Source organism: Pseudomonas azerbaijanorientalis (genome assembly GCF_019139795.1).
Taxonomy (GTDB): Bacteria; Pseudomonadota; Gammaproteobacteria; order Pseudomonadales; family Pseudomonadaceae; genus Aquipseudomonas; species Aquipseudomonas laurylsulfatiphila.
Genome location: NZ_CP077078.1, coordinates 5,256,410 through 5,312,918, shown reverse-complemented (window position 1 = coordinate 5,312,918; position 56,509 = coordinate 5,256,410). Strand labels below are relative to the sequence as shown.

The following is a 56,509-nucleotide window of genomic DNA, read 5'->3' as shown; positions in this document are numbered from 1 at the left end:
TTCGACAAGCTGCTGCGGGCGCTGATCGGCGTGATCCTGTTCCAGTCGGCCTACGTGGCCGAGGTGGTGCGCGGTGGTCTGCAAGCGATTCCCAAGGGGCAGTACGAAGCGGCTGCAGCGATGGGGCTGGGCTACTGGCGCAGCATGGGCTTGGTGATTCTGCCGCAAGCCCTGAAGCTGGTGATCCCCGGCATCGTCAACACCTTCATCGCGCTGTTCAAGGACACGAGCCTTGTGATCATCATCGGCCTGTTCGATCTGCTCAACAGCGTCAAGCAAGCCGCCGCCGATCCGAAATGGCTGGGCATGGCCACCGAAGGCTATGTGTTCGCGGCCCTGGTGTTCTGGATTTTCTGTTTTGGTATGTCGCGCTATTCCATGCATCTGGAACGCAAGCTCGACACAGGCCACAAGCGTTAGGAGTTCTTTTATGAGCGAAGCAAATAAAAAGCCTGTGAGCCCTGAAGGCATTATTCAGATGCAGGGCGTGAACAAGTGGTACGGCCAGTTCCACGTGTTGAAAGACATCAACCTCAACGTCAAGCAGGGCGAGCGTATCGTGTTGTGCGGCCCGTCGGGTTCCGGCAAGTCCACCACTATCCGCTGCCTCAACCGCCTGGAAGAACACCAGCAGGGCCGCATCGTGGTCGATGGCGTGGAACTGACCAACGACCTCAAGCAGATCGAAGCGATCCGCCGCGAAGTCGGCATGGTGTTCCAGCATTTCAACCTGTTCCCGCACCTGACCATCCTGCAGAACTGCACGCTGGCGCCGATGTGGGTGCGCAAGATGCCCAAGCGCAAGGCCGAGGAAATCGCCATGCACTATCTGGAACGCGTACGCATTCCGGAGCAGGCGCATAAGTACCCGGGGCAGTTGTCCGGCGGTCAGCAACAGCGTGTGGCGATCGCCCGCGCGCTGTGCATGAAGCCGAAAATCATGCTGTTCGACGAGCCGACGTCGGCACTCGACCCGGAGATGGTGAAAGAGGTACTGGACACCATGATCGGCCTGGCCGAAGACGGCATGACCATGCTCTGCGTGACCCACGAAATGGGCTTCGCCCGCACCGTGGCCAACCGCGTGATCTTCATGGACAAGGGCGAAATCGTCGAACAGGCCGCGCCGAACGACTTCTTCGATCACCCACAGAATGATCGCACCAAGCTGTTCCTGAGCCAGATCCTGCATTGATCGAGCCCAGGCACTGAAATAAACCCGGACTGAGTTCCGGGTTTATTTTTGCCCGCGATTTAACGTCCGAATGCAAAACCCTGTGGGAGCGGGCTTGCTCGCGAAAGCGGAGTGTCAGGCAACATACTCGTTGAATGTTAAGCCGCCTTCGCGAGCAAGCCCGCTCCCACAGGGGGTTGTGCTACCGACTCCATTGATCACGCGCCAATTCTGAACGGTTGCCCTCTTGGAATATGTTGACTAACATGACAGAAAATTCATCCTATGATTGGATGAGAGGGCGAATTCCATGTCAGAAATCTCTCCGTTGGTAAAACGATCCTTGGTCGATCAGGCTCTGGACCAACTGCGCCAGCGTATCAACCAGGGTATCTGGGTAGTTGGCCAGCGTTTGCCCACCGAGCCCGAGTTGTCGGCGGAACTGGGCATCAGCCGCAACACCGTGCGCGAAGCCATGCGCGTGTTGGCGTTTTCCGGGTTGATCGAAATCCGCCAGGGTGACGGCAGTTACCTGCGGGCGGTGGTCGATCCGCTCGATACCCTGAAGGCGTTGTCCCGTTGCTCCCTTGAGCAGGCCCGGGAAACCCGGCACATCCTCGAAGTCGAGGCCATCGGCCTGGCAGCCATGCGCCGCACCGATGAAGACCTGGTGGCATTGCGCGAGGCGCTGGGTGTCAGCGGCAGTCACTACCACGGCGATCTCGACACCTACATCGCCTGCGATCTGGTGTTCCACCGCCGCCTGGTGGACGCCGCGCACAACCCGACTCTCAGCGAGTTGTATCGCTATTTCTCCAGCGTCGTCGGCGCGCAGTTGCGCCAGACCCTGAGCATCGTCCCGCGCCGCCAGGAAGTGTTCGACCTGCATATCGAGTTGCTCGATGCCGTCGAACAACGCGACCCGGAGCGGGCCAAATCCTTGTCGAGGCAGTTGATCAATGAACCTTGAAACCGGGAAGTCGATACCGCGCAGTAATTTATCCACAGCCGCAAAACGTTCGGCAGAGCTGGAAGAACTGCTGATCGATGCCGAGGCCGATGACGAACAGGTTCAGCAGACCCACCCGGTTCTGCGCCGGCCGTGGCTGTTGCTGCTGGGCCTGATTCTGGTGGCGCTGAACCTGCGCCCGGCGCTGTCGAGCATGGCGCCGATGCTCAGCGACGTCTCGAAGTCCCTCGGCTTGTCGGCGTCGGCGGCAGGATTGCTGACCACGTTGCCGGTGCTTTGCCTTGGCCTGTTTGCGCCGCTGGCTCCGCTGCTGGCCAGACGTTTTGGGGCTGAGCGGGTGGTGCTGGGCATTCTTCTGACACTGGCTGGCGGGATCATCCTGCGCAGTTCATTCGGTGGGATCGGCTTGTTTGCCGGCAGTGTGCTGGCCGGTGCCAGCATCGGCGTGATCGGTGTGTTGCTGCCAGGCATCGTCAAGCGCGATTTCCCGAAACAGGCCGGGACCATGACCGGCGTCTACACCATGGCCCTTTGCCTGGGTGCGGCGATGGCGGCGGGTGCGACCGTGCCGCTGAGCGAGCACTTCGACAAGCGCTGGGAGCTGGGCCTCGGTTTCTGGGTTGTTCCGGCATTGGCGGCGGCGCTGTTCTGGCTGCCGCAAGTCAGCCAGAAACACGGCGCGCACAACGTTGCCTACCGCGTTCGAGGCTTGCTGCGCGATCCGCTGGCCTGGCAAGTAACCTTGTACATGGGCCTGCAATCGTCCCTGGCCTACATCGTGTTCGGCTGGTTGCCGTCGATCCTGATCGGTCGCGGCCTGACCCCGACCCAGGCCGGGCTGGTGCTGTCGGGTTCGGTGATCGTGCAACTGGCCAGCTCCCTTGCGGCACCCTGGCTGGCGACTCGCGGCAAGGACCAGCGCCTGGCAATCGTGATCGTGATGGTCCTGACCCTCGGTGGTCTGTTCGGTTGCCTGTATGCGCCGATCGAAGGCTTGTGGGGGTGGGCGATCGTGCTGGGGCTGGGGCAGGGCGCCACGTTCAGCCTGGCCTTGACCCTGATCGTGTTGCGTTCGCGGGACTCCCACGTCGCCGCGAACCTGTCGAGCATGGCCCAGGGTTTTGGTTACACCCTGGCGTCCATGGGACCGTTCGCGGTCGGTATCGTGCATGACTGGACCGGTGGCTGGACGGCGGTGGGCTGGATCTTCGGCGTCATCGGCCTGGGTGCGATCATCGCCGGTCTCGGCGCCGGGAGGGCGCTGTATGTGCAAGTCAGCAGCGAGAGAATTCAACCGTGACGGATGTCTATAAATAGACAACCTCCAGGGTCGCGGAACCGTCGATTATTGCATCGTCACTCAGGTCCAGCGTTGAAGTGGGGGCAATGACGGCGACGAGAGTGACCCGGCTGCTCAGGTTCTTGATCTCGACAGGACCTGCGGTGCTGCCCGCCAAATCGATGAAGCCCAGCCAGCTGTTGGCGGCAATCGGTATGGGGCTGGAGCTGGATGTACTCCACGCCCGCCCGCCAGTGGTGGAGTCGGTTCGATACACTTGCGGCAGAGCGTCCGCTACGGTGCGGTCAGGATCGAAGTGCAGTGAGTACAGACCGATCCTGTTGCCGCTGCGGTCGAAATTCAGACCGTAGTAGATCTCACTGTTGACGATGGCCGAGCCTTCGCGGTTATCCCGCATGATCAATGCAAAAGGCGCCGCTGTGTTGCAGCTGATGCTGAGGTCGAGGAACTCGTCACGCAGTTGCGTCCTTGTGTCGACGTTCAGGTCCTGTCGGGAAACTTTTCCGTAGTCGACAAGACCGTTGTTGGAGAAAGTCGGGGTGCAGGCGACCGGGGTGATGGTGCCTTTGACCAAGAGTTAATTGGGGGGCACCGCAACGGCAGCAGTCGCTGTGCCCATCAGCAGTCCAGTGGTCAGGGCCATGGGAATACGCTTCATCGATAAATTCCTTTTTTTCGTAGAAGTTTAGGCGCTGAACCGTTCATTCAGGCAACGAACGGTTCAGTGCCTTGGCCCTTAGTAGTACGCCACTTCGAACGTTGCGGAGCCGTCAATGGTGACGTCCTGGTCCAGGGGCAGCCCGTCGGCGGGGGCGATATAGGTATCGACCCTAAAATCAAAGGTGACAACTTCTGCATCAATCGGTGAGGTGCCGCCAATAGCGGCAACGGACAAGTAACGTCCCGGTTTGGCAGAGGTTGCTTTCGACCAGTTCTCCTCGTCTATTGAGTCGATTGGGTCCAGCGGTGTTGCACCGTCCTTGACACTCAGAATTTCGGGGTAAAAGTAGCCCAACTTTTCTGAGTTGTTGGTCAGACCAAGGCCAAACCAATCACCAGTTGATGTCTCGCGTCGATTGTCAATTGGATTCAGTGAGAACCTTTGTGGAGCACTGCAGGTTACGACCAGTTGAATGTTATTTTCCCTGATCTTTTTATGGGTGTCTGGATTAAGCTCTTTGGACGAAATCTTGCCTAGTTCGATGGTGCCATTATTGGAGAAGACCGGCGTGCAAGCGACTGGAATGATAGTGCCTTTGACCTCCAGGGTATTGTCCACCGCGAAGGCCTGAGGGGCGGTGCTGATCACAGCTGTTGTAGCAAATGCTGCGAGGTATTTTTTCATGGATAAAGCTTCCTTTCTTTAGTTGTTGGCCTTGAATGTTCCGAGGGGCGTAAGTGCCCCGCGGCTTCAACAAGGCAGGGTGGGTGTTACGGGTATAGAATTTCGATCGTCCCCGAGCCGTCGAGGTGAACGGCAGTGCTCAGGTCCAGGCTATTGGTGGGGGCAATGACGGCCTCGACCGTCACCGTAGTGGTGAGGTTCTGGATAAAGGCCGGGCCTGCGGTGCTGCCGGCCCTGTCCGTAAAGCCCAGGTAACTTCTCTGGGCGAACGGAATCGGGTTCGAACTGGAGGTTCTCCAGGCCGCGCCCTGGGTGGTGGAGTAGGTTTGATACAGGCGGGCGAAGCTGTCGGCGCTGGCGTTAGCGGGATCGACATTGAGTGAGTACAGGCCGATCTTGTTGCTGCGGTGATCCAGACCCAGCCCGTAGTAAATCTCGCTGTTGTCCGTTGCCGAGCCAGGGCGGTTGTCATGCATGACCAGGGCAAACTCCGTCGGGGCGTCGCAGTCAACCCGCAGGGTCAAATCCTTGGGTGGCAGTGGGGTGTTTTTGTCAGCGTTCAGATCGTTTTTCGTTAGCTGACCGAAGTTCACCAGGCCGCCATTGGACAGATCCACTTTGCACGCGGTGGGGGCGAAACTGGCGCGCAGGGTTATCTCACTTGAGCGACCCGTCGCGACCGCGTCGAACAGGCCGGTGGTTTCCCAGGTTACGGCGTCACGTACCTGCAGCGCTTTCTCCGACGCCCAGGCAGTCAGCTCCAGTTGTGCTGAAAGACTTTGCCCTTGCGCCGCCACACCGCCCCGAACCGGAACGATGGCCTGCTGCGGTTGCCAAAGCAGACTCGAAGTGGTTGCTTCAGGTACCTGGCCGACGGCAGAAATCAGGCCCAGGTCCACCGGTTGTCCATCGAGCACGGCGTCACTCATGCGCACGGCATAGCTGCCGTGTTCGGCAAAGCGAAAGCGCTCGGCGGTCGCGGCCATGGCGCGGTAGAACAGGGTCATGTCAGTGGGTTGGGGGCAGCTCAGGTTCAGGCTCAGGCGGCGCTCGCCCAGGGGGCGCTCTGCGGAGCCATTGGCGCATATGGCCCGATTCGTCAAACCGTAATCGAGTACCGGCTGACTCAGGGTGAGCTTGCATTCATCGGCGAGGGCCCAGGCGTGCGGCGCAAGTCCGCTCAACATCAACGTGCCGAGTGTTAACAACAGAGTGTGGGACAGCTTCATGGGGAGATCCTCAAAGTGTGTGGCACCGGGCGTCGGCGGTCTCGTAATACACCTGGGTATTGGCCTTGGCCGGCAGTTCGAAACGCAGCTCGCAGCGCTCCAGCTCTGGTGCGGTTATCCACAGCTCGCGGATGTTCAGTGCGTTGGGCAGAAACACCAATCCACCTTCTTGAGCGAGCGTGATGAACTCACCGTCTGCGCTGCTTACCGTCGCGCCACGGGGCAGGGGGGCACCGTCGTCCGTGGTGACTTTGAGCAGGGCACCGCGGGTCAAGGTGACGCCGAACTCGACCTTGTCGACGGCCCCGCGTCCGGCGGAAACCACGGCCAGTCCGTTGTTGATATCGAGGTTGCGCGGCAGCGAGCGGGTGTCGACTTCTACCGGGCTGCGCCCATAGGCGCTCACTTGAGGCACAACGGCCTGACCTTTCCAGTCGGTCCAGACCGGACCGCTTGGGGTCGAGACTTTGATGGCGCTTTCGTCGCCAACCGAAAGCAGCGCGAAGGTGTCCTGTACGGCGTACGGCGATAACGTCAGGCCGTCGCCGTGCAGAACGGCACCGCCACGCGCACCAATCTGGTAGCTGGAGCGTTCGGCATCGGAGCGGGTGTAGTTCAAGTCCAGTTGGCTGTAGCGCGGCAGCAGGGAAACCCCTGCGGAGGACTGCACTTGTTTGTCTCGTGTGTCGTGCTCAACACCGACCCGGTAGCTCAACTGGTCGTTGATCTGCTCGTTCAAGCCGACACCGCCGCGGTATTCGCCAGCGGAATGGCGTACCCAGGTGCGCGCCCGGCGACGTTCACCCAGTGGAATGCTGAGGCTCAGATAAACACTGTCGTCGCTACGTTGGGTGCCGCTGACTTGCCATTGCGCGGTGGCCGACACCGACACGTCGCCAATCCGGGTGCCCCAGGACGCCAGGGCGCGGCTGCTGTTTTGCCCGTCGAATGTCGTTGAGCGATTGAAGCCGCTGCTGAACGCGCCAAACCCGGGGTGTGACCAGGTCAGCGACAGGCTCTGCTGATCGCGGTAGCGCGACGGGCTACGCTCCGACTGAGTATCGAACACCGCCTCGGACAAGTCGCGATAGCCGAAAGTCCGGTTCGAGGTTGCGGCATTGATCGACCACTGTTCACCCAAACGTTGCGAAACATTCAGATCGACCTGAAGCCCCCTGTCGGCCTGACGGGTGCTGGTGTCGGCCGCTTGCAGGGTGGTCCGGATCTGTGTGGCGTGCCCTGGCAGCAGGCTCAGGCCAGCGCCCGTAGCACGGTAATCGGCGGTGCCGGTGGCACCGGTGCTGAGCAGGACATTCGGGTTGAGTGCTCCACTCCAGCCACCGCTGATCACCCAGGGGTCACCGCTCCGGGCATCGCCGAGACTGCGTACCTGGCCGGCGGCCAACGAAAAGCCGGGAGCCGGCAGGTCAACGCCGAGCATGGCGACGGGGACTGTGAAGCGTTGCTCGCTGCCATCCGCTTCCTTGACGGTGACTTCAACATCGGAGCGACTGTCGAGCCGACGTACGTTACTCAGGGAAAACGGTCCGGCCGGTACCACTGTCGAGTGGATCAGCGAACCGTTCTGGCGTATTTCGACCTGGGCCTGGCTGCGGGCAATCCCTTCGATGGGATTGCCTTGGCCTTCAACCTGGAGCGCCTGCTCGGTCATGAGCTGAACGCCGGTGATCTGCGCGCCGGCCAGTACCGGGTTGTAGAGATTGACCTGACCGGCTTGAAGCACTGTTTCGTGGCTGGTAAAGAAGCGCTGGGCGTAAGCCGCCAGGGAACGGTCAAAGCACAAGTCGCCCTCCCGGCTTCAATCGCAGCGTGTCGACCATCAGTAAACAAAAGAAAATGGCCATGCACCGGTTAGGTGTTTGCACGGACGTTGATCTTTTTTCCTACGCCCGGGACAGCGGAATGATGTGAATAGTCATCGCGTTATTTTCGTCGTGAATGCCGATAGTGTTCGATGCATTTGCAGACTATCGTGCAGGCACTGTTTCGAAGTCACCATGCAAACCCAGGGGAACCCGCAGATGAGTGAAGCCCATAGCGCCTTGATCACCCGTTTCTACCAGGCTTTCCAGCGCCTGGATGCCGAAGCCATGGCTGCCTGCTACACCGATGATGTGGTGTTCAGTGACCCGGCGTTCGGTGAGCTTCGCGGTCGCGATGCCGGTGACATGTGGCGCATGCTGACTACTCGGGCCAAGGATTTTTCCCTGACCTTCGATCATGTTCACGCCGACGGGTGCACCGGTGGTGCCCATTGGGTGGCGACCTACCTGTTCAGCCAGACCGGCAACACCGTGGTCAACGACATCCAGGCGCGCTTCGTCTTTCGCGACGGCAGGATTTGCGAGCATCACGACAGCTTTGATCTCTGGACCTGGTCACGACAGGCATTGGGTTTCAAAGGTCTGCTGCTGGGCTGGACGCCACTGGTGCGCAACGCCGTTCGCGCCCAGGCGTTGAAGGGGCTGAAGGCATTTCAGGCCGGTCGCTGATAAGATCGCGGCTCGTTTCCTTTCAAGCCTTGATCGTGCCGTGACCACCCCAAGCGAGTCTCCCGTCAGCAAGCCCTGGTTCGTCTACCTCGTTCGCGCGGCCAATGGTTCGCTGTATTGCGGGGTCAGCGATGATCCCGTGCGCCGCTTCGCCAAGCATCAAAGTGGCAAGGGTGCACGGTTCTTTCTGTCCAGCCCGGCCATGGCGCTGGTCTACACCGAACTTTGTCGCGACAAAAGCGAAGCGCTGCGCCAGGAACGGCTGATCAAGAAACTGCGCAAAAGCGCCAAGGAATGTCTGGTCGCGTCTTATCAATCTGGCTGATCGGCTCCCATCAGGCACATCTGTAGGCTGCCAACCGATTGCGCGCTAAGCTGCGGATTCCTAATTTGTGCGGCGGAGCCGAGCATGTCCGAGTTGATTCTTCATCATTACCCGACGTCCCTCTTTGCCGAAAAGGCCCGCTTGTTGCTGGGCTTCAAGGGCTTGTCATGGCGTTCGGTGAAGATCTCGCCAGTGATGCCCAAACCGGACCTTACGGCATTGACCGGTGGCTACCGCAAGACACCGGTGTTGCAGGTCGGTGCTGATATTTATTGCGATACGGCATTGATTGCCCGGCGACTGGAGCAGGAAAAAGCCTTGCCGGCGTTCTTTCCGCAAGGTCAGGAAATGATCACCGCGTCGTTTGCAGCATGGGCTGACTCTGTTGTGTTCCAGCACGCGGTCAGCCTGGTGTTCCAGCCGGAATCGATTGCGGTGCGTTTTGGCAATTTATCGCCGGAAGCGATCAAGGCGTTTCTGGCCGACCGTGCCGGTTTGTTCAGTGGTGGTAGCGCGACAAAATTGTCTACCGAACAGGCCAAGCATCAGTGGCCAACGATCATGTCGCGGCTGGAGCTGCAGTTGCAGCGTGAAGAGGGTGATTTCCTGTTCGGTGAACCGTCGATTGCCGACTTTGCCCTGGCCCATTGCCTCTGGTTCCTCAAGGCCACACCGGTGACGGCTCCGCTGGTCGAGGCTTACCCGGCAGTCAATGCGTGGCACTCTCGGGTATTGGGCTTTGGTCATGGCGCCTCCAGCGAGATGACGTCCGAAGAGGCGCTGGAGGTGGCGCGCAGGTCCACGCCAGCGGCATTGCCGGATGAGCAGTTCGTCGATCCCAACGGATTCACGGCGGGTCAGCAGGTGGTCATCGCGGCCACGGACTATGGCGTTGATCCGGTCGCGGGAGAGCTGCTGTTTGCCGGCAGCGAAGAGTTGATTGTGCGGCGCAAGGACGAACGTGGCGGCTTGGTGCATGTGCACTTCCCGCGGTTTGGTTTCCGTATCGAAGCCATCTGACCTTTGTAGGAGCGAGCTTGCTCGCGAAGATCGTGAACGATAACGCGTAAAACCGGATGCCCAGCGGCGCCCATGGTTTTTTCGCGAGCAAGCTCGCTCCTACAGGGTTACTTCAACGCCGCCAGAATCGCATCCGGGTCATACCCGCGAATCAGGGTTCCGTTCACATCGATGATCGGAATTCCGCCACCACCCAAGGCCTCGTAATCCTTGCGCGCGACGGCATCCTTCTCGATATCGAATTCCTTGTACGGAATGCCTTTCTGATCGAGAAACCGCCGGGTCAGTTTGCAGTAACCACACCATTCGGTGGCGTAGAGCACGACGTTGGCCTTTGTCTGCGTCTGCTCTGACACCACTTGCGAAGGGTTGAAGACCCGCTCGATCTTGCCCCAGTTCTGGTAAGCCACAACCACCAGCAGGATCAGCAGGAATTTTTTCAGGACGCCGCCGAGCATCAGTTGCGACGCTTCAGCTGATCGGTGAGCGAGGTGGGCAGGCCCTTGATGATCAGCGTGCCGGCTTCTTCGTCGTACTCGATCTTCGAACCCAGCAGGTGTGCTTCGAAACTGATCGACAAGCCTTCGGCGCGGCCGGTGAATCGACGGAACTGGTTCAGGGTGCGTTTATCGGCCGGGATTTCCGGCGACAGGCCGTAGTCCTTGTTGCGAATGTGGTCGTAGAAGGCCTTCGGGCGTTCCTCGTCGATCAGCCCCGACAATTCCTCCAGGCCCATCGGCTCACCGAGCTTGGCCTGGCTGCTGGCGTAATCCACCAGGGTCTTGGTCTTCTCGCGGGCGTCGTCTTCCGGCAGGTCTTCGCTTTCAACGAAATCACTGAAGGCCTTGAGCAGGGTGCGGGTTTCACCCGGACCGTCGACGCCTTCCTGGCAGCCGATGAAGTCGCGGAAATACTCCGAAACCTTTTTGCCGTTCTTGCCTTTGATGAACGAAATGTACTGCTTGGATTGTTTATTGTTCTGCCACTCGGAAACGTTGATCCGCGCCGCCAGGTGCAATTGGCCCAGGTCCAGGTGACGGGACGGGGTCACGTCCAGTTCATCGGTCACGGCCACGCCTTCGCTGTGGTGCAGCAGGGCGATGGCCAGGTAGTCGGTCATGCCTTGCTGATAGTGTGCGAACAGCACATGGCCGCCGACGGACAGGTTCGATTCTTCCATCAGTTTTTGCAGGTGCTCGACCGCCACGCGGCTGAACGCCGTGAAATCCTGGCCGCCCTCGAAGTACTCCTTCAGCCAGCCGCTGAACGGAAATGCACCGGATTCCGGATGGAACAAGCCCCAGGCTTTACCCTGTTTGGCGTTATAGCTTTCGTTGAGGTCGGCGAGCATGTTCTCGATGGCCGCGGACTCAGCCAGTTCGGAGTCACGGGCATGGAGAACTGCAGGTGTGCCGTCGGGTTTTTTGTCGATCAGGTGGACGATGCAATGACGGATCGGCATGGGCTTCTCGGCTGAATGAGGAGAGGAGGGCGTGCTCCCCCGAAAAAGCGCTCAGTGTACCGCAACCACTGGTTTTGGCGCGGCGCGAAGGGCAATTGGCAGGCGACCGACGGTTCTTATGCGTTTTTTTCATGTTTTAGCGCAATAAAGCTGACCAAATGGGTAGCTAGAGGCGGATATTTCCACGTCTGTGTGCTAGCTTTGCCCGGTCTTGCGCGAAGTCACTGCGTTAAGCGTGCAGTCAGCATTTGTCAGGTCGAACCAAACCCTGATTTCGGTATCTATAACCCCGATCCCGAGGTTATTTGGCCGAGGGTGCCGGATCCAGAAGATCGGGCTCGATGGCTGACATTGCACTCTGCAATCCATATGAATTTGATAGGGAAGGAACACTAAATGGCTCTTACTAAAGACCAACTGATCGCCGACATCGCTGAAGCTATCGACGCGCCGAAAACCACCGCGCGTAACGCTCTGGACCAACTGGGCCAAATCGTTGCCGATCAGCTGGAAAACGGCGGCGAAATCACTCTGCCAGGCATCGGCAAGCTGAAAGTGACTGAGCGTCCTGCCCGTACCGGCCGTAACCCTTCGACTGGCGCTGCCATCGAAATCGCTGCCAAGAAAGTGATCAAGCTGGTTGTGGCCAAAGGCCTGACCGACGCTGTTAACAAGTAAGACTTGTTAAGAAAAGCCGTGCGCCGGAGCGATCCGGGCACGGTTTTTTTATGGGCGCGATAAAGCGCTCGCTACGCTTGAGCGTTGCTCCAGCGTGCCTGACGCCAGGCCTGTTGCTGCGCCTGGGTCTGAAAGGTCCAGGCGACGAAGCGGCTCTGCTTCTGTCCCTGACCCATTTCCACCACCCGACTGTCCAGCGCGCCGGCCTTGGTCAGGGCCGTCTGGATCGCCGGCAGGTTCGACGCTTTTGACACCAGCGTGCTGAACCACAGCACTTGTTGCGCCACCTGCACGCTCTCGCTGACCAGTTGCGTGACGAAACGCACTTCCCCGCCCTCACACCACAGTTCCGCCGCCTGCCCGCCAAAGTTCAGCACCGGCAGCTTGCGTTTCGGATCGGCCTTGCCCAGGGCTCGCCATTTGCGCGTACTGCCCCGCGTGGCCTCATCCAGCGAGGCGTGGAATGGCGGGTTGCACATGGTCAGGTCGAACCGCTCTGCACTCTCCAGCAGGCCTGTGAGGATCTGCTTGGGATTGTTCTGCTGGCGTACCTGGATTGCCTTGTTCAAGCCATTGGATTGAATGATGGCCTTCGCCGCAGCGATGGCGGTCGCATCAATGTCGGAGCCAAGGAATTGCCAGCGATAATCGCTGTAACCGATCAGCGGATAAACGCAGTTGGCGCCCATGCCGATGTCCAGCACCTTCACGGCAGCACCACGGGGGATCGCTCCGTCATTCCCGCTGGCCAGCAGGTCGGCGAGGAAGTGCACGTAATCGGCACGGCCTGGCACTGGCGGACACAGGTAGTCGGCGGGGATGTCCCAGTGAGCGATGCCATAGAATGACTTGAGCAGCGCCCGGTTGAACACCCGTACGGCCTCCGGGCTGGCGAAGTCGATGCTTTCCTTGCCGTACGGATTGATGATCACGAATTTTTTCAGTTCCGGCGTGCTTTTGATTAGCGCCGGAAAGTCGTAGCGACCCTGATGGCGATTGCGCGGGTGCAGGCTGGCCTTCTCACGCGGCGCCGCGGATTTGGCCGCAGGCGCGGATTCAGGCTTTTTGCGCGCAGGTTTTGGTGTGCGGGGGGCGGTCATGGCGGTGGTCGATTCGGGTATGGCTAAAAGTGGCGGGCATTGTCCCACATCCAGGTGTTCCCTGTAGGAGCTGCGCAGGCTGCGATCTTTGATCTTGCTTTTAAAAACAAAATCAAAGATCGCAGCCTGCGGCAGCTCCTACAGGGAGGGGGGCAGCGGCATAAAAAAGGGAGGCCACTTGGGCCTCCCTTTTTCATTGCGATCCGCCGTTACAGGCTGGCAATCCGCGCATGCTGCTCGGCCAACTTGCCCAGGGCCTGTTCAGCCTCGGCCAGTTTGGCGCGTTCCTTTTCGATGACTTCGGCTGGCGCCTTGTCGACGAAACCGGCGTTGGACAGCTTACCGCCGACACGTTGCACTTCACCCTGCAGACGCTGGATTTCCTTGTCCAGACGCGCCAGCTCCGCACCTTTGTCGATCAGGCCGGCCATTGGCACCAGCACTTCCATCTCGCCGACCAGTGCGGTGGCGGACAGTGGTGCTTCTTCGCCGGTAGCCAACACAGTGATCGATTCGAGGCGCGCCAGCTTCTTCAGCAAGGCTTCGTTCTCGGTCAGGCGGCGCTGGTCCTCGGCGCTGACGTTCTTCAGGAACAGCGGCAGCGGTTTGCCCGGGCCGATGTTCATTTCGCCACGGATGTTACGGGTGCCGAGCATCAGGCCCTTGAGCCATTCGATGTCGTCTTCGGCCGCCTGATCGATGCGTGTTTCGTTGGCCACTGGCCAAGGTTGCAGCATGATCGTCTTGCCTTCGATGCCGGCCAGCGGCGCGATGCGCTGCCAGATTTCTTCGGTGATGAACGGCATGAACGGGTGCGCCAGGCGCAGGGCGACTTCCAGTACGCGCACCAGGGTGCGACGTGTGCCGCGCTGGCGTTCAACCGGAGCGTTTTCGTCCCACAGCACAGGCTTGGACAGTTCCAGGTACCAGTCGCAGTACTGGTTCCAGATGAACTCGTACAGCGCTTGTGCCGCCAGGTCGAAACGGAATTGGTCGAGTTGGCGGGTCACTTCGGCTTCGGTGCGTTGCAGCTGCGAAATGATCCAGCGGTCAGCCAGGGACAGCTCATAGGCTTCGCCGTTCTGGCCGCAGTCTTCGCCCTTGTCCAGCACGTAGCGCGCCGCGTTCCAGATCTTGTTGCAGAAGTTGCGATAGCCCTCGACGCGGCCCATGTCGAACTTGATGTCGCGACCAGTGGACGCCAGCGAGCAGAAGGTGAAGCGCAGGGCGTCGGTGCCGTAGCTGGCGATGCCTTCGGCGAACTCGTCGCGGGTCTGCTTCTCGATCTTCTTCGCCAGTTTCGGCTGCATCATGCCGGAGGTGCGCTTCTGCACCAGGGCTTCGAGCTCGATACCGTCGATGATGTCCAGCGGGTCCAGGACGTTGCCCTTGGACTTGGACATTTTCTGGCCCTGGCCGTCACGCACCAGGCCGTGAACGTACACCGTCTTGAACGGAACCTGCGGCGTGCCGTCTTCGTTTTTCACCAGATGCATGGTGAGCATGATCATCCGGGCGACCCAGAAGAAAATGATGTCGAAGCCAGTCACCAGGACGTCGGTGGAGTGGAATTTCTTCAGGAATTCGGTTTTTTCCGGCCAGCCGAGAGTGGAGAAGGTCCACAGGCCCGAGCTGAACCAGGTGTCGAGAACGTCGTTGTCCTGTTGCAGCGCAACGTCCGGGCCGAGGTTGTGCTTTGCACGCACTTCGGCTTCGTCGCGACCGACGTAGACCTTGCCCGACTCGTCGTACCAGGCCGGAATGCGGTGGCCCCACCAGAGTTGACGGCTGATGCACCAGTCCTGGATGTCGCGCATCCACGAGAAATACATGTTTTCGTACTGTTTCGGCACGAACTGGATGCGGCCGTCTTCAACGGCGGCGATCGCAGGTTCGGCCAAAGGCTTGGTGGACACGTACCACTGGTCGGTCAGCCACGGTTCGATGACGGTGCCGGAACGGTCGCCTTTCGGCACTTTCAGGGCGTGATCGTCAACGCTGACCAACAGGCCGGCAGCGTCGAACGCGGCCACGATCTGCTTGCGCGCTTCGAAGCGGTCGAGACCGGCGTATTCGACCGGGATCTTGCCGTCGATGGTCTCGTTCAGCGTGCCGTCGAGGTTGAACACCTGACAGGCCGGCAGAACGGTGGCGTTCTTGTCGAAGATGTTCAGCAGCGGCAGGTTGTGACGCTTGCCGACTTCGTAGTCGTTGAAGTCGTGGGCCGGGGTGATTTTCACGCAGCCGGTGCCGAATTCAGGGTCGCAGTAATCGTCGGCGATGATCGGGATGCGGCGGCCAACCAGTGGCAGCTCGACAAATTTACCGATCAGGGCTTTGTAGCGTTCGTCGTTCGGGTTCACCGCGACGGCGGAGTCGCCGAGCATGGTTTCGGGGCGAGTGGTCGCGACGATCAGGAAATCGTTGCCTTCAGCAGTCTTGGCGCCGTCGGCCAGCGGGTATTTCAGGTTCCACAGGAAACCTTTCTCGTCGTGGTTTTCCACTTCGAGGTCGGAAATCGCCGTGTGCAGCTTGGTGTCCCAGTTGACCAGGCGCTTGCCGCGGTAGATCAGGCCGTCTTCGTGCAAACGAACGAACGCTTCTTTCACGGCTTCCGAGAGGCCGTCGTCCATGGTGAAGCGCTCGCGGCTCCAGTCGACGGACGAGCCGAGGCGACGGATCTGACGGCTGATGTTGCCACCGGACTCATCCTTCCATTCCCAGACTTTCTCGAGGAATTTTTCGCGGCCCAGGTCGTGGCGGCTCTGGCCCTTGGCTTCGAGCTGACGCTCGACCAGCATCTGTGTGGCGATACCGGCGTGGTCGGTGCCCGGCTGCCACAGGGTGTTGCGACCCTGCATGCGGCGGAAACGAATCAGGGCGTCCATGATCGCGTTGTTGAAGCCGTGACCCATGTGCAGGCTGCCGGTGACGTTCGGCGGCGGGATCATGATGGTGTAGGACTCGCCCGCGCCTTGCGGGGCGAAGTAATTCTCTGACTCCCAGGTGTTGTACCAGGAAGTTTCAATGGCGTGCGGCTGGTAGGTCTTATCCATGCGCGGCGGGACCCTATTGGCATTTATTCAGGAAAAGCCGGGAAGTATAGCGGGGATGAGCCGATGCGCGTAGAGCGAGGTGACAATGGGCTTGGGAAAAGTTGTGGTTTTTTCGGGAGGCGTTTTGTCTGCAATGACGCCATCGCGGGCAAGCCACGCTCCCACAGGATCAGTGTCGATCACAAAATAGTGGTTCGACAAAAGACCTGTGGGAGCGGGCTTGCCCGCGAAAGCGATCTGTCAGGCGACCTGATTCAAATCGTTATGCCGTGTTTCCTTCAGGCACAGCACCGCAATCAAACTCAGCACCGCGGCCCCGGACACATAACCGCCGACGTAGCCCAGTCCGCCCATCGCCACCAGTTTCTGGGCGAAGAACGGCGCTGCGGAGGCGCCCACGATACCGCCCAGGTTGTAGGCCGCCGAGGCTCCGGTGTAGCGCACGTGGGTGGGGAACAGTTCCGGCAGCAGCGCGCCCATGGGCGCAAATGTCACGCCCATCAGAAACAGTTCGATGCACAGGAACAACGCCACACTCCAGGTCGAACCTTGGGTCAGCAGCGGTTCCATGAGGAAGCCGGACAGGATCGCCAGCACGCCGCCGACGATCAGCACCGGCTTGCGCCCGTAACGGTCGCTGGCCCAGGCCGACAGCGGGGTGGCGGCCGCCATGAACAGCACCGCGAAGCACAGCAGGCCGAGGAAGGTTTCGCGGCTGTAGCCGAGCGTTGCTACGCCGTAGCTCAGGGAAAACACCGTAGAGATGTAAAACAGCGCATAGCACACCACCATCGCGCCGGCGCCCAGCAAGACTGGCATCCAGTATTGGCCGAACAGCTCGAACAGCGGGATCTTCACCCGTTCCTGGCGCGCCATGGCGTTGGCGAATACCGGGGTCTCATGCAGCTTGAGGCGCACGTACAGGCCGACCATCACCAGTGCGGCGCTGAGCAGGAACGGAATACGCCAGCCCCATGAGCGGAACTGTTCATCGTCCAGCACCACGGCCAGGGTCAGGAACAGGCCGTTGGCCGCCAGGAAGCCAATGGATGGACCCAGCTGCGGGAACATGCCGAACCAGGCGCGCTTGCCTTTCGGCGCGTTCTCCGTGGCCAGCAATGCCGCGCCACCCCATTCACCGCCCAGCCCCAGGCCCTGGCCGAAGCGCAGGATGCACAGCAGGATCGGTGCCCAGGCGCCAATGCTGTCGTATCCCGGCAGCACGCCGATCAGTGTGGTGCACACGCCCATCAATAGCAGCGAGGCGACCAGGGTCGACTTGCGGCCGATACGGTCGCCAAAGTGGCCGAAAAGGGCCGAACCCAAGGGGCGGGCGAGGAAGGCGATGCCGAACGTGAGAAACGCCGACAGCATCTGGGCGGTGCCAGATGTCTGAGGAAAGAACACCGGGCCAATCACCAGCGCCGCGGCAGTGGCATAGACATAGAAATCGTAGAACTCGATGGCGGTACCGATGAAGCTTGCAGTGGCCACGCGGGTGGCGGAGTTCGTCGGTTGTGCAGGTGTGGAGTCGCTGTAAGTCGTGCTGGTCGTCATGCGGTGATCCCTGACAGTCATGTGCCCCAGTGGAGCGAATTATTATGGTCGAGAACCCAGGGATGTGGGCTTAACGCAGAGTGCGGGTGGCACGGGGTATGGCGGGGCTTGGGTAAGCGGTTCGATTATAGGAAGGTGGCTAACGATTCAACAAGCGCAAAAGATCGCAGCCTGCGGCAGCTCCTACAGGGGGGGGCGCGCTCCGATGTAGGAGCTGCCGCAGGCTGCGATCTTTCAACAATCTAACGGGAGGGTAAAGCAGTGGGAGCCGGGTTGGTTGGCCAAATCAACACCCGCGTGACACGGTTGTCCTCAGTCGCGAGAATTTCCAGTCGATAGCGGCCGATTTTCAGGCATACAGGGCAGTCCGGGATGGTTTCCAGCGCCTCGGTGACCAAGCCGTTCAGGGTTTTCGGGCCATCGCTGGGCAGGTGCCAGCCGAGGCTCTTGTTCAGTTCGCGGATGGACGCGGCGCCGTCGATCACCAGGCGTCCGTCTGCTTGCGGGTGAATGTGCGGGTTGTCCAGGCTGTGCTGGCTTTCGAACTCGCCGACGATTTCTTCGAGAATGTCTTCCAGGGTGACGATGCCCAGCACTTCGCCGTATTCATCGACCACCATGCCCAGGCGTCGCTGCTGTTTGTGAAAGTTGAGCAGTTGCAGCTGCAGCGGGGTGCTTTCCGGCACGAAGTACGGCTCGTGACTGGCCGCCAGCAAGGCTTCCCTGGTCAGGCTTGCATCGGGCAACAAGTGCAGGATATGCCGGGTGTTGAGGACGGCTTCGACCTGGTTGATATCACTGTGAAACACCGGCAGGCGCGTACGCTTGTTGTGGCGCAATTGTTCGATGATTTCTTCGATGGAGTCATCGAGATTGATGCCGTCCACATCGCTGCGCGGTACCAGGATGTCATTGACGGTGATGTTGTCCAGTGCGTGGATGCCTGGCAGCGCGTGAGGGCGGCTTACGGTTTCGGAGGGTGCATGCCGCTCCGTCAGTGCTTCGTCCTCACTCTGTTGCACCACTTTGGCCTTACGGACGAATGGGCGCGTCAGCAACCGGCTGATGCTGGTGAGCAGCCATGCCGCGGGATAGATGATTTTCAGCGGTAACCGTAGCAGGTTGTTGCCCTGGGCCAGGATCGCCTCCGGATAGCGAGCGGCGAGGGTGCGTGGCAAGTAGTCGGAAAACACCAGTAGCATGGCGCCCGCCCCGAGGCAGGCGACCCACGGGCCGTTCTCGGCCCAGGTGAAAATGGCCAGCAAGGTGCTGATGACCACCACGAGTGCACGGCACAGTGTGTTGCAAAAAATCAGGCTGGCCAGGGGGAAGTTGAGTTTCGCCACCGGTTTGTCGCTGGAACGCGTTGCGGTGCGCTGGGCCAGCAAATGCTGGTGCGCCGCCTCGATGGCGGTAAACAGCCCCGACCATAAAACCAGCAGGGTCACTACCGCGAGCATCGGCCCTATGGGCAAGTCGTCCATTAATGCCGCCCGTCAGATATGCAGGATGTATTCACGAACCAGCTTGCTGCCGAAATACGCCAGCATCAGCAGGCAAAAGCCCGCCAGGGTCCAGCGAATGGCTTTGTGCCCGCGCCAGCCCAGGCGATTGCGTCCCCACAGCAACACGCTGAAAACGACCCAGGCCAGGCAGGCCAGCAAGGTTTTGTGCACCAGATGCTGGGCGAACAGGTTCTCGACGAACAGCCAGCCGGAAATCAGCGACAGCGACAACAGCGTCCAGCCGGCCCAGAGAAAACCGAACAGCAGGCTTTCCATGGTTTGCAGCGGCGGAAAGTTCTTGATCAGCCCGGAGGGGTGCTTGTGTTTGAGCTGGTGGTCCTGGACCAGCAGCAGCAAGGACTGGAACACCGCGATGGTGAACATGCCATAGGCCAGAATCGAAAGCAGGATATGCGCGAGGATGCCCGGCTCCTCATCGATGACCTGTACCGTGCCGGCGGGGGCAAAGTGCGCCAGCATCACGGTCAGGGCCCCAAGCGGGAGCAGCAGGACCAGCAGGTTCTCTACCGGTATCCGCGAGCAGGCCAGCAGGGTCAGTGCGATGACCGCCACGGCAATCAGGCTGGCGGCACTGAAGAAGTCCAGGGCCAGGCCGGTCGGGGTCAGCAGGTGGGTGAGCAGGCTGACGCTGTGGGCCAATACGGCGAGCACGCCGAGCAGGACCAGCAGGCGTTTGTTGACCTTGGCGCCGGAGGCCAGGTGAGTGCCCTGGTAAATGGTCGCAGCGGCATACAAGCAGGCGGCGGCGAGGGTAGTTAGCAAGCTGGGTGACAAGGGGAGCATAAATCCTGTTAGGCAAGCCCGAAAGTCGCTGAGTTTGGCATAGAACCCCTGCCACACGAAAGACCGCGCAACCCGACGGCGAGGTGTCCGCCGGCCACAGTCTTCGCTATAATCCGCGACCTGCCCACGCCGCAGGCTCGCCGAGCACACGTTTAGTCCGGTCCGGGCCGCCATTATCCCGGTCTACACAGGGCCTGAAAGGATCGCGCAATGTTTGAAAACTTAACCGACCGTCTCTCGCAGACGCTGCGCCATGTCACCGGCAAGGCCAAGCTGACTGAAGACAACATCAAAGACACCCTGCGTGAAGTGCGCATGGCGTTGCTCGAAGCCGACGTCGCCCTGCCGGTGGTCAAGGACTTCGTCAATTCGGTCAAGGAGCGTGCCGTCGGTACCGAGGTGTCGCGCAGCCTGACGCCGGGCCAGGCCTTCGTGAAGATCGTCCAGGCCGAGCTCGAAAGCCTGATGGGTGCGGCCAACGAAGACCTGAACCTGAGCGCAGTGCCGCCAGCGGTCATCCTCATGGCTGGTTTGCAGGGTGCTGGTAAAACCACCACCGCCGGCAAGCTCGCGCGCTTCCTTAAAGAGCGCAAGAAGAAGTCGGTCATGGTCGTGTCCGCCGACGTTTACCGTCCGGCGGCGATCAAGCAGCTGGAAACCCTGGCCAACGACATCGGCGTGACCTTCTTCCCGTCGGACCTGAGCCAGAAGCCGGTCGACATCGCCAATGCGGCTATTAAGGAAGCAAAACTCAAATTCATCGACGTGGTCATCGTCGATACCGCCGGTCGCCTGCACATCGATGAAGAGATGATGGGCGAGATCAAGGCCCTGCACGCCGCGATCAACCCGGTCGAAACCCTGTTCGTGGTTGACGCCATGACCGGCCAGGACGCCGCCAACACGGCCAAGGCCTTCGGCGATGCATTGCCACTGACCGGCGTGATCCTGACCAAGGTCGACGGCGACGCCCGTGGCGGTGCCGCGCTGTCGGTGCGCGCAATCACCGGCAAGCCGATCAAGTTCATCGGTATGGGCGAGAAGAGCGAAGCGCTCGATCCGTTCCACCCTGAGCGTATCGCCTCGCGCATCCTCGGCATGGGCGATGTGCTTAGCCTTATCGAGCAGGCCGAAGCGACCCTCGACAAGGACAAGGCCGACAAGCTTGCTAAAAAGCTGAAGAAGGGCAAGGGCTTCGACCTCGAAGACTTCCGCGATCAGTTGCAACAGATGAAGAACATGGGCGGCCTCGGCGGGCTCATGGACAAGCTGCCGAACATGGGTGGCGTGAACCTGGCGCAAATGGGCAACGCCCAGGGTGCGGCAGAGAAGCAATTCAAGCAGATGGAAGCCATCATCAACTCCATGACCCCGGCCGAACGCCGCGACCCCGAGATGATCAGCGGTTCGCGCAAGCGCCGGATCGCCATGGGTTCCGGCACACAGGTGCAGGACATCGGCCGCTTGATCAAGCAGCACAAGCAGATGCAGAAGATGATGAAGAAGTTCTCTGCAAAAGGCGGAATGGCCAAGATGATGCGCGGCATGGGCGGTATGTTGCCCGGCGGCGGCATGCCCAAAATATAGTGTCCTTTCACGCCAATACTGCTCACTTTTGGCGGCGTCTGGTGCCCTCATGCGGCGTTGCCGCTCCTCGCCATAGCGGGCTATGACTCGTCGCGGCGCCTTGCCTGAGGGCACCAGTCACTCGCCAAAATGTGAGCGTATTGGCGAGAAAGGACACACGAATTCGCGCCGGTCGTCGCACCGGCGCTAACCCACACGGACGTGGGATATACAGCAAACCCGCACTTGGCGGGAGCTGACCGGCCGTTTTCAACGACGGCTCTATAGCAAATCTGCATGGCGGCCGATAGACCGCCGGAAAAAGTCATTTGCAAAAGTCCGGATATTCCTTAGAATATGCGGCCTTTCGGGCACCCATGCCCGCTGTGCCTTTAGATTTGCAGCACCGACTACAGGAACGATGTTCACATGCTAACAATCCGTCTTGCCCTTGGCGGCTCCAAAAAGCGCCCGTTTTACCACTTGACCGTAACCGACAGCCGCAACCCGCGCGACGGTTCGCACAAGGAACAGGTTGGCTACTTCAACCCTGTTGCCCGTGGTCAGGAAGTTCGTCTGTCCGTGAACCAAGAGCGCGTAGCCTACTGGCTGAGCGTTGGTGCACAACCTTCTGAGCGCGTTGCTCAGTTGTTGAAGGAATCTGCTAAGGCTGCGGCCTGAGCAATATGAACGCGACGCCAGCTGTTGCTGATGATTTGATCGTTATCGGCAAGATTTATTCTGTTCACGGCGTTCGCGGCGAAGTGAAGGTGTACTCCTTTACTGATCCGATTAAGAACCTGCTGGATTACAAAACCTGGACGCTCAAGCGTGACGGCAATGTAAAGCAGGTAGAGCTGGTCAGCGGACGCGGGAATGACAAGTTCCTGGTCGCAAAGCTCAAGGGTCTCGATGATCGTGAAGAAGCTCGTCTTCTGGCCGGTTATGAGATCTGCGTGCCGCGCAACCTGTTCCCTGAACTGACCGACGGCGAGTACTACTGGTACCAGCTGGAAGGTCTCAAGGTCATCGACACCCTCGGGCAACTGTTCGGGAAGATCGATCACCTGCTGGAGACCGGCTCGAACGATGTCATGGTGGTCAAGCCTTGCGCTGGCAGCCTGGATGATCGCGAACGCCTGTTGCCCTATACCGAGCAATGCGTGTTGGCTGTCGACCTGGCGGCAGGCGAGATGAAGGTGGATTGGGACGCGGATTTCTAAGCGTGGCTAACTTGCGCGTAGAAGTGATCAGTCTGTTTCCCGAGATGTTCTCTGCCATCAGCGAGTACGGCATCACCAGTCGTGCGGTGAAACAGGGGCTCTTGCAGCTCACCTGTTGGAATCCGCGAGACTACACGACGGATCGACATCACACTGTGGACGATCGCCCGTTTGGCGGTGGTCCGGGCATGGTGATGAAGATCAAGCCCCTGGAAGATGCTCTGGTTCAGGCCAAGGCAGCAGCCGGGGAGGCGGCGAAGGTAATTTATCTGTCGCCCCAAGGCCGCCAGCTGACTCAGTCGGCGGTACGCGAGTTGGCGAATCTGGATGCATTGATCCTGATTGCCGGCCGCTATGAAGGCATTGACGAGCGTTTTATTGATGCTCATGTCGATGAAGAGTGGTCGATTGGCGACTATGTACTGTCTGGCGGCGAGCTGCCGGCGATGGTCCTGATCGATGCGGTTACACGACTGCTGCCTGGAGCTTTAGGGCATGCGGACTCCGCCGAGGAAGATTCCTTTACGGATGGTTTGCTGGATTGCCCGCACTACACCCGACCGGAGGTGTATGCGGATCAGCGTGTTCCCGACGTATTGCTAAGTGGCAATCACGCGCACATCCGGCGTTGGCGTTTACAGCAGTCCCTTGGTCGGACCTTTGAACGACGCGCCGATCTTCTGGAAAGCCGCTCGCTTTCTGGAGAAGAGAAGAAGCTGCTCGAGGAATACATCCGCGAGCGGGACGATAGTTAACAACGTATCGATGGTAGATCCGACGATTTACCTTAGGAGCACAGCATGACTAACAAAATCATCCTTGCACTCGAAGCAGAGCAGATGACCAAAGAGATCCCTACCTTTGCCCCGGGCGACACCATTGTCGTTCAGGTGAAAGTGAAGGAAGGCGACCGTTCGCGTCTGCAAGCGTTCGAAGGCGTAGTTATCGCCAAGCGTAACCGCGGCGTAAACAGTGCATTCACCGTTCGTAAAATCTCCAACGGTGTTGGCGTAGAGCGTACTTTCCAGACCTACTCCCCGCAAATCGACAGCATGGCTGTCAAGCGTCGCGGTGACGTACGTAAAGCCAAGCTGTACTACCTGCGCGACCTGTCGGGTAAAGCAGCTCGCATCAAGGAAAAACTGGCTTAAGTCCAGCTTCCGATGCAAAAAAAGCAGCCTGCGGGCTGCTTTTTTGTTGCCTGCGATTTATCTTCGTTGACCGTGTTGCCGGTCTTGCCTGAGCCTTTATGCCCGCCATTGATCATCCCCTGATAGACCAGTTCCTCGACGCCCTCTGGCTGGAGAAAGGCCTTTCCGACAACACCCGCGATGCCTATCGCAGTGACCTGGCTCTGTTCAATGGCTGGCTGCAGGAAAAAGGCCTGGAGCCGATCAACGCCGGACGCGAGTTGATCCTCGATCACCTGGCCTGGCGCCTGGAGCAAAACTATAAGCCCCGTTCAACGGCAAGGTTTCTCTCTGGCGTGCGTGGCTTCTATCGCTATCTGCTGCGGGAAAAGCTGATCGCCGTCGATCCGACCCTGCGCATCGATATGCCGCAACTGGGTAGGCCATTGCCCAAATCCTTGTCGGAAGCAGACGTAGACGCGCTGTTGGCTGCACCGGACCTCAGCGAAGCCATCGGCCAGCGTGACCGGGCGATGCTCGAAGTGCTTTATGCCTGTGGTCTGCGGGTGACGGAGCTGATCAGCCTGACCCTGGAGCAGGTCAACCTGCGCCAGGGGGTGCTGCGCGTGATGGGCAAGGGCAGCAAGGAGCGGTTGGTGCCGATGGGCGAGGAGGCGATTGTCTGGGTCGAGCGCTACATGCGTGATGCCCGCAGCGAACTGCTTGGCGGACGTCCCAGCGATGTGCTGTTTCCCAGCCAGCGTGGCGAGCAGATGACGCGGCAAACTTTCTGGCATCGGATCAAGCACCAGGCCAAGGTCGCCGGGATTGGCAAGTCGCTGTCGCCGCACACGCTGCGGCACGCTTTCGCCACACACTTGCTCAACCACGGCGCCGATTTACGGGTGGTGCAGATGCTCCTTGGTCACAGCGATCTGTCGACCACCCAGATTTACACACACGTCGCCAGGGCGCGGTTGCAGGATCTGCATGCCAAACACCATCCACGGGGCTGATTCAGTGCTTCAAATGGAATACGAGCCTGTGGCGATCCGACAAGCCCCCTCGCCACAGGAATCTTATGTGATAGGCTTGACCGGTTTGCACGATGGGCGGTTATGACCCGGTGTTTCGGCACGGGCGTTCTGATCGTCCCATATGTTCGCCTTCAGGAGTTCTCATGCGTCTGACCCAGATTTTCGCCGCCGCAGCCATTGCGTTGGTCAGCACCTTTGCCGTCGCCGATGACGCGGCCGACAAAGCCATTCGTAAAAGCCTGGAAAACCTCCAGCTCGAAGTGCCGGTAGAGACTATCACCGCCAGCCCGATGCCCGGCCTGTACGAAGTCAAGCTCAAGGGCAGCCGTGTGCTGTACGCCAGCGCCGACGGCCAGTACGTGGTGCAGGGCTACCTGTTTGATCTCAAGGACGGCAAGCCGGTCAACCTGACCGAGAAGACCGAGCGCCTGGGCATCTCCAAGCTGATCAACGATATTCCGGTTGCAGAAACCGTGGTGTACCCGGCCATTGGCGAAACCAAGTCGCACATCACCGTATTCACCGATACAACCTGCCCGTACTGCCACAAACTCCACGCCGAAGTGCCGGAGCTGAACAAGCGCGGCATCGAAGTGCGTTATGTCGCATTCCCTCGCCAGGGCCTGGGCTCGCCGGGTGACGAGCAACTGCAAGCCGTGTGGTGCTCGAAAGACAAGAAAGCGGCCATGGACAAAATGGTCGACGGCAAGGAAATCAAGGCCGCCAAGTGCGATAACCCGGTTTCCAAACAGTACGCACTCGGCCAGTCGATCGGCGTGAACGGCACACCGGCCATCGTTTTGGCCGACGGACAGGTCATTCCGGGCTACCAGCCTGCGCCACAAGTCGCCAAACTGGCGCTGGGCGCGAAGTAAATTCGCATCGTCACGGGCAGCCATTGACGATCATGGTCCGGCAGCGACATCGCCGGGCCATTAATAGAGAGCCGCGAGCATGCGGCTGTTTTCACGGCCGGCCTTGAGTCGGCCGTTTTATGGGGAGTTCACAGTGAAACCGGTCAAAGTAGGCATCTGTGGGTTAGGGACCGTCGGTGGCGGTACCTTCAACGTACTTCAGCGCAACGCCGAGGAAATTGCTCGTCGTGCCGGGCGTGGGATCGAAGTGGCACAAATTGCCATTCGCACGCCAAAGCCTCAGTTCCAAACGACCGGTATTGCGATTACCACCGATGTCTTCGAAGTGGCCACGAACCCTGAGATCGACATCGTTATAGAGCTGATGGGCGGCTACACCGTTGCCCGCGAGCTGGTACTCAAGGCCATCGAGAATGGCAAGCATGTGGTCACCGCGAACAAGGCGCTTATTGCTGTTCACGGTAATGAAATTTTCGCCAAGGCACGCGAGAAAGGCGTGATCGTTGCGTTCGAAGCGGCGGTGGCCGGTGGCATCCCGGTGATCAAGGCGATCCGCGAAGGCCTGTCCGCCAACCGTATCAACTGGGTGGCCGGCATCATCAATGGCACCGGCAACTTCATCCTGACGGAAATGCGCGAGAAGGGTCGCACTTTCGAGGACGTATTGGCCGAAGCCCAGGCTTTGGGTTACGCCGAAGCCGATCCGACCTTCGACGTTGAGGGGATCGACGCTGCTCACAAGCTGACGATCCTGGCCTCCATCGCGTTCGGCATCCCGCTGCAATTCGACAAGGCCTACACCGAAGGCATCACCAAGCTGACCACCGCTGACGTGAACTACGCCGAAGCGCTGGGTTACCGCATCAAGCACCTGGGCGTGGCGCGCAGCACCGCGGCCGGTATCGAACTGCGCGTGCACCCGACGCTGATCCCGGCCGATCGCCTGATCGCCAACGTCAACGGCGTGATGAACGCGGTGATGGTCAATGGCGATGCTGCCGGTTCGACCCTGTTCTACGGCGCTGGCGCCGGCATGGAGCCGACTGCTTCGTCGGTGATCGCCGACCTGGTGGACGTGGTTCGCGCCATGACGTCCGATCCGGAAAACCGTGTACCGCACCTGGCGTTCCAGCCGGATTCGCTGTCGGCTCACCCGATCCTGCCGATCGAAGCCTGTGAAAGCGCCTATTACCTGCGCATTCAGGCCAAGGATCATCCGGGCGTTTTGGCTCAGGTCGCGAGCATCCTTTCGGAGCGCGGCATCAATATCGAGTCGATCATGCAGAAGGAAGCCGAGGAGCACGACGGCCTGGTGCCGATGATCCTGCTGACCCACCGCGTGCTGGAACAGCACATCAACGATGCCATCGCTGCTTTGGAAGCCTTGGCGGGTGTGGTCGGTCCGGTTGTTCGGATCCGTGTCGAGCACCTGAACTAAGCCGATATCGTTGACCGGGCTTGCTTGCGGGTCCGGCACTACGAATACTGTCCATTGGAGTCAGTCATGCGTTACATCAGTACCCGCGGCCAGGCACCGGCCCTGAATTTCGAAGACGTCCTGCTGGCAGGCCTTGCCACCGACGGCGGTCTGTACGTCCCGGAAAACCTGCCACGTTTCACCCAGGAGGAAATCGCTTCCTGGGCCGGCCTGCCGTATCACGAGCTGGCCTTCCGCGTCATGCGCCCGTTTGTCACCGGCAGCATTCCGGACGCCGATTTCAAAAAGATCCTTGAAGAAACCTACGGCGCGTTCGCCCACAGCGCCGTCGCGCCGCTGCGTCAGCTGAACGGCAACGAATGGGTGCTGGAGCTGTTCCACGGCCCGACCCTGGCGTTCAAGGATTTCGCCCTGCAACTGCTCGGTCGTTTGCTTGACTACGTGCTGGAAAAGCGCGGCGAGCGCGTGGTAATCGTCGGCGCTACCTCCGGTGATACCGGTTCGGCCGCCATCGAAGGCTGCAAGCACTGCGAAAACGTCGACATCTTCATCCTGCACCCGCACAACCGCGTGTCCGAGGTGCAACGTCGGCAGATGACCACCATCTTCGGTGAGAACATCCACAACATTGCCATCGAAGGCAACTTCGATGACTGCCAGGAAATGGTCAAGGCCAGCTTTGCCGACCAGGGCTTCCTCAAGGGCACTCGCCTGGTCGCCGTGAACTCTATCAACTGGGCGCGGATCATGGCCCAGATCGTTTACTACTTCCACGCAGCCCTGCAGTTGGGCGGCCCGGCGCGTTCGGTGGCGTTCTCGGTGCCGACCGGCAACTTCGGCGACATCTTCGCCGGTTATCTGGCACGCAACATGGGCCTGCCGATCAACCAGTTGATCGTCGCCACCAACCGCAACGACATCCTGCACCGCTTCATGAGCGGTAACCAGTACGTCAAGGAAACCCTGCACGCCACGCTGTCGCCGTCCATGGACATCATGGTGTCGTCGAACTTCGAACGCCTGCTGTTCGACCTGCATGGCCGCAATGGTGCGGCAATCGCCGGACTGATGGATTCATTCAAGCAGGGCGGTGGTTTCAGCGTCGAGCAAGAGCGCTGGACCGAAGCCCGCAAGTTGTTCGACTCGTTGGCCGTGGATGACGCGCAAACCTGCGAAACGATCGCCGAAGTCTACGAGCAGACCGGTGAAGTGCTCGACCCGCACACTGCCATCGGGGTGAAAGCTGCACGCGAATGTCGTCGTAGCCTGGACATTCCAATGGTGATCCTGGGTACCGCCCACCCGGTCAAATTCCCGGACGCCGTGGAAAAAGCCGGTGTAGGAAAAGCTCTCGAACTGCCTGTACATCTTTCTGATTTGTTTGAGCGAGACGAACGTTGCACCGTATTGCCAAATGACCTGAAGGCCGTGCAGGCCTTTGTCAGCCAGCATGGCAACCGTGGCAAGCCGCTGTAACCGGTCAGCGCTGTAACATTTTGAAGCCCGTCTCCTGACGGGCTTTTTCATTTCTGCATGCACACTTGTCGTGTTCTCGCCGCGAAGGGACAGGCGAGTGGATCACCAAGGACATGGGAATGCGGTTTACAAGTGTGTTCAAGTCAGTCGCGCGCTGGCTGGTTTTGTTCGGCATCGTGGGAGTCGCCGAATGGGGAGGGGCAAGCCCTGCATCGATTCAGGAGCGTGGGAAGACTGTTGCACGTTCAGCGGTCGTGCTGGATGACCAGGAGCTGCAGTGGATAGCCAGCCATCCACGGGTCGTGGTCACGGCACTGGAATACCCGTTGTACCTCTTCAAGGATGAGCATGGTCAATGGGCGGGCCTGAACAGTGACATGCTCAAGCGCATCAGTGACATGACGGGGTTGCAGTTTGTTTACGAAGAGTCTTTTTCCGTTGATCAGATGCTGGCTCGTCTGGAAAGCGGCGCGGCGGATTTGAGCACCATGCTGTCAATGAATGACGAACGCCGGACGTTTCTCGATTTCAGCCATGCGTACGGTGGTGCAGGATGGGTCTTTGTCGGATTGGCCGGGGCACCGCCGGTGCAGTCGCTGGAGGATCTGGCGAAGCGGGTACTGGTGCTACCGACCCGGCATGCACTGGAAGCGATGATCCGTCGCGATTTTCCGTCCATCGAATTGCGTTCGGTCAAGACCTACGCCGAAGCCCGTGCCTGGGTTGAAAGCGGAGAAGCCTATGCCACCATCGAGAGCGAAATCGGCGCCCAGCTTTTTCCGTCGGGCCGGCTGCAGATCGGATCTGTGGTGCCGTACAAATGGGATGCGGATTATCTGGCGGTGCGCAAGGGGCAGCCGCAGTTGCTGAGCATCCTCAACAAGGCGCTCGAGGCCTTTCCTGCTCAGGAGCTGCACGATCTTCGCCGCAAGTGGTTCGGTGGCGCTACCACGGCACAGGCGCCTGGCCTCTGGCAGCGGCTTGACCAGTGGGTCTGCTGGGGCATGTTTGTGCTCAGCCTGTTCGGCCTGTTGTCCCTGCTCTGGAACCGGCGGTTGACGGTGGTCGTCAGGCAGCGGGTCGAGGCCCAAAGGAACCTGCAAGATCAGCTCACATTCCAGCATGCCCTGATGGATGCCATGCCTGACCCGATGTTTGTCCGTGACCTGCAAGGGCGTTTGATCATGTGCAACAAAAGTTATGAGGACGCCTTGTCGACACGTTTTGACCGGATGCAGGGACGACAGTTGATCGAGGTCGATGTCATGCCCAGACAAACCGCGGAACTGCTGCACGCCGAGTTCATGGCGCAGTTGAGTACGCGCAGGGCACGTTTCTTCGAGCGTCAATTGCTGTTCAAGGAGGGGGTCAGGGACATCTACCAGTGGACAGTGCCGTTTTACACGGCGGATGGCCAGATGAAAGGCTTGTTGGGAGGCTGGGCCGACATCGCCCGGCGCACCCGACAAACGTGACGGCCGGGTTTTTTCTCTGTCATGTTCGCCGTGCATGCTCTCTTGACTGCACGGCAGGTTCGCCTGCGGTCAGTCTCCAGAACTTTCTTCTCGGGCAAGTGGTCATCTGTTGCAGGCATGCCCCAGGCACGTTGTTTTCGGACTATTGAGTGGTGATCGGGATGGAAAGTATCAGTCTGTTGCTCGGTGAAGCGCTGAGCCCGTATCAGGTCACATTGACCCCGTCAGGCATTCGTGGCGAATGTCGGGTGACCCTGAAAAATGCTATCGGCGCGACCGTGGTCGAGCGCGAGTTCAATCAGGCCCAGTTGAATGACAAGCGCCTGCTGACGGATGTGGTCGACGGTTTGCATCGCGACGTACTGATCGCTGAAGGACGCCTTGAGCCTTGTGTCATCGCGGCATTGCGTAATGCTGCCCGGGACAGGTTTCTGGCCAGCCGCAATTGAACGGATTTTTGTGGGAACCTTCCCGCGCCCAGGTCAGTCAGATTTCGTAACAGCAGGATCAAGCATTGTGCTCCGGTGCTTGTAGCTTGCTGCTACTGGTCTTCAAGCAGGCCACGTTTAACCCCGAGTCGTTTCCCCACTTCTCGGGGTTTCTTTTTGCCCGGGATTGATCATGGCTGCGTCAGATTGTCGAAAAACGCCTTGCTGTCTTTCAGGTACTCGCTGCGACTTTGCGGATCCAGCCAGGCGGCATAAGCCTCGTCCAGGCGCTCGCGGGGCAGGGTGCGCAGCACCTGATTGATTTCGGCAATGGCCTGTCGGCCCTTTGGCGTGTCGGTGCAACCGATGTAGCCGGACAGGTATTTGCCCGTGCCACGGATTGGATAGAACTGTAATTCATCCTCGGCGATGCCTTGCAGCGAAGCCTGGTAGCGGATTTCCGGGCGATAGCCCAACAGCAGGCGCAAACGCCCAAGGCGCTGCATTTGCAGGAGGCTGCCCAAGGCGTCGTCGCCGTAATGAGGTGTCAGCACGTCGGCGGGTGCTTGCTTGAGCAGCCCGTCGAGGTACTCGCCGTAATTGCGCTCGGCGATGATCCCCAGTTTTTCGTTGCCGCTGGCGAGCAACTCGGCGAGGTCCACTTCGCCATCCTTGATAAAGGGGGTCAGTACCTTCTGGTCAACGCGCCGCACGGCCAGGCCATTGCTCATGGCACGGAAGACCGGGATGGAAAAGGCGATCCACTGTTCCCGTTCCTTGCTCCAGTTCAGCGCCGCGTCGCAGACGAGGGACGGTTCGTGAAGCATTTGCAGGCCACGCGCACGATTGACCCTCATCACGCTGTGTTGGTACTGCGGCATGCCGGCTATCAACAGGGGAAGCAGTTGATCGATAACGCCCTGGCCCTTTTTCGGTCCGTCGAAGATCGTCAGTGGCGGCAGGTCGCGTTTTAGCCAGATCAGGGTTTCCCTGGATTGCGCCAGGGCTGACGGGACCGGTTCAATGAGCAGCAGCAAGGTCGCCAGCACGCAAAGCAAGCTGCCAGCGCGAGACGGGCAGTACCGAATGACCCATGCAGGCAGGCGCCTCAGTTCAGATGGCTCCGTCTTTGCGCAACTGTGCGATCTGCGTCGCGTCATAGCCAAGTTCCTGGAGTACCTGTGCGTTGTGCTCACCCAGTTGTGGCCCGACCCATTCACATTCACCGGGTGTCTCTGAGAGTTTCGGCACGATTCCCGGCATCTTGAAGTCTTTACCATCCGGCAGTTTGGCCTGCAGGAACATTTCACGGGCCAGGTACTGAGGATCATTGAACATGTCTTCGGCGCTGAAGATCCGGCTGGCCGGCACCTCGGCCTGATTGAGCAGCGTCAGCACCCTGTCCAGCGGCAGTGAATTGACCCAGCGATCGATGACGCCATAGAGCTCGTCGCGCCGCGCATCGCGGCCATCGTTGCTGGCAAGCAGAGGGTCATTGGCGAGGTCTTCCCGGCCGATGATCAGCATGAAGCGTTTGAAAATGGCGTCGCCATTGGCGCCGATCTGCACGTGTTTGCCGTCGGCACTGGTGTGGATCGAGGACGGGGTGATGCCCGGCATGATATTGCCCGTGCGTTCGCGGATGAAGCCGAACACGTCGAATTCCGGGACCATGCTTTCCATCATGGCGAAAATGGCTTCATACAGCGCCACGTCCACCACTTGCCCCTGGCCGCCGTTGACCTCGCGATGACGCAGGGCCATCAGCGCGCCGATCACGCCCCAGAGCGCGGCAATCGAGTCACCGATGGAAATGCCGGTGCGCACCGGTGGCCGGTCTTCGAAGCCGGTGATGTAGCGCAGGCCGCCCATGGACTCACCGACCGCGCCAAAGCCGGGCTGATCTTTCATCGGGCCGGTCTGGCCGAAACCCGACAGCCGCACCATGACCAGTTTCGGGTTCAAGGCGTGCAGGACGTCCCAGCCCAGGCCGAGTTTTTCCAGGACGCCGGGACGAAAGTTCTCGATCAGAATGTCGGCTTCACCGAGCAACTGTTTCAGGATCGCCTGACCGTCGGGGTGCTTGAGATTGAGGGTCAGGGACTTTTTGTTGCGCGCCTGGACGAACCACCACAACGAAGTGCCTTCATACAATTTGCGCCATTTGCGCAATGGATCACCGCCGTCCGGGGATTCGATCTTGATCACATTGGCACCGAACTCAGCGCAAATGCGCGAAGCAAACGGGCCGGCAATCAAGGTACCCAATTCGATGACTTTCAGACCGGAAAGCGGTTTGGCGGTGAACGGCATGCGGGATCCTGCTGGGCAAGGGATGGGCGAGTACAGTGTTTTAACATAGCCGACTGTCAGGCGCTTCAGGTTGATCACCTTCAATTCGTGGATTGCCCGCCGCATCGGTTAGACTTGCCGCCTTTCCTCGTATCAAGAAGCCCGTTCATGGCCCAGCCGTCCACGACCTACAAGTTTGAACTGAATCTCACCGACCTCGACCGCAGCGTCTATGAGAGCGTAAAGCAGACCATCGCCCGTCACCCCTCGGAAACCGAGGAACGCATGACCGTGCGCCTGCTGGCTTACGCCCTCTGGTACAACGAACAGCTATCGTTCGGCCGTGGTCTGTCGGAAGTGGATGAACCTGCCTTGTGGGAAAAAAGCCTGGATGACCGCGTCCTGCACTGGATCGAAGTCGGCCAGCCGGATGCCGAGCGCCTGACGTGGTGCTCGCGCCGCACCGAGCGCACCAGCCTGCTGGCCTACGGCAGCCTGCGTGTGTGGGAAGGCAAAGTGGTGCCCGCGGTGAAAAACCTGAAAAACGTCAACATCGCTGCCGTGCCTCAGGAAGTCCTGGAGACCCTGGCCAAAGACATGCCACGCGTCATCAAGTGGGACGTGATGATCAGCGAAGGGACGATCTTCGTCACCGACGACCGTGGTCAGCACGAAGTTCAGTTGCACTGGCTGGCCGGTGAGCGCGGCTGATTTTTCGCCGCTTCAGCGCGTCACCCGGTTTTATCCTACGTATTGAAGAGAAGCATCTTTCACCCCATGCGCATTGAACCTCGTCTGCTGCCCGACACCCTGCCATTCCTCGGTGATATTCCGCCACTGCTGACCCGCCTGTATGCGGCGCGGGGCGTGCAATCGGAGGCGGAACTGGACAAGAGCCTGGCGCGGCTGATTCCGTTCCAGCAGCTCAAGGGCATTGATGCCGCCGTGGATTTGTTGGTGACGGCGCTCGAACAGCGCCAGCGCATTCTGATCGTCGGCGACTTCGATGCCGACGGCGCAACGGCCAGCACCGTGGGCACGCTGGGTCTGCGTTTGCTGGGGGCGGCGCATGTCGATTATCTGGTGCCGAACCGTTTCGACTACGGCTACGGCCTGACCCCGGAGATTGTCGCGGTCGCGCTGGAGCGCCAGCCGCATTTGCTGATTACCGTGGATAACGGCATCTCCAGCGTCGAAGGCGTGGCTGCGGCGACAAAGGCCGGACTCAAGGTGCTCGTCACCGACCACCACTTGCCCGGTGAGGAGCTGCCGTTGGCCGATGCCATCGTCAATCCGAACCAGCCAGGTTGCGAGTTTCCGAGCAAGGCCCTGGCCGGTGTCGGGGTGATTTTCTATGTGCTGATGGCCCTGCGTGCGCGATTGCGCGAGCTCGGCTGGTACGCCAGCAAGCCGCAGCCGAATATCGGCGAACTGCTCGATCTGGTGGCCTTGGGCAGCGTGGCCGACGTGGTGCCGCTGGATGCCAACAACCGGATTCTGGTGCATCAGGGCCTCGAGCGGATTCGCGCCGGACGTGCCCGGCCCGGGATCAAGGCGATCCTCGAGGTGGCCAAGCGTGACCATGCGCGCATCACCTCCACCGACCTGGGTTTTATCGTCGGCCCACGCCTGAACGCCGCAGGGCGCCTGGATGACATGAGCCTGGGCATCGAATGCCTGTTGACCGAAGACGCAGGTCTGGCCCGTGAGATGGCGGCTCAACTGGACGGCATGAACCAGGATCGCAAATCCATCGAGCAGGGCATGCAGCGCGAAGCGCTGGCCCAGCTCAAGGATCTGCCGGTGGAGTCGATGCCGTTCGGCTTGTGCCTGTTCGATCCCGAGTGGCACCAGGGCGTCATCGGTATCCTCGCATCACGGATGAAAGAGCGTTATTTCCGCCCGACCATCGCCTTTGCCGATGCCGGTGACGGCCTGCTCAAGGGGTCTGGGCGTTCGGTCCAGGGCTTTCACATCCGCGACGCCCTGAGCGTGGTGGCGGCGCAGCATCCGAATCTGATTACCAAGTATGGTGGCCACGCAATGGCGGCCGGCCTGACGTTGCCGGAAGCGAGCTTCCCCCTGTTCGCCGAGGCCTTTGACGCTGAAGTGCGCCGGCAACTGCGCGAAGAAGACCTGACTGGCCGCTTGTTGTCGGACGGCACCCTGGCAGTGGAGGAGTTTCACCTGGAACTGGCCCGCGCCCTGCGGCATGCCGGCCCTTGGGGGCAGCACTTCCCGGAACCGTTGTTTCATGGCGTGTTTCAGTTGGTCGAGCAGCGCGTGGTGGGCGAACGGCACCTCAAAGTGGTGCTCAAAAGTGAATGTGGTTCGGTGAAGCTCGACGGCATTGCCTTCGGGATCGACCGCGACATCTGGCCGAATCCGACCATCAAGTGGGTGGAACTGGCCTACAAGCTCGACCTCAACGAGTTTCGTGGCAACGAAACGGTTCAACTGATGATTGCCCACATCGAACCGCGTTGACCCCACACCTGTAGGAGCGAGCTCGCTCGCGATGGACGTGAACGATGGCGCTGGGAACCTGATACCCCGCGGTGTCCTGTCGTCCATCGCGAGCGAGCTCGCTCCTAACAAGGGGGCGACATCCGTCGATGTCGACTAGGCTCTAATCACTGCTTGATTTTGGTCTTGTGACGTCTTGTCGAATTTTTTGCCCGCGGGGGCGGGTGTTGTACCTTTTTCCTGTCACTCGTCGACTATTCAAACAGAACCTGGAGCCTGCCCACTGATTCGAGAGGTGCCCCATGAGTCTGCTGCTTGAACCCTTTACCCTTCGCCAATTGACCCTGCCCAACCGTATCGCGGTATCGCCGATGTGCCAGTATTCCAGTGCCGACGGCCTGGCCAATGACTGGCACCTGGTCCACCTCGGCAGCCGTGCTGTCGGCGGGGCCGGGCTGGTGTTTACCGAAGCCACGGCGGTCACCGCCGACGGGCGTATCACCGCTCAGGACCTCGGTCTGTGGAATGACGAGCAGATCGAACCCCTGCAACGCATCACCCGCTTCATCAACGCCCAGGGCGGCGTTGCCGGCATTCAACTGGCCCATGCCGGGCGCAAGGCCAGTACCTACCGGCCATGGCTTGGCAAACACGGCAGCGTCAAACCCGACGAGGGCGGCTGGGTGCCGGTCGGACCTTCACCGATTGCATTCGATCCACAGCACACCCAACCCAGACAACTGGATGACGGCGAGATCGCCAAGGTGATCCAGGCCTTTGTCGATGCGGCAAAGCGCTCGCTGACGGCCGGTTTCAAGGTGGTCGAAGTGCACGCCGCCCATGGCTACCTGCTGCATCAGTTCCTGTCGCCGTTGAGCAATCAGCGTCGCGATCAATATGGCGGTTCGTTCGAAAATCGCATTCGACTGGTGCTGCAGGTCACCGAAGCGGTGCGTGCGGTGTGGCCTGAGGAGTTGCCGGTGTTTGTCCGGGTGTCGGCCACCGACTGGGTCGAAGACGGCTGGAACCCCGATGAAACCGTGGAACTGGCGCGTCGCCTCAAAGCCTTGGGCGTGGACCTGATCGACGTCTCGTCGGGCGGAACGGCGGTGAATGCCGAAATTCCCACAGGCCCCGGTTACCAGACCCGTTTCGCCGAACGTGTGCGCAAGGAGTCGGGCATGGCTACCGGCACGGTCGGCATGATCACCGAGCCGGCCCAGGCCGAGCACATCCTGCGCACCTGCCAGGCGGACATCATCTTCCTGGCCCGTGAATTGTTGCGCGATCCGTACTGGGCGCTGCATGCCGATGATGACCTGGGCGGGCACAAGGCCGTGTGGCCGGCGCAGTATCAGCGGGCGACTCACCGTGAGCAGCCGATTCACGAATCGGATTTGCGCGACTGAAATCCATCGATACGAAAAAGCCCCTGAATCGCGAGATCCAGGGGCTTTTGTTTATGCCGGTGACCGATCAGGCCGCTTCGATCTTGCTGCGGTTCTGTTCGACCTGGTTCAGGTAGTCCTTGAGCTTGTCCTGCTCGGCCACTGTCGTGAACAAGCCGAGCTTGCTGCGGCGCCAGAGGATGTCGTGGGCGCTGGTGGCCCATTCTTCGGTGCACAGGTAGTCGACTTCACGGGTGTAGAGACCGCCGCCGATATGCTCGCCCATGTCGCTGAGGTCCTGTACACCTTCGAGCATGCGCCAGGTGCGGCTGCCGTAGGTGGTGGCCCAGCGGCGCGCGATCTCGCTCGGTACCCAGTCGAACTTGTCGCGGATACGCGAGCTCAAGGCTTGCGGGGTGGTCATGTCTTCACCGCCCGGCAGCGCGGCGCCGGCGGTCCAGCTCGGTTTGATGTGCTTGAAGTACGGGGCCAGTTGCGCCAGCGCTGACTCGGCGAGCTTACGGTAAGTGGTGAGCTTGCCACCGAACACCGACAGCAACGGGGCTTCTTCGCCGCTGCCCGACAGTGCCAGGGTGTAATCGCGGGTGACGGCCGACGGGTTGTCGGATTCGTCGTTGCACAGCGGGCGCACACCGGAATAGCTGTGCAGGATGTCGTCGCGGCTGATCTGCTTTTTGAAATGGGCGTTGACCACGTTCAACAAGTAATCGGTTTCGCCATCGGTGATTGCAACGGCAGCCGGGTCACCGGTGTACTCGCGGTCCGTAGTGCCGATCAGGGTGAAGTGGTTCAGGTACGGAATGGTGAACACGATGCGCTGATCTTCGTTTTGCAGGATGTGCGCGTGTTCGCCTTCATACAACTTCGGCACGATCAGGTGACTGCCCTGGATCAGGCGGATGCCGTAAGGCGATTCCATCTTCAGGTCGTCGCGAATGAACCTGGCGACCCATGGCCCGGCCGCGTTGACCAATGCCTTGGCGCGAATCGAAAACAGGCTGCCATCGCTGCGTTCCAGGTGCAGGTGCCACAGGCCCTTGGTGCGGCGCGCGCTGACGCAGCGGGTTTGGGTGTGAACGTGGGCGCCTTGTTCCCGGGCGGCCATGGCGTTCAACACCACCAGGCGTGCGTCGTCGACCCAGCAATCGGAGTATTCGAAACCCTTGGTGATCTCGCTTTTCAGTGCACTGTCGGGGCCGAACTTCAGGCTTTTCGAACCCTGGAGTTGCTCGCGCTTGCCCAGGTTGTCATAGAGAAACAGCCCGGCGCGGATCATCCATGCCGGGCGCAGGTGCGGGCGGTGTGGCAACACGAAGCGCATTTGCTTGACGATGTGCGGTGCCTTGGCCAACAGCACTTCACGCTCGGCCAGGGCTTCACGAACCAGGCGAAATTCGTAATGTTCGAGGTAGCGCAGGCCGCCGTGGATCAACTTGCTGCTGGCCGACGAAGTATGGCTGGCCAGGTCATCCTTTTCGCAAAGGAACACCGAGAGACCGCGACCAGCGGCATCTGCTGCGATGCCCACGCCATTGATCCCGCCACCGATGACGGCGATATCGTAGACCTCGGCTAGAGGGGGCGTAGGCAAGGTGGAAGTGGGCATCGGCACGGCCTCGGAATTCTTGATGTTCTGTATTTGAATTCGAACATTAATGTTCATTTGCGAAAATACTAGCCCATAAAGACGCCCGCAGCCAGTCAGCTTCGATTGAAAATACTCATCGAAGGGCCGTTAAAGGAAAATTTACGAACATTACGATGCGCGTTATGGCGCAAGAGGGATGCTGTATGTGCGATCGTCTTCGCGGGCAAGCCCGCTCCCACAAGGATCACACGGGCCTGTGGGAGCGGGCTTGCCCGCGATAGCGCCAGTGTAGGTACTGGAGATGGTGGGGTTAAACGACTTCCAGCCGAACCTTGTGCTGGTTCAACAGTTGCGCCAGCGCCGGGGAAGGCTGCTGATCGGTGACCAGGCAATCGACCAGGCTGATCGGTCCCAGGCGAATCATGGCGTTGCGCCCGAACTTGCTCGAGTCGGCTGCGAGTATCACTTGTCGGGCATTGGCGATGATCGCCTGGGATACCCGCACTTCCTGATAATCGAAGTCCAGCAGGCTGCCGTCCTCATCGATACCGCTGATGCCGACCAGGGCGAAATCGACCTTGAACTGGTTGATGAAGTCGACACTGGCCTGACCGACCACGCCGCCGTCGCGCCGCACGTTGCCACCGGTCAGCAGCACGTCGAAGTCGTCCTTGGCGCTGAGCATGGAGGCCACATGCAGGTTGTTGGTGATGATCTTCAGGTGACTGTGGTTGAGCAGCGCCCGGGCGATGGATTCGGTGGTGGTGCCGATGTTGATGAACAACGAGGCATGGTCGGGAATCTGCGCGGCAATGGCTTCGCCGATACGCTGTTTTTCATCGCGCATCTGATCGGCGCGCATGGCGTAGGCGGTGTTTTCGACACTGGAATCATAGGCGGCGCCACCGTGGTAGCGACGCAACAGGTTGGCTTCCGCGAGCTGATTGATGTCGCGGCGGATGGTCTGCGGTGTAACGACGAACAAGGTGGCCATTTCCTCGATGCTGACATAGCCGCGTTCGCGAACCAGCTCGAGGATTTGCTGCTGACGGGGAGGCAGATTCATGGGGCGTCCTTTGGGCTGCCGTGCAAAATTTGCCCATGATGCCGCAGGAATCCGCTCCCTACCAGTTACAGACAGATACGGGGGATGTAGTTCGCTTATTCAGCCTCGTCTTCAACCGCCCAATCGCGGGTGCGGCTGACCGCTTTTTTCCAGCCGGCGTAGAGTTTTTCCTTCGCCGCTTCATCCAGCGTCGGCTCGAACCGGCGCTCGATCACGGCCTTGCCACGCAACTCTTCCAGGCTGCCCCAGAAGCCACAGGCCAGGCCTGCCAGGTAAGCGGCGCCGAGTGCTGTGGTTTCGCGCATTTGCGGGCGCTCGACCTGCGTGCCGAGGATGTCGGCCTGGAACTGCATGAGGAAATTGTTGGCCACCGCGCCACCGTCCACGCGCAGGGCCTTGAGACGTTCGCCGGAGTCCTGCTGCATGGCGTCCAGCACGTCGCGGGTCTGGTAGGCAATCGACTCCAGCGCGGCGCGAATGATGTGGTCCACGCGTACGCCGCGGGTCAGGCCGAACAATGCGCCACGGGCGTACGGGTCCCAGTACGGTGCGCCAAGTCCGGTGAAGGCCGGCACCAGGTACACGCCGTTGCTGTCCTTGACCTTGTTGGCAAAGTATTCGGTGTCGTGGGCGTCATTGATGATTTTAAGTTCGTCACGCAGCCACTGCACGGTGGAGCCACCGTTGAACACCGCGCCTTCCAGCGCGTAGGCCACTTCGCCGCGAGGGCCGCAAGCGATGGTGGTCAGCATGCCATGCTTGGATTTCACCGCTTTGTCACCGGTGTTCATCAGCAGGAAGCAGCCAGTGCCGTAGGTGTTTTTTGCCTGGCCTGGCTCGACGCACATCTGGCCGAACAGAGCGGCTTGCTGGTCACCGGCGATACCGCCGATGGCGATGCCGCTTTTGGTATGGCCGTAGATTTCCGAGGACGATTTGACTTGCGGGAGCATTTCGCGCGGGATATCCAGCAGCTCCAGCATCTTCGCGTCCCACTCCAGGGTGTGGATGTTGAAGAGCATGGTGCGCGAGGCGTTGGTGTAGTCGGTGACGTGCACCTTGCCGCCGGTAAATTTCCAGATCAGCCAGCTGTCGACGGTGCCGAACAGCAGTTCGCCGTTGCGCGCACGTTCGCGGCTGCCTTCGACGTTGTCGAGGATCCACTTCAGCTTGGTGCCGGAGAAGTAGGGGTCGGTGACCAGGCCGGTGGTGTCGCTGATGTATTGCTCGTGGCCATCGCGCTTGAGCTGCTGGCAGATCTCGGTGCTGCGCCGGCACTGCCAGACGATGGCGTTGTAGATCGGGCGACCGGTGTTCTTGTCCCACACCACGGTGGTTTCGCGCTGGTTGGTGATGCCGATGGCGGCTACCTGGTCGTGGTGCAGGCCGGCTTGTGCCAGGGCCTCGACCATCACGGCGCTTTGGGTGGCGAAGATCTCCATCGGGTCATGCTCGACCCAACCGGCTTGCGGGTAATGCTGGGCGAACTCCCGTTGGGCGGTGCAGACCACGTTCGCGTCGCGGTCGAAAATGATCGCGCGGGAGCTGGTCGTACCCTGATCGAGGGCAATGATGTAGTTCTTATTCTGTGTGTCGGTCATGTCGATTGCCTTGGACGAAAAAAGGGAGTGAGGTCTGGCGCGCGATCAAGGGGCAGGGGCACGCGCCAACGGTATCAGGATGTTCTGGGTTTGCCGTCAATGGCAGGTAGCTCATCCTTTGTAGCAGCTACGGAGCTGGGCAGATGGCGGGCAATCAGCCCGCGATAGGCGGCGGCGCCGAGGCAGGCACCGACAATCGGTGCAAAAACAGGAATCAGGAAGTACGGAATATCGCGTCCGCCAGTGAGGGAAATTTCACCCCAGCCAGCGAAGAAAGTCATCAGTTTAGGGCCGAAGTCCCGCGCAGGGTTCATGGCAAAACCGGTCAGCGGTCCCATCGAGCTACCGATCACCGCAATCAGCAGGCCGATCAGCAGCGGTGCCAACGGGCCTTTGGGCAGGCCATTGTTGTCGTCGGTCAGGGACATGATCACGCCCATCAGGATGGCCGTAATGATCACCTCCACCAGAAATGCCTGGGCGGTGGTGAGTGCAGGATTCGGGAAGGTGGAGAACACGGAGGCCAGTTCAAGGCTGGCTTGCGTGCCACGAACCATGTGCTGCGTTTGTTCGAATTCGAAGAATAGATTGCTGTAGAGCGTGTAAACCAACAATGCGCCACAGAAGGCACCCGCCACTTGGGCGAGTACGTAGAAAGGCAATTTGCGCTTTTCGAAGTCCGCGAAAATGCTCAGGGCAATGCTGACGGCAGGGTTCAGATGAGCCCCGGAAACCCCGGCGGTGAGGTAGATCGCCATGCTGACGCCGACGCCCCAGATAATGCTGATTTCCCACAAGCCAAAACTGGCACCCGCGACCTTGAGCGCGGCAACACAACCGGTACCAAAAAAGATCAGCAGCGCCGTACCCAGAAACTCGGCCATGCATTGGCTCGAGAGCGACGGTTGTTGTAAAGCAGTAGTCATTGAAACCTCAATTTTTTTTGTTGTCTGGCGCGTTCTTGCCTACATGGTCAACGCGCGTTTTTCTCCGTGGCAGGATCCCCATCCTGGTCGCGGTTTACTGCCGGGTACAACGGTAGGGCGTTTCGTACAGTTTCAGAAACGAAAAAATATAGACAAGAAACGCTGCTGTCAAAGGTCGAAAGTGAACTGTCGGTCACAAAAAAACTATTCGTTGCATGAATGAATGAGTCATCGCGCAATGGGATGGCCAGGCAATGGCGTCATGGATGCGCCGCCGTAGAGCCTTTTAACGATCAATGTCCTAGAATCCGACGCAGTATTTTCTTCTGCCGCCCAGTCTGGAGCTGCCATGACCCCCGCATTGGATTTATTGAAAAAGGTTCGGGCCGAACATCGCGTACACAGTTACGAACATGACCCGAAGGCCGCTTCCTATGGTCTGGAAGCCGCGGAAAAACTCGGGCTCGACCCGGCGCAAGTGTTCAAGACCTTGCTCGCGGCCAGCGAGAAAGGAGAGTTACTGGTGGCTGTGGTGCCGGTTGTCGGTAGCCTCGACTTGAAAGGGCTGGCCCATGCCGCCGGCGTGAAAAAGGTCGAAATGGCCGATCCGGCGGCAGCGCAGCGCTCTACGGGGTATCTGTTGGGCGGGATCAGCCCGCTGGGGCAGAAAAAGCGTTTGCGTACCTTCATTGATAACTCGGCCCAGCCCTTTGCCAGCATTTTTGTCAGTGCCGGCCGGCGTGGACTGGAAGTCGAACTGGCGCCGGCCGTGCTGGCCGAACACACCCAGGCGAAGTTTGCCGATATCGGCCGTGCGTGAGCGCAGCGCTGTATGGTGAAAATCAGCCGGTTCTGTCACTGGTGCCGGTTCGGTCGGCGCTGCATGCTCGGCGGTCTGACAAAGGGAGATGGGTATGCAGATTGAGTTTCATCAGGTCGACGCGTTCAGCAATCAGCCATTCAGCGGCAACCCGGCGATGGTCTATCGGCTCGATACCTGGCTCGCCGATGAATTGATGCAGAAGATTGCCGCCGAGCACAACCTCGCCGAAACGGCGTTTGTCGTGCGCGAAGGGCAGGGCTGGCACATCCGCTGGTTTACACCGACCACCGAGGTGCCACTGTGCGGTCACGCGACACTGGCCAGTGCCCATGTGTTGTTTGAGGTCTATAAAGAGCCGGTCGAGCGACTGGACTTTATCTGCAAATCCGGCCCGTTGAGTGTGACCCGTGAAGGTGGACGGCTGTGGCTGGATTTCCCGGCGATCACTGCATCGCCGGTGAACCTGATCTCGGACATCGAGCGTGCACTGGGTGTGAAGTCTGTCGAGGTACTGGCTTCGAATGAGCTGTTCGTGGTGCTGGAGTCGGAGCAAGCCGTGCTCGACTGCAAGCCGGACATGGTGGCCCTGGCGAAACTGCCATGGTTGGGCGCCATCGTGACGGCGCGGGGCGAGCAGCACGATTTCGTTTCCCGTTACTTCGCCCCGGCAATCGGCATCAATGAAGACCCGGTGACCGGGTCGACCCATTGCCTTCTGATTCCGTACTGGTCAAAGCGTTTGGGCAAGTCGAGCCTGGCGGCCTGTCAGCGTTCGACCCGGGGCGGGGAGTTGTTCTGCCGGCTGGAAGGTGAGCGGGTGATGATCGGTGGGGATGCGACGTTGGTGGCGAGCGGAATGCTGATGCTGGGTTGACTCAAATCCACTGTGGGGGCGGGCTTGCTCGCGAAAGCAGTGTGCCAGTCGAAGCTGATGTCGACTGACTCACCGCCTTCGCGAGCAAGCCCGCTCCCACATTTAATCCATGTTTGTCAGTTGGCTGTGCTGTAGCGCCGGACACCCGATTCAACAGCCGGAATCTGCGCCGCCGTGCTGCCGGACGCCTGGAACAGCACCAGGTGTTCCGCCGCGACACGAATGCCCACCTCCGCCCCGACCTGACGATCGACATGGCTCGGGAAGATCGACTCCAGCTGCGCACCTGTCGGCAGTTGCAAGCGATACAGGGTCGACGCACCGAGGAACGTCTTGCCGGCGATTCGTGCCTTCAGTGCGCTGTCCGGTGCGTAGACGATATCGTCCGGGCGCAGGAGCACGTCCACGGCGCCGCCTACCGGCCAGGTGTAGGCCCGGTTGCCGCGCAGCTCACCCAGTTCGGTTTGCACCGACTCCGGGCTGCTCAACTGACCGCGAATGAAATAGCCCTGGCCGATGAAGCTGGCTACAAAGGGCGTCAGTGGTTCGTGATACAGGTTATAGGGCGTATCCCACTGTTCCAGTCGACCTTCCTTGAACACGCCAACGTGGTCGCTGACCGCGAAGGCTTCTTCCTGGTCGTGTGTCACCAGAATTGCGCTGGTGCCACGGGCCTTGAGGATGTCGCGTACTTCGTGGCTGAGCTTGCGGCGCAATTCGCCATCGAGGTTGGAGAACGGCTCGTCGAGCAACAGCAGTTGCGGTTCCGGCGCCAATGCGCGGGCCAGGGCGACACGTTGCTGCTGCCCACCGGAAAGCTCGTGGGGGAAACGCTTGCCGAGGTTCTTCAGGTTGACCAGTTCCAGCAGTTCTTCGGTGACGCGATCCTTTTGCGGATGCTTGCGAATGCCGAAGGCGATGTTGTCGGCCACGCTCAAGTGCGGGAACAGCGCGTAGTCCTGGAACACCATGCCGATGCGGCGTTTCTCTGGGGCGAGGGTGAAGCCGGCGCTGGAGATGGTTTCGCCGGCCAGCTGGATTTCGCCTTCGTGTACCGGTTCGAAACCGGCAATCGCCCGCAGTGTGGTGGTCTTGCCACAGCCGGAAGAGCCCAGCAGGCAACCGATGTCACCGGCGTTCAAATGCAGGTTCAGGTTCTGCACCACGCGTTGGTCTTGATAGCCGCAGGCGAGGTTGCGCAGGTTAAGCAGTAATGGCTGGCTCATGCGTGGTGATACGCCGGTTCGACGAGGAACTCGAGCAGGGCTTTTTGCGCATGCAGGCGGTTTTCGGCTTGATCCCAGGCTACCGAGCGTTTGTCGTCGAGCAGGTCGACGCTGATTTCCTCGCCACGGTGCGCTGGCAGGCAGTGCATGAACAGCACGTCGTCAGCGGCCAGGTCGAGCAGGGCGCGGTTGACCTGGTACGGTGCGAACAGTTGCAGACGCTTGGCGGTTTCCTCTTCCTGGCCCATGGAGGTCCAGACGTCGGTGCTCACCAGGTGTGCACCACGCACGGCATCTTTCGGGTCGCGAACGATGGAGACCCGATCGCCGGCCTTGGCCAGGAACACCGGGTTGGGCTCGTAGCCTTCCGGGCAGGCAACGCGCAACTGGAAGTCGAACTGGATCGCCGCTTCTATATAGCTGTTGCACATGTTGTTGCCATCGCCGATCCAGGCCACGGTCTTGCCCTGGATCGAGCCGCGGTGTTCGAGGAAGGTCTGCATGTCGGCCAGCAACTGGCACGGGTGCAGGTCATCGGACAGGCCGTTGATCACCGGTACGCGGGAGTTGGCGGCGAATTCGGTCAGGTTGCTGTGGGCAAAGGTACGGATCATCACCGCGTCGAGCATGCTCGACATGACGATGGCACAGTCGCCGATCGGCTCGCCACGGCCCAGTTGGGTGTCGCGTGGCGACAGGAAGATCGCCTGGCCGCCGAGCTGGATCATGCCGGCCTCGAAGGAGATCCGGGTGCGGGTCGAGGATTTCTCGAAAATCATCCCCAGGACGCGGTTTTTCAGAGGCTCGAACAGTACGCCGCGGTTACGCAGGTCCTTGAGCTCAACGCCTCGACGGATCACGCTGACCAGCTCTTCGGGCGTGCAATCCATCAGGGAGAGAAAGTGCCTTGCGCTCATCATTGACTACCTTTTTGCTACAAACCGCAGATGCTCAAAGCCTTGTTTGACGGAACAACGGGCGAGACCTGCGGCGTAAGCCGCACGGGGCGACGAAATAGGGGAAGGCGCGATCTTATAATTAAATGTCGCGTCTTACCAATAGGGCTACGGTTTTTAGGGAGTTTCAGAGGTGCTACGGGTTCACCGAGGTAGCGCTTTTGAAGCCTGTTTCCTGAAAACAGCGGTTCATTTGTACACCGGCCTCTCGGGGCTTGGCAATCAGGCGGGGCGGCAATGGTGCGCTGACAGTCGGTTTCTGACCTGTCATTCATCCCTGCCAGGCTCGACGAACACGGGCGCCTGATCGGTGTGCATGGCCCCCCACGAACCGATTGAACCCCTTCAGCAAATCCACTTGCAGGCGCCGCCCAGGCTGCCGTCGAACTGAACCTGCGCGGCCATCGGCTGGCCTGATATCCCTCGATTCACAAGACGAACGTCGCTGGCGTGGCGTCGGGTCTGGCGCCATAGTTTTGTTTCCGCGGCCATCGTTGCCCGCCCATAACAAGACAGACTGGCCATGACCAAGACTCTCCATCACCGTGCGTGCCATTTGTGCGAAGCCATCTGTGGCCTGACCATTGAAACCACCGAAGTCGAAGGCGGTAAAGTGCAGATCACGTCGATCAAAGGCGATCCCCAGGACACATTCAGTCGTGGCCACATCTGCCCCAAGGCCGTGGCCCTGCAAGACATCCAGAACGATCCGGATCGCCTGCATCAGCCGATGCAGCGGGTGGGCAATGAATGGCAGCCCATCGAATGGGAAGCGGCATTCAACCTGGTGGCCGAGCGCCTGGCGGCGATTCAGGAGCGTCATGGGCAAAACGCCGTGGCGGTCTATCAAGGCAACCCGAGCGTGCACAATTACGGGCTGATGACCCACAGCAATTACTTCCTCGGCCTGCTGAAAACCCGCAACCGGTTTTCCGCGACGTCGGTCGATCAATTGCCCCATCACCTGACCAGTCATTTGATGTACGGCCACGGTTTGCTGCTCCCGATCCCGGACATCGATCACACCGATTTCATGCTGATCCTGGGCGGCAACCCGCTGGCTTCGAACGGCAGCATCATGACCGTGCCGGATGTGGAAAAACGCTTGAAGGCGATACAGGCCCGGGGTGGCAAAGTGGTGGTGGTCGACCCTCGCCGCAGTGAAACGGCGGCGATTGCCGATCAGCATCTGTTCGTGCGCCCGGGCGGTGATGCCGCGCTGTTGTTCGGGTTGCTCAACACCTTGTTCGCTGAAGGTCTGACCCGCGACAGCCATCTGCCGGTAGACGGTCTGGAGGACGTGCGGGAGGCCGTCGCGTCGTTCACCGCCGAGGCCATGAGTCCGTTGTGCGCCGTACCCGCCGAACAGATCCGCCAATTGGCGCGAGACTTCGCCGCGGCGCCCTCGGCTGTCTGTTATGGCCGCATGGGCGTCTCGACCCAAGCCTTCGGAACACTTTGTCACTGGGCGGTGCAGTTGATCAATCTGGTCACCGGCAACCTCGACCGCGTGGGAGGTGCCTTGTGCACCGAGCCGGCGGTGGATCTGGTGGCGACGACTTCGGGCGGACATTTCAATCTGTGGCAGAGCCGGGTTTCCGGGCGCCCGGAATACGCCGGAGAACTGCCAGTCTCTGCGCTGGCCGAAGAAATGCTCACCGAAGGAGAAGGGCAAGTCCGGGCGCTGATCACCGTGGCGGGCAATCCGGTGCTGTCCACGCCCAATGGCCGAAAGCTCGAGCAGGCACTGGACGGGCTGGATTTCATGGTCAGCATCGACCTGTACATCAATGAAACCACGCGCTACGCCGACCTGATCCTGCCGTCCACATCGGCGCTGGAAAACGATCATTACGACACTACATTCAACCTGTTCGCGGTGCGCAACGTCAGTCGTTTCAACCGCGCAATCCTCGCCAAACCCGAAGGGGCATTGCACGACTGGGAGATCTTCGTCGGGCTGGCCAAGGCATTTGCCGCCAGGACCGGCAAAGAGTTGAAACCTACCATTGCACCGGCGCAAATGATCGATCGCGGCCTGCGCATGGGGATGTACGGCGACACTTCAGAGTTCAAGCTGTCATTGGCGACTTTGTTCGATCATCCCCATGGTGTCGATCTGGGGGCGCTCAAGCCCAACCTGGCACCACGCCTGAAGACTGCCAATCAACGCATCCAGGCCGCACCGGCGGCGATTCTCGCTGACCTGGCGCGCTTCGCTGCCTTGAAGGCGCCGGCCGCCGACGAGTTGTTGATGATTGGCCGCCGGCATGTACGCAGCAACAACTCATGGATGCATAACTATCATCGGTTGGTGAAGGGCAAGCCTCGACACCAGTTGCTGATGCATCCGGACGATCTGGCCAGTCGCGGGCTCAGTGACGGACAGCGCGTTCGGGTCAGTTCGCGGGTGGGTGTGATTGAGGTCGAAGTGCTGGGCAGTCTTGATATGATGAAAGGCGTGGTCAGCCTGCCGCACGGCTGGGGCCACGCGCGGCCGGGCGTGCAAATGTCGATTGCCAGCAGCCAGCCGGGCTCCAGCGCCAACGACCTGACCGACGAATGCCGGATTGACGAACTGTCGGGAAATGCCGCGCTCAATGGCGTGCCAGTGACCGTGGCGGCGGCTTGAATCAGTCTGACGGAGAGACCGAGCAGGGCGCTCGGCTTTCCGTTACAATGCGCCACCGTGCCGACCCATGAGTCGGAAAGTTCAGCCGAGGTGCTCCATGGATATCATCGAAACGATTAAAGAGCAGATTGCCAACAACACCATTCTGCTTTACATGAAAGGCTCGCCAAATGCCCCGCAGTGCGGCTTCTCCGCGAAAGCTGCGCAGGCCGTGATGGCGTGTGGTGAAAAGTTTGCGTACGTGGACATCCTGCAGAACCCGGAAATCCGCGCCAACCTGCCAAAATACGCCAACTGGCCAACCTTCCCGCAACTGTGGGTTGCCGGTGAGCTGGTCGGCGGTAGCGACATCATGACTGAAATGGCCGCTGACGGTTCGCTGCAGAGCCTGATCAAGGACGCCGCCGCCAAGGCCGCTGCTCCAAAGACCGAGGCCTGATTCGCTTCCTGTAGGAGCGAGCTCGCTCGCGATGGTCTAAAGAACGCCGCGGGAAACCAGATTTCCAGCGTTATCGTTGGCCACCATCGCGAGCAAGCTCGCTCCTACAACGGCATAAAAAAGCCCCGCCACTCGAAAGAGGGCGGGGCTTTTTATTGCATCGAAATTAATGGCCCGGAACTTACTCGTCTTCACCCATCTGCGATTGCAGATAGTTTTCGATACCGATCTTGTCGATCAGGCCCAACTGGGTTTCCAGCCAGTCGATATGTTCTTCTTCAGACTCGAGGATATCTTCAAGCAGCTCACGGCTGCCGAAGTCGCCCACTGTTTCGCAATGCGCGATGGCTACCTTAAGGTCGGCATGGCCGGTTTTCTCGATACGCAGGTCGCACTCGAGCATTTCCTTGGTGTGTTCGCCGATGTGCAGCTTGCCCAGGTCCTGAACGTTCGGCAGGCCTTCAAGGAACAGGATCCGCTTGATCAGCTTGTCCGCGTGCTTCATCTCGTCGATGGACTCGTGGTACTCGTGTTTGCCTAGCTTGTTCAGGCCCCAATCTTCGTACATGCGCGCATGCAGGAAGTATTGATTGATCGCGACCAGCTCATTGGCAAGGATCTTGTTGAGATGCTGGATGACTGTAACGTCGCCTTTCATGATGGGGTCCTGCCCTGTATTAGCTGTCAATAGAACAGAGTTTGAGCCGCGTATTTAATAGTGTCAAACCTAAGTTATTGAAACTTAAATGAAAATTAATCGGAATAAGAATGTTTGTGTTCCGCGTCTAGAGCATAACTAGTTGATTTTGAGGCATAAAAAAACCGGACATATGTCCGGTTCTTTGAAAATCGATACTCAAGCGGCTGTAAATTCTGCTGGATAGGGAATTGCAGCCTGGGCCGTTTGCAGTTTGGTCAGGGTCTCTCGGACCACTTCCTTGGCGAGGCAGGCACATTTGCCGCATTGACTGGCAACGCCGGTAGCTACGCGGACTTCCTTGTAGCTGCAGCATCCTTCATAGATCGCATCGCGGATTTGACCGTCGGTGACGCCAGTGCAGAGGCAGACATACATAAGGAAGGACCGTCGCTGATTGTGACTCAATTGCGATGGATCTTAATGTTAACGAGAATGATTGTCAAAGTGGTTTCAGAGTACTTTTCGTCATAAGCGGGGGGCGGCTGACGAACGGTCAATATGGCAAACCGGCGATACAAAACCGTCGGGGATTTCATCGTACCGGGAAAAAACAGCTAAGCCAGCTCAAATACGCGGTGTATGATGGCCGGTCTTTTGCGACCGGGGTTCGTGTCACAGGGCTGTCGCCTCAGGGTGGCAGGCTGATGCGAAACCTGTTTCTCACGCTATTACACCAGGAGATATCCAATGAGCGTACTCGTAGGCAAACAAGCCCCTGACTTCACCGTACCGGCCGTACTCGGCAATGGCGAGATCGTTGACAGCTTCACCCTGTCTTCGGCGATCAAAGGCAAATACGGCCTGGTGTTCTTCTACCCGCTGGACTTCACCTTCGTTTGCCCGTCCGAGCTGATCGCTCTGGACAACCGCATGTCCGAGTTCAAGGCGCGCAACGTTGAAGTGGTCGCCGTGTCGATCGACTCGCACTTCACCCACAACGCCTGGCGCAACACCCCGGTCAACAATGGCGGTATCGGCGAAGTTCGCTACACCATGGCTGCCGACATCAAGCAGGAAATCATGAAGGCCTACGACGTTCAGTCCGCTGATGGCGTAGCGTTCCGTGGCGCGTTCCTGATCGACGACAAAGGCGTTGTCCGTTCGCAGATCATCAACGACCTGCCGCTGGGCCGTAACATGGAAGAGCTGCTGCGTCTGGTCGACGCTCTGCAATTCCACGAAGAGCACGGCGAAGTCTGCCCTGCCAACTGGAAGAAAGGCGACAAAGGCATGAACGCTTCGCCAGAAGGCGTAGCGGCTTACCTGACCGAGCACGCTGCCGCTCTGTAAGGCGCACGCTGCAGGTAAAAAAAAACCGGCCATCGAGGCCGGTTTTTTTATGCGCGGGATAACGCCGGGACTGTGTAGGAGCGAGCTTGCTCGCGATGACCTCAAGAACACCGCTGGGTGTCAGATTCCCCGCGTTATCGTTCACGACCATCGCGAGCAGGCTCGCTCCTACAGAAAGCCATCAATCGTTGAAGTCTTCCCAGCCACCCATCTGTTTCCAGCGATTGACGATGCCGCAGAACAGCTCTGCCGTCTTTTCGGTGTCGTAGCGGGCCGAGTGGGCCTCGCGACCGTCGAAGTCGATGTCCGCTGCCTGACACGCCTTGGCCAGCACGGTCTGGCCGTATGCCAGGCCCGCGAGTGTCGCAGTATCGAAACTGGAGAACGGATGGAACGGATTGCGCTTCATGTCCAGACGCGCAACCGCCGCATTCAGGAAGCCCAGGTCGAAGCTGCTGTTATGCCCGACCAGGATCGCCCGTTTGCAACCGTTGGCCTTGAGTGCCTTGCGCACGCCGCGGAAGATATCGTTGAGAGCAGACTCTTCACTCACGGCCATGCGCAGCGGGTGATCGAGCTTGATCCCGGTGAATTCCAGGGCGGCCGCTTCGATGTTCGCGCCTTCGAATGGCTCGACCCGGAAGAAGTAGGTGTGATCCGGGTAGACAAAACCCTTTTCATCCATGGCGATGGTGGTCGCGGCGATTTCCAGCAGGGCATCGGTGGCGGAGTTGAAGCCACCGGTTTCTACGTCGACGACAACCGGCAGGTAACCACGAAACCGTGCGGCCATTGGATGACGGGAACCGCCACCGCCGCCATTGCCTTCCAGTTCGTCGTCGAAATGGTCTTCACTCACGCGTGTTCCTCCAGCAGGCGCCAGCGCAGTTTTTCACCGGCGCGCAGCGGGATAACGGTCAGCTCGCCAAACGGCAGGCTGGCAGGGGCGGTCCATTCTTCGCGGACCAGGGTGATGCGATCGGTGTTGGCCGGCAGACCATAGAAACGCGGGCCGTTGAGGCTGGCGAAGGCTTCGAGCTTGTCCAGAGCATTGCGCTGTTCGAACGCTTCGGCGTACATCTCGATCGCCGCATAAGCGGTGTAGCAGCCGGCGCAACCACAAGCGGCTTCCTTGGCGTGCTGGGCGTGGGGGGCCGAGTCGGTGCCGAGGAAGAATTTTTCACTGCCGCTGGTGGCGGCGTCGAGCAGGGCTTCCTGGTGCGTATTGCGCTTGAGGATCGGCAGGCAGTAGAAATGCGGCCGAATCCCGCCCACCAGCATGTGGTTGCGGTTGTACAGCAGGTGATGCGCGGTGATGGTCGCGCCAACGTTGGCCGAAGCCGAGTTGACGAACTGCACGGCTTCAGCGGTGGTGATGTGTTCGAACACCACCTTGAGGGTCGGGAAACGCTCGACCACACGACGCATGTGCTCGTCGATGAAGATTTTTTCGCGGTCGAACACGTCGACATCGCCACGGGTGACTTCGCCGTGGATCAGCAACGGCATCCCGACTTCGGCCATGGCCTCGAGTGCAGGGAAAATCTTGTCGATGCTGGTAACACCAGAGTCCGAGTTGGTGGTTGCGCCGGCCGGGTACAGCTTGGCGGCGTGCACGAATCCGCTGGCCTTGGCCTCACGGATCTCTTCAGGCTGGGTGCGGTCGGTCAGGTACAGGACCATCAGCGGCTCGAACAGGCTGCCGGCCGGGCGGGCAGCGAGAATCCGCTGGCGATAGCCGTCGGCTTCAGCCGCGTTGCGCACCGGCGGAACCAGGTTGGGCATGATGATGGCGCGGCCAAAGGTGCGCGCGACATCCGCGACGGTATTGGTCAACACGGCACCATCGCGAAGATGAATGTGCCAGTCGTCGGGACGCAGCAGGGTCAGGCGGTCGGACATGAGGGGATTCCAGGCGGGTCAAACTCAAGGGAATGCTACCGGAAAAGACTCTTGCAGGCACTCGCTATCAAGTTTTGCCGCAAGCTTCCGATATCCAACGGGTATGCCGTAAACATGTGTGTGTCGGTCTTTTTGTTGTAGAAGCCAGTGGAGCCTCCCGTGCGCCAGCGTTATTTAGCCTTGCTCAGTGTGTTTGCCAGCCTTCCTGCGATGGCGCTCACTTTTCAGACCCGCCTGGAGAGCATTGAGTGGACGGTCGAAGGCGACAAGTTCGAATGCCGCCTGACGCAGCCGATTACCGACTTCGGTTCGGGGGAGTTCGTGCGCAAAGCCGGTGAGCAGGCAACGTTTCGTCTCAAAGCCTATAACCCGATGATGGGCGGAGGTTCGGCGACCTTGCTGGCGGCTGCCGCACCGTGGCAACCGGGGCGTGAGGATATAAACCTGGGCACGGTGAGAATCGGTAGCGGCAACGTGTTGTTCAACAGTTCACAGGTGCAGGCCGGACGCCTGATCAGCGGTCTGATGGACGGTCGCAGCCCGGTGGTTCGCCATTCCTCGGGAGATGGCCGGGTGTCGGAAGTGCGCTTGCTGCCGGTCAGGTTCACCCAGGCGTTTGCCGATTATCAAGGCTGCGTGGCCAAACTGTTGCCGCAGAACTTCGAGCAGGTGAAACAATCCCAAATCGGCTTCCCTGGCGGCGGTATCGAGCTCGACAATGCCGCGAAAGCCAAGCTGCAGGTCATGCTGGAGTACATGAAGGCTGATCCGACGGTCAATCACATCGAGCTCGACGGTCACTCCGACAACAGCGGCAACCGCCTGACCAATCGCGACCTGTCGCGGCGCCGGGCCCTGGCAGTGATGGAGTTCTTCAAGGCCAACGGCATCCAGGAGTCGCAAATTACCCTGCGTTTCCATGGCGAACGTTATCCGCTGGCGCCCAATACCAACAACGCCAACCGTGCGAAGAACCGTCGGGTAGCGGTACGCCTGGAGCGGGGAGCGCCCGCGGAACAAGTTGCCCCGCAAGCGACGAAAGCGGTCACTTCGGCAACTTCCTGACCCTTAAGTCATCGTCGCGCTCTCGACAGATTCTGTCGCTTGGTCGTCATAAGCTGTCGCGCCTCTGTAAATTATCCTGCATGAGCGGTAGACTTCACGGCTTTCCGTAGAACCCCGTGGAGTGATGGCATGGCGGACGTAAACAAGGTCGTTCTGGCGTATTCCGGCGGCCTGGACACTTCGGTGATCCTCAAGTGGCTGCAGGATACTTATAACTGTGAAGTGGTGACCTTCACCGCTGACCTGGGTCAGGGCGAAGAGGTCGAACCTGCACGCGCCAAGGCTCAGGCCATGGGCGTCAAAGAGATCTACATCGACGACTTGCGCGAAGAGTTCGTGCGCGATTTCGTTTTCCCGATGTTCCGCGCCAACACCGTTTACGAAGGCGAGTACCTGCTGGGTACTTCCATCGCTCGTCCGCTGATTGCCAAGCGCCTGATCGAAATCGCCAACGAAACCGGCGCTGACGCCATTTCCCATGGCGCCACCGGCAAGGGCAACGACCAGGTTCGTTTCGAGTTGGGCGCGTACGCCTTGAAACCTGGCGTGAAAGTGATTGCTCCCTGGCGCGAATGGGACCTGCTGTCCCGTGAAAAGCTGATGGACTACGCCGCGAAGCACGCGATCCCGATCGAGCGTCACGGCAAGAAGAAATCCCCGTACTCCATGGATGCCAACCTGCTGCACATCTCCTATGAAGGCGGCGTGCTGGAAGACACCTGGACCGAGCACGAAGAAGACATGTGGCGCTGGACCGTTTCCCCGGAAAACGCTCCAGACAAGCCGCAGTACCTGGAGCTGACCTACCGCAACGGCGATATCGTCGCGCTGGACGGCGTCGAAATGACTCCGGCCACCGTACTGGCGACCCTGAACCGTATCGGTGGCGAGCACGGTATCGGCCGTCTCGACATCGTCGAGAACCGCTATGTGGGCATGAAGTCCCGTGGCTGCTATGAAACCCCTGGCGGCACCATCATGCTGCGTGCCCACCGTGCGATCGAATCGATCACCCTGGACCGCGAAGTGGCTCACCTCAAAGACGAGTTGATGCCCAAGTACGCCAGCCTGATCTACACCGGCTACTGGTGGAGCCCTGAGCGTCTGATGCTGCAACAGATGATCGATGCGTCCCAGGTCAATGTGAACGGCGTTGTGCGCCTGAAACTGTACAAGGGCAATGTGATCGTCACTGGCCGCAAGTCCGATGACTCGCTATTCGACGCCAACATCGCGACATTCGAAGAAGATGGCGGCGCATACAACCAGGCGGATGCTGCGGGCTTCATCAAGCTCAACGCCCTGCGCATGCGCATTGCGGCGAACAAAGGCCGGAAGCTGTTCTGAGACCTTTGAACTCGTGATGGATACCTGACCTCGTCCTCGACGAGGTCAGGCTCCTGAATATGGGGTGTGATGCCAGGTACTGCGTTGTCGGGTGTGCCGCTGACGGTTTCCTGTCTTTCTCCTTCCGATGGTCTGTCCTGTTCTACGCATTGTTGTTTGCCGGTTGGCCGGCTTGATCAATTACCGTCAACCTTTGCGAGACGGGATTGTAGGCAATGTAAAAGGCAGAGCAGTGCTTCCTGGTCTGTCTGGAATGTTTGAGCGCACTGGCCTTCAGTAAAGTCTCTGAAATGGCACTAGTGACAAACAGAATCACGTACGCCATTTTTTCCCGTGGCTTCTGGATTTTTTCCAGCAGCGTTTCAAATTCGACCTCCTTGTTCATACCGCGTGTATCAACGATGCACAGGTCTTTTACAAATTCCGGTAACTGAAGTTGATGCTGAACGAAGACGGTGCTGTGCAGACCAATCTCCGTTGGCGGGTCATGTGCACCGCAGGGCGACCGAGCTGGCTGCTGGCCATTCGATGGCCTTTCCAAAGCGGGATTCGCGGGCGACTTCCCGGACGCTTTTTTTTCCGACCGCCCAGCATCTTCCATCGCTTTCATGAAATGTTTTCCCTTTTCAAAGTCGGAAGGCGCATACAGTGACCGGTAGTTGAAGTTGAGTGTCGCGAAAAAAAGCAAAAGTAAATAAAACGGAAAGCTGATCAGAAACCAGACATAGAGTTCTCTTTCCTCTTGATCAAGGAAGGGGAGAGAAACGGCGGCCGAAGTTTCAGAGAGTGTTGCGAATATCGCAATGATTGTCATCGGGTTGGTGATTATCTTTCTGCCATGTTCTGTACTCATGTTGAATTCTCATTTTTTGAGTGTTTTTTTAAGTCTGTTTGATGAGACTGTTTTGGGTTTTTTTATGATTGCTGGTGGTGCTTTAATGATTGCTCAAAAAATATAATTCGCTGTAAGAGTAATTGGATGTCTGGCGTGTGATATTTCTGGTGTGAGTGTTGAGTGCGAAAATATAAGTTACGTTCTGGCGCAGAAGTAAATATTTGTGTTTGTCAGGGCCCGGTTGTTCACGCTGGCTTTTGGAAAATTCTGGTTGTAAATCGATAGGGCCGATTGCTGAAAACTGCGCCACCATGACGCCGATACAGTTTTCAATTCATTCCGCTCGAGGGATTTTTGTAGGAGAAATCCGTGTTGTTTGTAGGGTA

The 56,509-nt window shown here is 59.6% G+C and carries 51 protein-coding genes and 3 pseudogenes (1 of these 54 only partly in view); 30 read left to right on the top strand and 24 right to left on the bottom strand.

The features are described from left to right. The 4 genes from KSS91_RS23770 to KSS91_RS23755 all read left to right on the top strand — a co-directional run. Positions 1 to 420, top strand: partial view of an amino acid ABC transporter permease gene (locus KSS91_RS23770; protein WP_015096723.1) — the 3' portion only. 678 nt of this gene lie to the left of the window's left edge; only the last 420 of its 1,098 coding nucleotides appear in the window; its start codon lies beyond the left edge, outside the window; its stop codon occupies positions 418 to 420. 10 nt (positions 421 to 430) lie between these two features. After that, on the top strand, positions 431 to 1,195 hold the full coding sequence (locus KSS91_RS23765) for an amino acid ABC transporter ATP-binding protein (RefSeq protein WP_007972685.1): 765 nt from the start codon (positions 431 to 433) through the stop codon (positions 1,193 to 1,195). A gap of 289 nt (positions 1,196 to 1,484) precedes the next feature. Continuing rightward, positions 1,485 to 2,144 carry a FadR/GntR family transcriptional regulator gene (locus KSS91_RS23760; RefSeq protein ID WP_126047426.1) on the top strand — a complete coding sequence of 220 codons (660 nt, stop codon included), beginning with the start codon at positions 1,485 to 1,487 and terminating at the stop codon, positions 2,142 to 2,144. Then, positions 2,134 to 3,444 carry a CynX/NimT family MFS transporter gene (locus KSS91_RS23755; protein WP_217836299.1) on the top strand — a complete coding sequence of 437 codons (1,311 nt, stop codon included), beginning with the start codon at positions 2,134 to 2,136 and terminating at the stop codon, positions 3,442 to 3,444. Before KSS91_RS23760 ends, KSS91_RS23755 begins: the two co-directional genes overlap by 11 nt. Before the next feature lie 7 nt (positions 3,445 to 3,451). Here the strand turns inward: KSS91_RS23755 and KSS91_RS23750 are convergent. The 4 genes and pseudogenes from KSS91_RS23750 to KSS91_RS23735 form a co-directional block, all read right to left on the bottom strand. Further along, positions 3,452 to 4,102 (bottom strand): annotated as a pseudogene (locus KSS91_RS23750) (DUF1120 domain-containing protein). A 78-nt stretch (positions 4,103 to 4,180) separates the two neighbouring features. After that, the gene (locus KSS91_RS23745) at positions 4,181 to 4,789 is read right to left on the bottom strand and encodes a DUF1120 domain-containing protein (protein ID WP_217836298.1); all 609 of its coding nucleotides are present in this window, start codon (positions 4,787 to 4,789) and stop codon (positions 4,181 to 4,183) included. Positions 4,790 to 4,875: 86 nt separating this feature from the next. Beyond that, a complete protein-coding gene (locus KSS91_RS23740) occupies positions 4,876 to 6,018 on the bottom strand; it encodes a DUF1120 domain-containing protein (RefSeq protein ID WP_217836297.1) in 1,143 nt (380 codons plus the stop codon). Between the two features lie 10 nt (positions 6,019 to 6,028). Further along, positions 6,029 to 7,804, bottom strand: a pseudogene (locus KSS91_RS23735) (fimbria/pilus outer membrane usher protein); the annotation flags it as partial. A gap of 32 nt (positions 7,805 to 7,836) precedes the next feature. On the opposite strand from KSS91_RS23735, the pseudogene KSS91_RS28390 reads away from it, so the two are divergent. The 4 genes and pseudogenes from KSS91_RS28390 to KSS91_RS23720 all read left to right on the top strand — a co-directional run. Then, a pseudogene (locus KSS91_RS28390) lies at positions 7,837 to 7,950 on the top strand (response regulator); the annotation flags it as partial. A gap of 110 nt (positions 7,951 to 8,060) precedes the next feature. Further along, complete coding sequence (locus tag KSS91_RS23730; protein ID WP_217836296.1) at positions 8,061 to 8,531, top strand: nuclear transport factor 2 family protein; 471 nt, start codon at positions 8,061 to 8,063, stop codon at positions 8,529 to 8,531. A 40-nt stretch (positions 8,532 to 8,571) separates the two neighbouring features. Next, on the top strand, positions 8,572 to 8,856 hold the full coding sequence (locus KSS91_RS23725; RefSeq protein WP_015096713.1) for a GIY-YIG nuclease family protein: 285 nt from the start codon (positions 8,572 to 8,574) through the stop codon (positions 8,854 to 8,856). 84 nt (positions 8,857 to 8,940) lie between these two features. Continuing rightward, complete coding sequence (locus KSS91_RS23720; RefSeq protein WP_217836295.1) at positions 8,941 to 9,876, top strand: glutathione S-transferase family protein; 936 nt, start codon at positions 8,941 to 8,943, stop codon at positions 9,874 to 9,876. Between the two features lie 107 nt (positions 9,877 to 9,983). Here the strand turns inward: KSS91_RS23720 and KSS91_RS23715 are convergent, their stop codons facing one another. Both KSS91_RS23715 and yejK read right to left on the bottom strand, forming a co-directional pair. Beyond that, positions 9,984 to 10,334: a glutaredoxin family protein gene (locus tag KSS91_RS23715; protein WP_015096711.1), complete on the bottom strand. Its 351-nt coding sequence runs from the start codon at positions 10,332 to 10,334 to the stop codon at positions 9,984 to 9,986. Then, positions 10,334 to 11,338, bottom strand: a complete 1,005-nt coding sequence (gene yejK, locus KSS91_RS23710; RefSeq protein ID WP_126047407.1) for a nucleoid-associated protein YejK — start codon at positions 11,336 to 11,338, stop codon at positions 10,334 to 10,336. Before yejK ends, KSS91_RS23715 begins: the two co-directional genes overlap by 1 nt. Positions 11,339 to 11,734: 396 nt before the next feature. On the opposite strand from yejK, the gene KSS91_RS23705 reads away from it, so the two are divergent. Then, on the top strand, positions 11,735 to 12,016 hold the full coding sequence (locus KSS91_RS23705) for an HU family DNA-binding protein (protein WP_007905514.1): 282 nt from the start codon (positions 11,735 to 11,737) through the stop codon (positions 12,014 to 12,016). A gap of 71 nt (positions 12,017 to 12,087) precedes the next feature. On the opposite strand, the gene rlmF is transcribed toward KSS91_RS23705, so the two are convergent. The 5 genes from rlmF to KSS91_RS23680 all read right to left on the bottom strand — a co-directional run bounded on the left by rlmF (position 12,088) and on the right by KSS91_RS23680 (position 20,038). Then, positions 12,088 to 13,116, bottom strand: a complete 1,029-nt coding sequence (rlmF, locus tag KSS91_RS23700) for a 23S rRNA (adenine(1618)-N(6))-methyltransferase RlmF (protein WP_217836294.1) — start codon at positions 13,114 to 13,116, stop codon at positions 12,088 to 12,090. 209 nt (positions 13,117 to 13,325) lie between these two features. Next, the gene (locus KSS91_RS23695) at positions 13,326 to 16,172 is read right to left on the bottom strand and encodes a valine--tRNA ligase (protein ID WP_217836293.1); all 2,847 of its coding nucleotides are present in this window, start codon (positions 16,170 to 16,172) and stop codon (positions 13,326 to 13,328) included. Positions 16,173 to 16,412: 240 nt separating this feature from the next. Next, positions 16,413 to 17,729 carry an MFS transporter gene (locus tag KSS91_RS23690; RefSeq protein WP_217836292.1) on the bottom strand — a complete coding sequence of 439 codons (1,317 nt, stop codon included), beginning with the start codon at positions 17,727 to 17,729 and terminating at the stop codon, positions 16,413 to 16,415. Positions 17,730 to 17,971: 242 nt separating this feature from the next. Beyond that, on the bottom strand, positions 17,972 to 19,213 hold the full coding sequence (locus tag KSS91_RS23685; protein ID WP_217836291.1) for an HlyC/CorC family transporter: 1,242 nt from the start codon (positions 19,211 to 19,213) through the stop codon (positions 17,972 to 17,974). A gap of 12 nt (positions 19,214 to 19,225) precedes the next feature. Continuing rightward, entirely contained in the window at positions 19,226 to 20,038 is an 813-nt protein-coding gene (locus KSS91_RS23680; protein ID WP_217836290.1) for a cytochrome C assembly family protein, read from the bottom strand. A 210-nt stretch (positions 20,039 to 20,248) separates the two neighbouring features. On the opposite strand from KSS91_RS23680, the gene ffh reads away from it, so the two are divergent. The 11 genes from ffh to KSS91_RS23625 all read left to right on the top strand — a co-directional run bounded on the left by ffh (position 20,249) and on the right by KSS91_RS23625 (position 30,707). After that, positions 20,249 to 21,625 (top strand): signal recognition particle protein, encoded by a 1,377-nt coding sequence (gene ffh, locus KSS91_RS23675; protein WP_217836289.1) that lies wholly within the window; start codon positions 20,249 to 20,251, stop codon positions 21,623 to 21,625. A 408-nt stretch (positions 21,626 to 22,033) separates the two neighbouring features. Next, positions 22,034 to 22,285 (top strand): 30S ribosomal protein S16, encoded by a 252-nt coding sequence (gene rpsP, locus KSS91_RS23670; RefSeq protein ID WP_007972721.1) that lies wholly within the window; start codon positions 22,034 to 22,036, stop codon positions 22,283 to 22,285. Between the two features lie 5 nt (positions 22,286 to 22,290). Next, positions 22,291 to 22,827 (top strand): ribosome maturation factor RimM, encoded by a 537-nt coding sequence (rimM, locus tag KSS91_RS23665; protein ID WP_007972729.1) that lies wholly within the window; start codon positions 22,291 to 22,293, stop codon positions 22,825 to 22,827. Between the two features lie 2 nt (positions 22,828 to 22,829). Beyond that, on the top strand, positions 22,830 to 23,582 hold the full coding sequence (gene trmD, locus KSS91_RS23660; RefSeq protein WP_007897583.1) for a tRNA (guanosine(37)-N1)-methyltransferase TrmD: 753 nt from the start codon (positions 22,830 to 22,832) through the stop codon (positions 23,580 to 23,582). Between the two features lie 45 nt (positions 23,583 to 23,627). Continuing rightward, on the top strand, positions 23,628 to 23,978 hold the full coding sequence (gene rplS / locus KSS91_RS23655; protein ID WP_003175895.1) for a 50S ribosomal protein L19: 351 nt from the start codon (positions 23,628 to 23,630) through the stop codon (positions 23,976 to 23,978). 98 nt (positions 23,979 to 24,076) lie between these two features. Then, a complete protein-coding gene (xerD, locus tag KSS91_RS23650; RefSeq protein WP_095965481.1) occupies positions 24,077 to 24,973 on the top strand; it encodes a site-specific tyrosine recombinase XerD in 897 nt (298 codons plus the stop codon). Positions 24,974 to 25,137: 164 nt separating this feature from the next. Beyond that, positions 25,138 to 25,869 (top strand): bifunctional protein-disulfide isomerase/oxidoreductase DsbC, encoded by a 732-nt coding sequence (gene dsbC / locus KSS91_RS23645; RefSeq protein WP_015096703.1) that lies wholly within the window; start codon positions 25,138 to 25,140, stop codon positions 25,867 to 25,869. Positions 25,870 to 26,002: 133 nt separating this feature from the next. After that, entirely contained in the window at positions 26,003 to 27,307 is a 1,305-nt protein-coding gene (locus KSS91_RS23640; protein ID WP_085715854.1) for a homoserine dehydrogenase, read from the top strand. A gap of 66 nt (positions 27,308 to 27,373) precedes the next feature. Further along, positions 27,374 to 28,783 (top strand): threonine synthase, encoded by a 1,410-nt coding sequence (thrC, locus tag KSS91_RS23635; protein WP_217836288.1) that lies wholly within the window; start codon positions 27,374 to 27,376, stop codon positions 28,781 to 28,783. Between the two features lie 119 nt (positions 28,784 to 28,902). Then, entirely contained in the window at positions 28,903 to 30,258 is a 1,356-nt protein-coding gene (locus tag KSS91_RS23630; RefSeq protein ID WP_217836287.1) for a transporter substrate-binding domain-containing protein, read from the top strand. Positions 30,259 to 30,419: 161 nt separating this feature from the next. Next, positions 30,420 to 30,707, top strand: a complete 288-nt coding sequence (locus tag KSS91_RS23625; RefSeq protein ID WP_217836286.1) for a DUF3509 domain-containing protein — start codon at positions 30,420 to 30,422, stop codon at positions 30,705 to 30,707. A 170-nt stretch (positions 30,708 to 30,877) separates the two neighbouring features. Here KSS91_RS23625 and KSS91_RS23620 read toward each other — a convergent pair whose 3' ends face one another. Next, positions 30,878 to 31,846: a TIGR02285 family protein gene (locus KSS91_RS23620; RefSeq protein WP_217836285.1), complete on the bottom strand. Its 969-nt coding sequence runs from the start codon at positions 31,844 to 31,846 to the stop codon at positions 30,878 to 30,880. Next, the gene (locus KSS91_RS23615) at positions 31,800 to 32,999 is read right to left on the bottom strand and encodes a CaiB/BaiF CoA transferase family protein (protein ID WP_217836284.1); all 1,200 of its coding nucleotides are present in this window, start codon (positions 32,997 to 32,999) and stop codon (positions 31,800 to 31,802) included. The genes KSS91_RS23620 and KSS91_RS23615 overlap by 47 nt, the downstream gene beginning before the upstream one ends. Before the next feature lie 147 nt (positions 33,000 to 33,146). On the opposite strand from KSS91_RS23615, the gene KSS91_RS23610 reads away from it, so the two are divergent. From KSS91_RS23610 to KSS91_RS23600, 3 genes are all read left to right on the top strand, one after another. Further along, positions 33,147 to 33,689 (top strand): YaeQ family protein, encoded by a 543-nt coding sequence (locus KSS91_RS23610; protein WP_217836283.1) that lies wholly within the window; start codon positions 33,147 to 33,149, stop codon positions 33,687 to 33,689. Between the two features lie 66 nt (positions 33,690 to 33,755). Beyond that, positions 33,756 to 35,465, top strand: coding sequence for a single-stranded-DNA-specific exonuclease RecJ (gene recJ / locus KSS91_RS23605; RefSeq protein WP_217836282.1), 1,710 nt, complete (start codon positions 33,756 to 33,758; stop codon positions 35,463 to 35,465). Positions 35,466 to 35,746: 281 nt separating this feature from the next. Next, positions 35,747 to 36,853, top strand: coding sequence for an NADH:flavin oxidoreductase/NADH oxidase (locus KSS91_RS23600; protein WP_015096696.1), 1,107 nt, complete (start codon positions 35,747 to 35,749; stop codon positions 36,851 to 36,853). 67 nt (positions 36,854 to 36,920) lie between these two features. On the opposite strand, the gene glpD is transcribed toward KSS91_RS23600, so the two are convergent. From glpD to KSS91_RS23580, 4 genes are all read right to left on the bottom strand, one after another. Beyond that, on the bottom strand, positions 36,921 to 38,459 hold the full coding sequence (gene glpD, locus KSS91_RS23595; RefSeq protein ID WP_217836281.1) for a glycerol-3-phosphate dehydrogenase: 1,539 nt from the start codon (positions 38,457 to 38,459) through the stop codon (positions 36,921 to 36,923). Positions 38,460 to 38,751: 292 nt separating this feature from the next. Then, positions 38,752 to 39,507 (bottom strand): DeoR/GlpR family transcriptional regulator, encoded by a 756-nt coding sequence (locus KSS91_RS23590; RefSeq protein WP_007971301.1) that lies wholly within the window; start codon positions 39,505 to 39,507, stop codon positions 38,752 to 38,754. Positions 39,508 to 39,602: 95 nt separating this feature from the next. After that, entirely contained in the window at positions 39,603 to 41,108 is a 1,506-nt protein-coding gene (glpK, locus tag KSS91_RS23585; RefSeq protein WP_015096694.1) for a glycerol kinase GlpK, read from the bottom strand. Positions 41,109 to 41,182: 74 nt separating this feature from the next. Then, the gene (locus KSS91_RS23580) at positions 41,183 to 42,034 is read right to left on the bottom strand and encodes an MIP/aquaporin family protein (RefSeq protein ID WP_015096693.1); all 852 of its coding nucleotides are present in this window, start codon (positions 42,032 to 42,034) and stop codon (positions 41,183 to 41,185) included. Between the two features lie 349 nt (positions 42,035 to 42,383). On the opposite strand from KSS91_RS23580, the gene ybaK reads away from it, so the two are divergent. Further along, positions 42,384 to 42,854 carry a Cys-tRNA(Pro) deacylase gene (ybaK, locus tag KSS91_RS23575; protein WP_007971306.1) on the top strand — a complete coding sequence of 157 codons (471 nt, stop codon included), beginning with the start codon at positions 42,384 to 42,386 and terminating at the stop codon, positions 42,852 to 42,854. A gap of 94 nt (positions 42,855 to 42,948) precedes the next feature. Continuing rightward, positions 42,949 to 43,731 carry a PhzF family phenazine biosynthesis protein gene (locus KSS91_RS23570; protein ID WP_217836280.1) on the top strand — a complete coding sequence of 261 codons (783 nt, stop codon included), beginning with the start codon at positions 42,949 to 42,951 and terminating at the stop codon, positions 43,729 to 43,731. Between the two features lie 116 nt (positions 43,732 to 43,847). Here KSS91_RS23570 and KSS91_RS23565 read toward each other — a convergent pair whose 3' ends face one another. Together KSS91_RS23565 and argF are read right to left on the bottom strand one after the other, a co-directional pair. Next, positions 43,848 to 44,957, bottom strand: coding sequence for an ABC transporter ATP-binding protein (locus tag KSS91_RS23565; RefSeq protein WP_217836279.1), 1,110 nt, complete (start codon positions 44,955 to 44,957; stop codon positions 43,848 to 43,850). After that, on the bottom strand, positions 44,954 to 45,874 hold the full coding sequence (argF, locus tag KSS91_RS23560; protein WP_217836278.1) for an ornithine carbamoyltransferase: 921 nt from the start codon (positions 45,872 to 45,874) through the stop codon (positions 44,954 to 44,956). Before argF ends, KSS91_RS23565 begins: the two co-directional genes overlap by 4 nt. 562 nt (positions 45,875 to 46,436) lie before the next feature. Between argF and KSS91_RS23555 the strand changes: the two genes are divergently transcribed. Further along, positions 46,437 to 48,545: a molybdopterin oxidoreductase family protein gene (locus KSS91_RS23555; protein WP_217836277.1), complete on the top strand. Its 2,109-nt coding sequence runs from the start codon at positions 46,437 to 46,439 to the stop codon at positions 48,543 to 48,545. A gap of 97 nt (positions 48,546 to 48,642) precedes the next feature. Next, positions 48,643 to 48,984 carry a Grx4 family monothiol glutaredoxin gene (gene grxD, locus KSS91_RS23550; protein ID WP_007971318.1) on the top strand — a complete coding sequence of 114 codons (342 nt, stop codon included), beginning with the start codon at positions 48,643 to 48,645 and terminating at the stop codon, positions 48,982 to 48,984. Between the two features lie 181 nt (positions 48,985 to 49,165). On the opposite strand, the gene bfr is transcribed toward grxD, so the two are convergent. Continuing rightward, positions 49,166 to 49,642: a bacterioferritin gene (gene bfr, locus KSS91_RS23545; protein ID WP_007985870.1), complete on the bottom strand. Its 477-nt coding sequence runs from the start codon at positions 49,640 to 49,642 to the stop codon at positions 49,166 to 49,168. A gap of 198 nt (positions 49,643 to 49,840) precedes the next feature. Then, positions 49,841 to 50,059 carry a bacterioferritin-associated ferredoxin gene (locus KSS91_RS23540; RefSeq protein ID WP_007985869.1) on the bottom strand — a complete coding sequence of 73 codons (219 nt, stop codon included), beginning with the start codon at positions 50,057 to 50,059 and terminating at the stop codon, positions 49,841 to 49,843. A gap of 312 nt (positions 50,060 to 50,371) precedes the next feature. Between KSS91_RS23540 and KSS91_RS23535 the strand changes: the two genes are divergently transcribed. Further along, positions 50,372 to 50,974 (top strand): peroxiredoxin, encoded by a 603-nt coding sequence (locus tag KSS91_RS23535; protein WP_007971324.1) that lies wholly within the window; start codon positions 50,372 to 50,374, stop codon positions 50,972 to 50,974. A 181-nt stretch (positions 50,975 to 51,155) separates the two neighbouring features. On the opposite strand, the gene rnt is transcribed toward KSS91_RS23535, so the two are convergent. Both rnt and pyrC read right to left on the bottom strand, forming a co-directional pair. Further along, the gene (gene rnt / locus KSS91_RS23530) at positions 51,156 to 51,833 is read right to left on the bottom strand and encodes a ribonuclease T (RefSeq protein WP_007972317.1); all 678 of its coding nucleotides are present in this window, start codon (positions 51,831 to 51,833) and stop codon (positions 51,156 to 51,158) included. Further along, positions 51,830 to 52,876, bottom strand: a complete 1,047-nt coding sequence (gene pyrC, locus KSS91_RS23525) for a dihydroorotase (protein ID WP_217836276.1) — start codon at positions 52,874 to 52,876, stop codon at positions 51,830 to 51,832. Before pyrC ends, rnt begins: the two co-directional genes overlap by 4 nt. Positions 52,877 to 53,035: 159 nt before the next feature. Between pyrC and KSS91_RS23520 the strand changes: the two genes are divergently transcribed. After that, a complete protein-coding gene (locus tag KSS91_RS23520) occupies positions 53,036 to 53,941 on the top strand; it encodes a flagellar protein MotY (RefSeq protein ID WP_126047375.1) in 906 nt (301 codons plus the stop codon). Between the two features lie 129 nt (positions 53,942 to 54,070). Then, on the top strand, positions 54,071 to 55,288 hold the full coding sequence (locus tag KSS91_RS23515) for an argininosuccinate synthase (protein ID WP_007972320.1): 1,218 nt from the start codon (positions 54,071 to 54,073) through the stop codon (positions 55,286 to 55,288). A 142-nt stretch (positions 55,289 to 55,430) separates the two neighbouring features. On the opposite strand, the gene KSS91_RS23510 is transcribed toward KSS91_RS23515, so the two are convergent. Continuing rightward, the gene (locus KSS91_RS23510) at positions 55,431 to 56,141 is read right to left on the bottom strand and encodes a hypothetical protein (RefSeq protein ID WP_217836275.1); all 711 of its coding nucleotides are present in this window, start codon (positions 56,139 to 56,141) and stop codon (positions 55,431 to 55,433) included. Positions 56,142 to 56,509 lie beyond the last annotated feature (368 nt).

Coding starts and splice junctions, on each gene's coding strand:
- KSS91_RS23765 (WP_007972685.1), top strand. CDS start 431: ATGAGCGAAGCAAATAAAAAGCCTGTGAGCCCTGAAGGCATTATTCAG.
- KSS91_RS23760 (WP_126047426.1), top strand. CDS start 1,485: ATGTCAGAAATCTCTCCGTTGGTAAAACGATCCTTGGTCGATCAGGCT.
- KSS91_RS23755 (WP_217836299.1), top strand. CDS start 2,134: ATGAACCTTGAAACCGGGAAGTCGATACCGCGCAGTAATTTATCCACA.
- KSS91_RS23745 (WP_217836298.1), bottom strand. CDS start 4,789: ATGAAAAAATACCTCGCAGCATTTGCTACAACAGCTGTGATCAGCACC.
- KSS91_RS23740 (WP_217836297.1), bottom strand. CDS start 6,018: ATGAAGCTGTCCCACACTCTGTTGTTAACACTCGGCACGTTGATGTTG.
- KSS91_RS23730 (WP_217836296.1), top strand. CDS start 8,061: ATGAGTGAAGCCCATAGCGCCTTGATCACCCGTTTCTACCAGGCTTTC.
- KSS91_RS23720 (WP_217836295.1), top strand. CDS start 8,941: ATGTCCGAGTTGATTCTTCATCATTACCCGACGTCCCTCTTTGCCGAA.
- KSS91_RS23715 (WP_015096711.1), bottom strand. CDS start 10,334: ATGCTCGGCGGCGTCCTGAAAAAATTCCTGCTGATCCTGCTGGTGGTT.
- yejK (WP_126047407.1), bottom strand. CDS start 11,338: ATGCCGATCCGTCATTGCATCGTCCACCTGATCGACAAAAAACCCGAC.
- KSS91_RS23705 (WP_007905514.1), top strand. CDS start 11,735: ATGGCTCTTACTAAAGACCAACTGATCGCCGACATCGCTGAAGCTATC.
- rlmF (WP_217836294.1), bottom strand. CDS start 13,116: ATGACCGCCCCCCGCACACCAAAACCTGCGCGCAAAAAGCCTGAATCC.
- KSS91_RS23695 (WP_217836293.1), bottom strand. CDS start 16,172: ATGGATAAGACCTACCAGCCGCACGCCATTGAAACTTCCTGGTACAAC.
- KSS91_RS23690 (WP_217836292.1), bottom strand. CDS start 17,729: ATGACGACCAGCACGACTTACAGCGACTCCACACCTGCACAACCGACG.
- KSS91_RS23685 (WP_217836291.1), bottom strand. CDS start 19,213: ATGGACGACTTGCCCATAGGGCCGATGCTCGCGGTAGTGACCCTGCTG.
- KSS91_RS23680 (WP_217836290.1), bottom strand. CDS start 20,038: ATGCTCCCCTTGTCACCCAGCTTGCTAACTACCCTCGCCGCCGCCTGC.
- ffh (WP_217836289.1), top strand. CDS start 20,249: ATGTTTGAAAACTTAACCGACCGTCTCTCGCAGACGCTGCGCCATGTC.
- rpsP (WP_007972721.1), top strand. CDS start 22,034: ATGCTAACAATCCGTCTTGCCCTTGGCGGCTCCAAAAAGCGCCCGTTT.
- rimM (WP_007972729.1), top strand. CDS start 22,291: ATGAACGCGACGCCAGCTGTTGCTGATGATTTGATCGTTATCGGCAAG.
- rplS (WP_003175895.1), top strand. CDS start 23,628: ATGACTAACAAAATCATCCTTGCACTCGAAGCAGAGCAGATGACCAAA.
- xerD (WP_095965481.1), top strand. CDS start 24,077: ATGCCCGCCATTGATCATCCCCTGATAGACCAGTTCCTCGACGCCCTC.
- dsbC (WP_015096703.1), top strand. CDS start 25,138: ATGCGTCTGACCCAGATTTTCGCCGCCGCAGCCATTGCGTTGGTCAGC.
- thrC (WP_217836288.1), top strand. CDS start 27,374: ATGCGTTACATCAGTACCCGCGGCCAGGCACCGGCCCTGAATTTCGAA.
- KSS91_RS23630 (WP_217836287.1), top strand. CDS start 28,903: ATGCGGTTTACAAGTGTGTTCAAGTCAGTCGCGCGCTGGCTGGTTTTG.
- KSS91_RS23625 (WP_217836286.1), top strand. CDS start 30,420: ATGGAAAGTATCAGTCTGTTGCTCGGTGAAGCGCTGAGCCCGTATCAG.
- KSS91_RS23620 (WP_217836285.1), bottom strand. CDS start 31,846: ATGACGCGACGCAGATCGCACAGTTGCGCAAAGACGGAGCCATCTGAA.
- KSS91_RS23615 (WP_217836284.1), bottom strand. CDS start 32,999: ATGCCGTTCACCGCCAAACCGCTTTCCGGTCTGAAAGTCATCGAATTG.
- KSS91_RS23610 (WP_217836283.1), top strand. CDS start 33,147: ATGGCCCAGCCGTCCACGACCTACAAGTTTGAACTGAATCTCACCGAC.
- recJ (WP_217836282.1), top strand. CDS start 33,756: ATGCGCATTGAACCTCGTCTGCTGCCCGACACCCTGCCATTCCTCGGT.
- KSS91_RS23600 (WP_015096696.1), top strand. CDS start 35,747: ATGAGTCTGCTGCTTGAACCCTTTACCCTTCGCCAATTGACCCTGCCC.
- glpD (WP_217836281.1), bottom strand. CDS start 38,459: ATGCCCACTTCCACCTTGCCTACGCCCCCTCTAGCCGAGGTCTACGAT.
- KSS91_RS23590 (WP_007971301.1), bottom strand. CDS start 39,507: ATGAATCTGCCTCCCCGTCAGCAGCAAATCCTCGAGCTGGTTCGCGAA.
- glpK (WP_015096694.1), bottom strand. CDS start 41,108: ATGACCGACACACAGAATAAGAACTACATCATTGCCCTCGATCAGGGT.
- KSS91_RS23580 (WP_015096693.1), bottom strand. CDS start 42,034: ATGACTACTGCTTTACAACAACCGTCGCTCTCGAGCCAATGCATGGCC.
- ybaK (WP_007971306.1), top strand. CDS start 42,384: ATGACCCCCGCATTGGATTTATTGAAAAAGGTTCGGGCCGAACATCGC.
- KSS91_RS23570 (WP_217836280.1), top strand. CDS start 42,949: ATGCAGATTGAGTTTCATCAGGTCGACGCGTTCAGCAATCAGCCATTC.
- KSS91_RS23565 (WP_217836279.1), bottom strand. CDS start 44,957: ATGAGCCAGCCATTACTGCTTAACCTGCGCAACCTCGCCTGCGGCTAT.
- argF (WP_217836278.1), bottom strand. CDS start 45,874: ATGAGCGCAAGGCACTTTCTCTCCCTGATGGATTGCACGCCCGAAGAG.
- KSS91_RS23555 (WP_217836277.1), top strand. CDS start 46,437: ATGACCAAGACTCTCCATCACCGTGCGTGCCATTTGTGCGAAGCCATC.
- grxD (WP_007971318.1), top strand. CDS start 48,643: ATGGATATCATCGAAACGATTAAAGAGCAGATTGCCAACAACACCATT.
- bfr (WP_007985870.1), bottom strand. CDS start 49,642: ATGAAAGGCGACGTTACAGTCATCCAGCATCTCAACAAGATCCTTGCC.
- KSS91_RS23540 (WP_007985869.1), bottom strand. CDS start 50,059: ATGTATGTCTGCCTCTGCACTGGCGTCACCGACGGTCAAATCCGCGAT.
- KSS91_RS23535 (WP_007971324.1), top strand. CDS start 50,372: ATGAGCGTACTCGTAGGCAAACAAGCCCCTGACTTCACCGTACCGGCC.
- pyrC (WP_217836276.1), bottom strand. CDS start 52,876: ATGTCCGACCGCCTGACCCTGCTGCGTCCCGACGACTGGCACATTCAT.
- KSS91_RS23515 (WP_007972320.1), top strand. CDS start 54,071: ATGGCGGACGTAAACAAGGTCGTTCTGGCGTATTCCGGCGGCCTGGAC.
- KSS91_RS23510 (WP_217836275.1), bottom strand. CDS start 56,141: ATGAGTACAGAACATGGCAGAAAGATAATCACCAACCCGATGACAATC.